Genomic DNA, 57,671 nt, shown 5'->3' on the forward strand with positions numbered 1-57,671 from the left:
ATCTTCTACTGCAACAACATCATATGCCTCTGCCATTTCATAACTCAGCTTATGTAAGAAATCTTTCCTCTGGTTTCGGATTTTTTCGTGACATAATGCAACACGTTTTTTCTGTCGGTAATAATTATTGCTTCCTTTCACGCAATGGGATAACTTTCTTTGTTCCCTTGCCAGCCGCTCCTCACTTTTTCTGAAGTATCCTTCATTTTCCTTCTGTATATCTTCAGAAAACACAGCCATTCCATGCATTGCATAATCAATTCCCAGTATCTTTGCGTCTTCATAATCAAATTCTTCTGCTTGGTTTTCACAGTCAGATTTTTCATATAATAGACTTGCATAATACTTTCCGGATGGTTCCATACTTATTGTTACAGATTTCAGGCAATATTTTTCTGGAATATCACGATGTTTTTTCATACGGATCCATTTCAACTTCGGTAGTTTTATCCGATGATCTTCTACCTGAATATTTCCATTGACCACATTTGTCGTATAGCTTTTTCGGCTCCTGTGTTTTGATTTGAATTTTGGAAAGCCAATCTTTGGATTCCTGAAAAAATTCTTATATGCCTTTTCCAGATGCATCTGCACATTTGCAAGTGCCAGGGAATCCACTTCTTTCAAAAATGGATATGTTCTTTTATACATCGCCGGTGTATTTCGCAGCATTTTTTTCGTTGCTTCATATTCCCGTATCTTATCATTCAACATCTGATTATATAAAAAACGACAGCAGCCAAATGTTTTGGCGAGCAGGACTTCCTGTTCTCTGTTTGGATATATACGAAAACGGTAAGCTATATTCATCTTTTTTCTCTCCCTGCGTCTCGATATAACTACGGATAACATCAATCGGTGCACCACCCGCTGTGAACAGGCAGAAACTTTGACTCCAGAATGCTTCCTTCCAAAGTCTTTCCCTGATCTGTGGATATTCCTTTTTTAACAAACGACTGCTTGCACTTTTATACGCATTGATAAATTTACTGAGTTCTGATTTTGGCTGTGCCCGAAACATAACATGCACATGATCAACATCATGATTCCATTCTTCCAGTGTGATTCCATAATCAGGTGCAATACGTTCCCAGATCTCTTTTGCACGTTCCGAAATCGGATCATCTATTACTTTTCTTCGGTATTTTACAACCATGATCAGATGATAATACATCAAATATACTGAATGTGCATTATGATCCATTTTGTCCATATAATCAGTCCTTTCTATCCTTTCGACTGATTATAGTATACCACACTTCGCACCGCAGAACAAGTGTTCTTTTTCTTTTTTCTGCAATTCATCTCCCACCTGTAGAGGAAGGAGAATTCTTGCTAACTTTTGTTAAAAAATCTTATTTCCAGAGATATATTTATGTAGTAGATCTCCGTTCTCTGACAAACAGATATATCGCTCTAACCGCTGTCTGAGGGTGAGGGCCTGTGGGTGCGGCATGCGGCTCTCATCGAGGACAAGGGCGTCAAGTTCGTATCCCGGTTCGAAACTGCCGACTTTGCCGAAGAAACTGCCGCCGGCTTTTGTTCCCATCCAGAAGATTTCTTCCAGGGTCAGCGGCTTCAGGTTCTGATCCAGCAGTCTCCAGACGAGCTTGGATACCTGTCTGGCCTCCATCATGGTTCTGAAGATGGAGAGTGTGGCACCTCCGGCTACGTCTGATCCAAGTCCCATATGCACGCCTATATCCAGCCACTTTCTCACAGGGGCAATGCCGGATGCAATGTTCATATTGCACTGCGGACAATGGATCGCGTAGGTGTCATTGTCCTTCATCATCTGTATCTCCCGTTCATCAGAGTACACACAATGTGCCATGATGGATTTTCTGCCGGGCGCTGCCAAGCCGGCATTTATGTAGGTACCCATATAGTTCTCTGAATCAGGGCACAGTTCCTTCACCCAGTCAATTTCACTGAGATTCTCGGATAAATGGGACTGGACCGCCAGATGGTTCTCAGAAGCGATCGCCCCAAGTCCCGTCATCAGTGCATCGGTACAGCTCGGTGTAAAACGCGGGGTAATGATCGGACGGACATTATGAAATTGTTCCGACTGCATAAGCCATTCTCTGGTTGCTTCCAATGAGGCTTCTGCACTTTCCTCACAATAATAATCCGGGCTGTTTCTGTCCATATTGACCTTGCCCACATAGCCCTTTAAACCGGAGGTCTCCAGGAGGGCCATCAATTTCAATGTAGCCGATGTATGGATCGTCGCAAATGCACAAAAACGTGTCGTCGGACTATACTTCAGATCCTGCACAAACATGCTGTATGCCTTATCCGCGTAGGCCGGTTCTTTATAGCCGGATTCTTCCGGAAATGCATAGGTTTCCAGCCATTCCAGCAGTTCCATGTCCATTCCGAGACCTCTGTAAGCATACTGCGGTGCATGCACATGCAGATCGGACAATCCCGGAACAATCATATGCCCTGTGTAATCCAGCACTTCAAAATGCTGATACTTCTCCGGAATCTGTGTAAATACGCCCATTGATCTGCCGCCCTCACAGATCAGATACGCATCTTCATAGAGCCTCAATGTATCAGAAGTCTCACTGTAACAGATATCACCCTTCATAATAAAATTGTTCATACTCATCACCCATTTTCATTCAAGTCTGCTCCGATACTTCTGATCGGAATCGTTGGTAAGGTTTATTCAGGCGTATACAGAGTTCAGGCTGATATAACTGCTTACTATCCTTCTGATAAACTATGAGAAACACGCTTCGCGAGTTTCTCAAGTTATCGCGGCAGTCGCCAAGGTCTCGTGCAAGCACGGACTTTGGCTCGTTGCTCGCGTAAATAAAAAGAAAGGCCGCCGTACAAGCCGACTCTCCCGCCTTCGGGAATTATAGTCGACTGTTTACGGCAGCCGGTAGAAACGCTCAACCTGATTATGAACATATATAATCCATTGATATATTTATTTTACAGTTAATAAGTACTTCTGTCAACACCTATTATGCCAGTGACTGAATGGCATCCACCATAGCCTGATAGCCTGTACATCTGCAGATATTGCCGGATAAGCCGCGTCGGATTTCTTCCTCCGTGGGCTTCGGATATTTCTGAAGCAGTGCCACTGTAGACATGATCATGCCCGGAGAACAGAAACCGCATTGAACCGCACCATAATCCACAAAGGCCTTCTGTATCCTGGCCAGCTCCGGATGGGCCTCAACACCTTCAATGGTCATGACCTGACATCCCTCCGCCTGAACAGCCGGAAACAGACAGCTGTTGACACTTCTTCCATCTACCAGGACCGTGCAGGCACCGCAGTCACCTTCGCCGCAGCCCTCTTTTGTGCCCGTCAAATGAAGAATATCTCTCAGCACCTTTAATAATGTGGCATCTTCAGGAATTTCTGTATGACAGGCTTCTCCGTTTAAAATAAAATCTAATGTTCTCATTTTTCACATGCCTCCCATAATTCTCTTACAAGCTGCAGTACCACATTGTCTGCCACAGTTTTTCTATAACTTCCTGTTGCTCGAATATCATCAATCGGTGAAATATCCTCCGACAGGGCAATGGCAATTTCTTCATGAAGAGACTGCCATTTTTCTTCACTGCCCGGTCTTTTCCAGGCACGCAGCAATTCTTCTGTATGAAATGCACGAAGGGCTGTCGGGCCTGCTGAACCGACGGCGATGGCCAGGGTCGTTATTCTGCCCGCTTCCTTTTCCATATAAACGGCTGCATTGATGATTGAAATGGCCAGTGCATTCCTTTTGCCGACCTTCCTGAATCTTGCGGCACCCGTTTTGAATGGAATGACAATTTCAGTCAGAATTTCCCCCTGATGGATAGCCGTTCGTCCCGGTCCCTTCATAAATCCGTTGATGGATACCATACGCTGACCGTTTTCTGCCACAAGAACCAACACTGCATCCAGCGCCATCAGAACCGGCACGGTATCCGCCGCCGGAGAAGCTGACAAAATATTGCCGCCAATGGTTCCTCTGTTGCGGATCTGGGGGCCGCCCACAAGGGATGCGGCCTCAGCCAGTGCATCCATGGCACCCTGTCCTCTGAAAGCATCTTCTATAAGGTCAAATGTTGTCAGACTGCCTATATGCCAGCCGTCCTTCTCTTCTCTGATGCCTGACAGTTCTTTTAATCGATGCAGACTGACAATATCTCTGTCCAGATATTTGCCCTTTTCTCTGTCCACATAGAGATTGGTAGCACCTGCACAGGCCACGCTATTGCCGGATGACAGCATCTGACAGGCCTCTGTTACTGTATTTGGAATCAGCATCTGTGACATCTCTATCCCCCACTATCCTTTTTATTTTTTCGTCATCCTTCCATGACTCATATTTTATGCATTCTTTCAAAGCGCACTTTTTTCGCCGGACATCTGGTCGGCAGCTATTCCGTCCCGGATTCCGTTTCTTCATCTTCCGGATACTCTTGCTCTGTATCAAAATAACTCTTCAGATCATAGGTCACTGTATCAAATTTGTCCAGATAGCTGCCGTCCAAAAAGTCATCAAAATCCTTGATATGCCAGTTGGAATCCTCATAAACAAGTCCCACTTCATAGACCATTCCCGGCAATCTGGCTGCCTGGGAATAATAAGCAGTGCCGGTTGTCCCGTCTTCATTGAGTTCTACTCTGTCATAATTAATAAAAAGCGGCGTCAGATACGGATAGGACCGTTCTTTCTTAAAAGCCCGGATAAACTCACTTTTATCCATAACCTTTCGGAAGTCATCTGTCATAAATTCATAAATAACCGCAGGATTCTCATACTGATAATCAATAGCCTCCGCATAGGCCATAGCTGCTTTCTCAGCGGAGACCTCAGAAGGTCCATCAGCTGCATGTTTCATACTGGTCACAACCGTTATACCCGCAATGATGACAATCAGCAGTACGATGATGATTTTGGTTGTCTTCTTCATTCCTATCGCTCCAATCGGGAATAAGGAATCGTATAAGCACTCGGGAATTCCGCCTTCTTGGAAGCAAAGATCAGCGCTGCAATGGTCATGATATACGGCAGCATCAGCATCAGCTGATTGGCCATATCAATGCCCAGGGCCTGAAGACGCATCTGAAGGGCACTGGCAAAACCGAAAAGCAGCGCACCCCACATGGCTCTCACCGGCATGAAACGAGCAAAAATAACAACAGAAACGGCGATAAAACCACGGCCGCTGACAATGGATTCTGTGAAAAGATTCATATAAGCAATAGACATAAATGCACCTGCTGCACCGGCATAAAGACCGCCGATGAGTACCGCTGCATAACGGACACCTGCCACACTGATACCCTTGGAATCTGCTGCGCGCGGATGCTCGCCCACGGCACGGATCTTTAACCCGAATGTTGTTTTTTCAAGGATAAACCATGTCACAAATACCATCACATAGCTGAGATAAACCAGAATATTATGCTGGAAGAAAATCTGTCCGATCACCGGAATAGATGATAATACCGGAATATTCACGGCTGCAAACGGTGTTACCTGAGGCGGCAGACTCTGTACACCAAAAAGGATACGATATACATAAACCGCTGTACCCGCACCAAGAATATTCAGGGCAATACCCGCGATGACCTGATTGGCACGCATGGTGACTGAAAGCCATGCCATGATCAGACTCCACAGCATACCGAAAAACATACCTGACAAAAGTCCAATCCAGAGATTGCCAGTTTTATATGCTGCTGAAAAACCTGCGACGGCTCCGATCGTCATTGTTCCTTCTACACCCAGATTCAGAATACCTGCCCGCTGTGTATAAATCTGTCCCAGCGCTGGAAGAAGAATCGGTGTTGCCAGACGGATGGTTCCCGCCAGTAAACTCACTAAAAATCCTACTGTAAAAATACTGCTAAGCATCTTTTTTCCCCTTCCTCAGTAATTTCTGCGGCCATCCGAAATGAATCGCTGTTCTTGCAATAACAAAAACGATCACCAGGCCCTGAATAATATCTACAACAGAATATGGTACTTCTGTCATACGCTGCATGGTTGCACCGCCCACAAGAAGGGCTGAGAAAAAGAAGGAAGCGATCACAATACCCAATGGATTCAGACCACCAAGCAATGCGATGATCGTTGCGATATCCCCGTAGCCGCTGGAAAGGCCTTCCAAAAGTCTGTACTGAACACCATACACTTCATTCCATCCAGCCAGACCGCAGAGTGCACCGGAAATCAGCATGGCCACCATGACTGTCTTCTTCACATTCACACCTGCATAGGTTGCGATCTTATCACCCTGTCCGATCAGATCAATCTTCACGCCCAGCTTTGTTCTCCAGAAGAAAAACATCATAAGAATAACAATGATTGCCACCACAATACCGCCGTGGATTCGCATCTGTGCAGAGAACAAAGGCAGATGATAGGCATCCGGCAATACTTTTGACTGCGGGAAGCCGCCGCCGTCAGGATCCATCATCGGACCATAGACGAGAAATGCCAAAAAATAGGTTGCAATATAATTCAGCATCAAAGTTGTGATAACTTCATTGGCATTAAAACAGTTTTTTAGCCAGGCTGCCAGCCCGCACCAAAGGGCACCGCCCAGAACAGACAATATCAGGGACAGCGGAAGTAAAATCACTGTCGGAAGTCCCAGATAAATACCTGGAAGAATGGCCAGAATCGCGCCAATGGTCAGCTGACCATTAGCACCGATATTCCAGAGCTGTGCCTTGTAAGCGATGGACATACCAAGTGCCATCAATGTCAGCGGAATCATTTTGACAAGGACTTCGGATATCCTGGCTTTAGAGCCAAGGGCTCCTCGAAACAGTGTTGTATATGCTTCTGCCGGGTCATTGCCTGAAATCCGTACAAGAATCGCACCCACTGCCAGTGCGAGAACAATCGTCAGTACCGCAATAACAAATTGTTTGATACTGTTGATGATTTTTGAATTCATGCCTTTTCCTCCTGTTTGTGTCCCATCATCAGCATACCGATTGTATTTGTATCGGCGCCTGCCGGAAGGATACCCATTATTTTGCCGTCATAGATGACAGCGATTCTGTCCGAGAGCTGCAGGATTTCCTCAAGATCCGCAGATACAAGAAGAACTGCTGCACCATCATTACGTGCATCCAGAATTTTCTGTCTGACATATTCCGATGCACCGATATCAAGGCCTCGTGTCGGCTGATTGGCAATAACCATCTCCGGATGATCATCCAATTCTCTGGCCAGAATAACTTTCTGCTGATTACCGCCGGATAAGGCTCTTGCATGGTCTTCTCCGGAATTGGCCTTAATCTGATATTCTTTCTGACATTTATCCCAGTAGGCATCAATGGCCTTCTGATTCAGCAGCCCATTTTTTGAAAATGGCGCTTTGTGGAACTTCTTGATGATCAGATTCTTCTTAAGGCTCCAGTTCAGTGCCAGTCCGGTTGTCATTCTGTCCTCAGGAATATGGGAAATACCACTGTTGATATAGAAAACAGGCGGTTGATTGATCACTTCTTTTCCTTTAAAAAGGAACTGTCCGCCATCCGCTTTTCTAAGACCGGTCAGGACTTCACATAATTCCTTCTGTCCGTTGCCGTCTACACCGGCCAGACCGAGGATTTCTCCCTCATGAACAGTCAGATTGAAATCTGTCAGTGCCGGAAGTCCTTTGTCATTGCTGGCTGAAAGACCCTTCAGTTCCACTTTCACTGCTCCGGGAGCTTTCTTATTCTTGTCGAAATTAAACAGAACATCCCTTCCCACCATCATTTTCGTCAGTTCTTCTTTGGTTGTATGCTCATCAACCAGTTTGGATCCTATCAGCTCACCATCTCGTAAAACAGTGACTTCATCAACGATAGAAATAATCTCTTCCAGCTTATGGGTGATCAGAATGATTGATTTACCGTCCGCTTTCATATGCCGCAGCATATCAAAAAGTACATTGGCCTCCTGAGGTGTCAGAACCGCTGTGGGTTCATCCAGGATCAATATATCTGCTCCCTGATAAATGGCTGTTAAAATCTCTACTCTCTGCTGCTCACCAACGGATAACTGCCAGATTTTTGAATATGGATCAATATTCATTTTGTATTTGTCTGCCAGTTCCTTCAGTTCCGTTGCAGTCTCCTTTGTATCAAGAAGAATGCCTCTTCTGGACTTTTTGCCCAGCATAACATTCTCCACAACTGTCATCGGTCTGGCCAACATAAAATGCTGATGCACCATACCGATGCCGAGAGAGATTGCTTTTATCGGTGATGAAATTTCTTCTTTGCTGCCGTTAATATAAATATCACCGGCCTCCTGCTGATATAAACCATACAGGATATTCATAAGTGTTGTCTTTCCGGCACCATTTTCTCCTAACAGACCATGGATTGAACCTTTCCTCAGATTGAAATCCACGTTGTCATTGGCTTTGACACCGTTAAATATTTTTGTTATTCCCTGCATACTGACTGCCAGATTGTCCATTTACAAATCCTCCTGTGTTTGAACGTCCCTGTGTTTTTCAGAGAAGGGACACACAGCCCACGGGCTGTGCATCCATCTCCCATTGTCGGAATGGTTGTCTGCACTGCAGACATGACTCCTGTTCTGATTACTGAATATCTTCCGGCAGATAGTCTTTGATTTCACCAGACTGAAGTTTGGACCATGTATCCGCAATCACCTGCTTGTCATCGTCTGTCAGCCAGCCCTTAGGATCATTAATGTCTGCAATACCTAAACCATCATTTTCAGCATTGATCCAATAGTATCTGTCATCTTCTGCTCTGCCTTTGAATGTACCATTGTTGATATCATCAAAAACATTGGCAATAATGGCATCCCACTGATAAACAACACCTGATAATACATTGTTTTCAGCTAATGTCTTCTGGTCTGCTACGTTGCCGAGGCAGTACATATCTTTTTCAGCAGCTGCCTGAACAACACCAAGACCAATACCATCTCCTGAATGCCAGATAACATCCACGCCAGCGTCATACATACCGATAGCTGCTTCTTTTGCTCCGGCTGTATCTGTCCAGTCACCTGTGTAAACTTCCTGGATCTCGATATCAGGATTGATAGATTTCGCACCAGCCTTGAAGCCTTCATGACCACGTTTGATCTCGGAAGCATCTGCACCGCCGATAACACCGATCTTATTTGTCTGTGTTGCCAGTGCTGCGATCACACCCATTTCATAACCGCCTGCTTCAAGTTCTACATCATAGATAGCTGTGTTATCCAGTGATTTGTAGCCTGTACCAAGCAGGAAATAGGTATCCGGATACTGAGCGCCAACTTTGACGATTGGCTCCATGAACTGGAAGCCATGACCAAAAATAACGTCATAACCCTGATCAGCAAAATCCATCAGTGCAGGTTCGATATCTGCAACTTCATAAACATTCTCAGTTACATTCAGGTCAATCTTGTCCGGATTGGCATCTGCATACTTCTTCATACCTTCATACATTGCCTGGTTGAAAGATACGTCATCTTTTTTGCCAGGAAGAATCAAAGCCACTTTCAATTTCTTGCCTGCTGTCTCTGCTGAAGCTGTATCAGCTGTTGATTCTGCTGTTGTTGCAGCAGCAGATTCACCTGCTGCTGTCTCCTTTGAGGATGAACTGCCGCATCCTGCAAAAGAACCGACAACCATGGCCAGTGTCAGAAGTCCTGCCATCCATTTGAGTCCTTTTTTCATCTCTTTTCCTCCTTTGGCTATTTCTTTAAGCCATTTAAAATAGTTTCTATATCGAAAGGCAAACTGGTCAATCTGCCTTCTGATACCTCATTAATTGCCGCAGCGATCGCCGGAGCGATAGATACGGTGGATACCTCTGCAGCGCCCTTGACGCCCATCGGTCCCGACGGTTCATAACCATCCACATGCAGACTCTGAATCCGCGGCAAATCCATGGCCGTGGGCATCAGATACGTAGACATACTGTCATTGAGTAATCGTCCCTCTTTAAATTGACAATTCTCACCAAAGGCATAGCCCACAGACATAGCCACACCGCCTTGAATCTGTCCCGCCATCGCCAACGGATTGATAATTCTTCCTGCTTCCGTTGCTGCTGCAATATCCAGAAGCACTACCTGCCCTGTGACAGGATCCACCCGAAGCTTCACAGCCTGGGCAATAAATGTATACATCGCATGCGGGAAACCGGCGATGGAAAAACTTTCCTCACTCTCAGGGAAATCTGCCTTTCCTGTTTCCATCTCGCCTTTTTTAAAATTCTCTATGGCATTGAGCATGGCATTGCCGCCGATAAATGTGGAACGGGAACCGGCCGTAGATCCGCAGTCCAATGTTCTGTCGGTATCTGCCATCACAAGGGAAACATTGTCAAAATCTGTCTCCAGAGCATCCGCCGCCATAGCCTGCAGTGCCGTCCGGCTTCCCTGTCCGATATCTACCAGACCAAGGAAAATTGTATAATGGCCATCTGCTTCTTCAATCTTCACCTCTGCCTGATCCGGAATATTCTTGCCGAGACCGCAGCTTAGGTGCCCGCCTGCAATGCCGTATCCGACATATGGATCCGTATTGTATTTTCTCTCCTGCCAGAGTTCAGACTGTTCGATCAGCTTCAGTGCCCCTTTAAAGTCCACGAAATGGCGCATTTTCTGTCCGACGCCGCCGTACATGCCTGTCTCAATACCATTCTTGTAACGGATTTCCAGCGGATCAATGCCTAAAAGTTTCGAAGCCCTGCTGATCAGAGATTCTGCCGCAAAAGCGCCCTGGGGTGCCCCAAAACCTCTCATGGCATGAGCCACCGGTTTATTGGTATAGCAGAGATGACTGCTGATCTTTACATTCGGAATATTGTACGGTCCTGCAAAATGCTCTGAAAAAAGGCTTAACACAGCCGGCCCCAGGCCGCCGTAAGCACCTGTATCCAGATAACCGCTGCCGTCAAAGGCCACCATCGTTCCGTCTTTCTTAAAGCCCATCTTCACATGCATATAGACCGCATGTCGTTTATAGGTTGTTGCCAGGGATTCCCGACGACTGAAAATAAGCTTGCAGGGACGTCTCGTCTTAAATGCCGCAAGAGCCGTAAACAGCTGTGCGGTACTGCCGTCCTTACCGCCGAAACCGCCGCCAACAGTGGCTGCTACAATATGTACCTGATCTTCTGTAAGACCTGTAATATCACAGACCATTCTCAAATCATGAAAAACATTCTGTGTTGAAGAACAGACAAGCAGACGCCCATCCTCCTCAATTTTCGCCATGCAGGCGTCCGGCTCCATATAGCCATGGTCCTGTATCGGCGTATAAAAATCATCTTCAAGGATCAAATCACTCTCAGCAAACCCCTGTGCCACATTGCCTTTTTCGTTATCAAAACGAATCACATCATTCTCTGTATCGTCATGCACCCGGATACAGCCGGGTTTTGCTGCCATCAATGCATCCGTGACAACCTGAAGGGGTTCGTACGTCACCTGCACCATTGCTGCAGCTGCCCTTGCTGCTTCTTCGGATTCAGCTGCCACAACAGCAATGGCTTCACCAAGAAATCGTGCTTTATCCTCCACCAACAGCGGCTGATCCGGCAGAATGTCCTGAACATTGTTCTTCACAATGTCTTTCGCTGTAAAAACCCAGGCCGTCTCAGGCACCTTCGATGTATCGATATCCAAAACCCTGGCATGGGCATACGCTGATCGGACAATCGCCAGATGCAGCATATTTTTCTCATAATAATCTGCCGCATACACCGCTCTGCCGGTGGCCTTGTCCATGCCTTCCACGCGGCCCCGGCCTTTTCCCGTGTAACTTTCCATGTTACGCCTCCGTCTCTACGATCATATCAATAATCTGATGGCCCAGTACATCAATCAGGCCAAAATCTGTCAATCCCAGTTCCGGCACTGTCGGAAGAGAAATAAAGGATAACGACATAAATGGTGCTTTCATCGGGCATCCCATCTTCTCAACTGCTCCATTCATTTCATCCATCCGCTTCATCACTGTTTTCGCTGGAAGAGTGGACATCAGACCGCCAAGAGGCAATGCCAGTGCGTCAACCACCTGTCCCTCCACTGCCGAAACAAAACCGCCGTGAAGTTCCTGAAGCTTTTCGACGCAGACAGCCATATCCCTGTCATTGGTTCCCACCACAACAATATTGTGATGATCATGAGAAACCGAAGCTGCCAGAGCTCCCTGTTTCAGTCCAAAACCATGCACCAGAGCTGTAGAAACACGGCCATTTTTGCCGTATCGTTCGACAACAGCCAGCTTCAGAATATCTCTGTCCACATCCGCTGCAATCTGTCCTTCCTTGACATCCATCCACTCAAAGATCTCTTTATTAATAATCTGGTCCTTGATCAAATCAATGACACGGCATTTGGCACGTTTGCCCTCAGAATGGATGATAAACTTCTCCGCTGAAAAATCTGCACCAATATGAACGGTATCAAATAACTTCTCAGGATAAGCTTTCTCAGGCACCGGACGGGCACCATTCTCGTCTGCCACAATACGTCCGCTCTTTAACACAAGCTTCGGCTTCATGGTTGTCAGATCATCAATCAGAAGAATATCGGCGAAACGTCCCGGTGCCACTGAACCGATTTTGTCTTCCAGGCGAAAATGCTTGGCCGCATTGATGGTTGCCATCTGAATCGCCTGTACAGGGTCCAGTCCCAATTCAATGGAACGCTTCACATTGTAACTGATATGGCCTTCCTTGAAAATATCGTTGACATGCTTGTCATCTGTACAAAACATCATATTGTCTGTCGGCAGATTGTTCTTCACAATACCCGGCACCAGTGTATCTACATTGCGTTCACTGCTGCCTTCACGGATCAACGGCATAATACCAAGTCTCAGGCGTTCTAACAGCTCTTCATAATAAACTGATTCATGGTCATCACTAAGATGTCCGGCTGCGTAAACATTCAGATCATCCACACCCAGTCCAATGGCATGGCCATTACAGATCTTGCGTCTGTTCAGGCTGGCCAGTACCTTTTCTAAATATTCTTCCTTCGTACCAAGGACTTTGGAAGGATCCAGTTCACCAAGGCTCACTGCCTCATCCAGTTCCAGCAGCTGCGTTACTTCCTCAACCCCCAGCACACCGCCTGTTGTCTCAAGTCCAGGCGCTGTAGGTACTCTGGAAGGGATCTCAAGAAGCAGTCTGAAAGGCAGCTTCTCTGAATCCTTGATCATTGCCAGCAGACCGTCAATACCTGCCACGTTGGCAATTTCCATGGCATCCACACAAAGTGTTGTTGTTCCCCATGGAATAATCACCTCACCCAGAGCTTCCGGTGTCAGAAGCGTCGTCTCGATATGAATATGGGAATCTATAAGGCCCGGAACAGCATAAGCACCCGCGCCGTCAATCACCTGATCCGCCTCTGTTTCAACACAGCCAACAGCCACGATTCTTTCATTATAAATACCGATGGAGGCCGGATAAATCTCCCGCGTAAAAACATTCACCAGCTGGATATTGTCAATACGCACATCCAGTTTACGTGTGCCTTTTGAAGCCTCCAGTTCTGTTTTCATAATTGCTGCTGTATACATAACTTTCTCCTATATCTTCTTTCGCAGTATTTTATGGCTGAGAATGCCGTCCACATAATATTCCCTGGAATACAAAAGCGGTTCTCCCATAAAGCTGTATCCAATCTCATCCATATATAAAAGCGGTGCCTGCCTGTCCACATTCAAAATCTCTGCCAGATTCTCACCGGCTGCAACCGCCCGGATCTCCGTCAGATCCATATAAATCTCCTGTTCACAGCACTGTTCAATAAACTTAAACACCGGCTCCTTAAGAAGCTTGATATCATAGCCCTCTTTGGCATTGGCCTCCGCAATATAATCCATACAGTAAATCGCCGGCCGTCCATCTGCTGTTACAAGACGTTCCGAAATCAGCACCAGATCACCTTCTTCTATATGAAGTTTTGCAGCTACTTCCTTCTCCGCAGGTATCTTGTCAATACGCTCAATCTTCATATCCGACACATAACCGGCATCCGAGACCATCTCAAGAAACTCTTTCTCAAGATCCATTCTTGTGGTTGCATTCAGAATATGCGGATTCACAATCGTTCCCACGCCATGCTTCCGACTGATAAATCCTTCCCTTTCCAAAGCGGAAAGGCAATCTCTGATCAGTGTCCGGCTGACCCCCATCTCCTTGGCCAAAGTCAGCTCCGGCGGCAGCTTTCTGCAATTTGCATAGCAGCCCTCTCTGATCTCATGGAGCAACCGCTGTGTAATTTCTTCAGACAGCAGATTTCCTTCACTCATGTTCTATTTCCTTCCTAAAAATCCCCGTTAATTAAGTCATAGAAAATTGGTACGACCTATATAGGTATGACCTATTTTTGTATAGTATACTTTTTTTCAATAAAACTGTCAATATCTCTTTGTATTAAATGACATTTTCTATAATAGAATAGCAATTTTCTATAAATATATTTTAATCATGTCGTCATTTTAATCATGTTGTATTTTAAAAATCTTCAAAAATAATTACTTTTTTCACAAATTACCTTTGCCATAAAATACATCCAATGTTATACTAACAATTGTCTTGAATTAGTTTACTATTCAACAAATAAATTGCTGCGAAATCAGTACCATACGAAACAATGAACAAATGAACAGCTCACAGCAGGTGCTTCCACTACGGCCGGCACTTAGATGGTGTCCTTTACCATCTTATGTGCCGCTGCCAGTAGTGGGCAACGCGAGTGTGCCTGCTGTGAGCTGTTCATTTGTTCATTGTTGTGATAAACTTTTTTTCGCAGCTCAAAAATTTATGAAAGAAATGAGGAATCTTTTATGACAACAACTACTCACCCGATGGCGGACAAACCCGTCGGACAATTGCTGCGCCAGTTTGCTGTTCCAAGTATTATTGCCATGCTGGTCAGCTCTCTTTACAACATTATCGACCAGCTGTTTATCGGCCAGAGCATTGGTCTTCTTGGCAATGCTGCCACGAATATTGCTTTTCCGCTGACACCCACCTGCGTTGCCTTCAGCCTGATGTTTGGTATCGGCGGTGCCGCCCGTTTTAATCTGGCTATGGGAGCCGGACGAAAAAAAGAAGCCGCTGCCTATATGGGCAACGCACTACTGATGCTTGTTTCCTGCGGTATTGTACTCTGTATCATTGTCCGACTTTTTCTGACACCGATGCTTCTGCTTTTTGGTGCTACCGATCAGGTTCTTGATTATGCCAGGACTTATACCGGCATTACTTCACTTGGATTTCCTTTCCTGATTCTTGCCACTGGCGGCGGTCATCTGATCCGTGCCGACGGCAGTCCGCAGTTCTCCATGATCTGCAATCTGGTGGGGGCTATCGTCAATACAGTTCTTGATGCATTGTTTATCTTCGGTTTTCATATGGGTATGGCTGGTGCAGCTTATGCAACCATTATCGGTCAGATTATCTCAGCACTTCTTGTAATCCGTTATATGTGTCACTTTAAAACAGTACCCCTGCATCTGAGTGAATTAAAACCAAAAGCCGATTATATCATGCACATCGTTCTGCTTGGCACCTCACCCTTTATTAATCAGATCGCCATGATGATCGTGCAGGTTGTCATGAATAATTCCCTGAGTTATTACGGTGCACTTTCATCCTATGGCAGTGAGATTCCGCTGGCCTGTTCCGGCATCATCGCCAAGGTCAATATGGTGCTTTTCTCCATGATCATCGGTATCTCCCAGGGCATGCAGCCAATCGCCAGTTACAACTATGGTGCCGGTAATTACGGACGGGTGCGTAAAGTTTTGAATCTAGCCTTAAAAGCAGGTTTTGTGATCTCGATCATCTCTTTTCTGCTGTTCCAGCTCCTGCCAAGACAGATTATCAGCCTGTTCGGCAGCGGCAGTGAAGATTATTTTACCTTTGCTGAAGAATATTTCCGTATTTATCTGTTCTTCACCTTTGTGAACTGTCTTCAGCCTATTGCCTCCAACTTCTTTACAGCTGTAGGTAAAGCTCAGAAGGGTATTATCCTGTCACTGACAAGGCAGATTCTTTTTCTGCTGCCCTTAATTATCCTGCTGCCGTATATCATGGGAATTGACGGTATTATGTACGCCGGTCCATGCGCCGATCTGGCAGCAGCCCTGCTGTCCATTTATCTTGTTGTCAAAGAAGTGAATATTCTTAAACAGAAAGAAGCGATACACACTCAATAACTTTATATAGAAGATAAAAAAACTGCCAGCGGCAGTGAAAGCCTTAAAAGACTTTCCTGCCGCTGGCATCTTTAATTTCCATTGCCTCACGATACTTGGCAACGGTACGTCTTGATATCTTAACACCTCTCTCCGCCAGCTTCTCAGACAAAATTCTGTCACTGTACGGTTTCTCGTGGTTCTCATCCGCAATGATTTCTTTCAGAAGATTCTTGGCTGTATCAGCTGTTGCCGCATTCTCATTACCGGTCTTGCTGATGGCACCAATAAAGAAATAGTTCATCGGAAAAATTCCCCATGAGCACTGAAGATACTTATCCTTCACTGCCCGGCTGACTGTGGATTCATGGATTCCTACCATCTCAGCCACATCCGCCAGTTTCAAAGGTCTCAGATACCCCGGACCATATGTAAAGAAACGTTCCTGTACATCCACAATACACTTGGAAACATTCATCAGCGTCACATTTCTCTGTGAAACACACTGCATCACCCATTCTGCCTGTTTCACCTTTGTTGTGACATAATCCTTCGTCTCCTTGTCATTGCCTGCCTTTAACATGTTGCGGTAATATCCGTTAATAGACATCTTCGGATACATATATTCATTCAGCAAAATCTCATAATAATCCTTCAGCTTCACAACCGTTACATCCGGTGTAATATATTTCAGATTCTCTCTGGAACTGAAACTATTGCCCGGCTTCGGATTCAATTCACGGATCACTTCCATCGCCTGAAGCACATCATCCACTGTCGCCTTCAGCTTCCTTGCAATCTGAGGCAGCTGGTTCTTACCAAGCTGTTCCAGGTAATCCGCCGCAATCTTCCTGGCAATCGTATCTTCAATCTTCTGACGATCCATCTGAATCAAAAGGCACTCACTGAGATTCCTTGCGCCCACACCGGCCGGTTCCAGACTCTGAACAACCTGAAGCATCCGGGCTACTTCATCCTCTTCTGTCTCCAACTGGGCAGCAATCTGCTCTGTTTCTTCCGTCAGATAACCTCTGGAATCCAGCAGATCGATCAGATACTCCGCAATTGCCTGCTCCCTATCAGTTAAAGGAATAGTCACCAACTGACTGATCAGGTACTCCGCCAAATCTTCCCCTCTGTTGTCACTGACATTCCACATCTCCTGATTGTCATCATCATCACTGCTGTACTCTTCGGAATAATAGACGCGATTCTGTTCGTCGCTGCTTGCCAGCCACTCCAGCTTCTTCTGAAGTTCTGCATCCCTTTCTGATTGCCCGGTCTTATCATACTTCTCTTCTATATCAACAACGGGATTCTCTACCGCCAGTTCCTTAAGATAAGTGTCCAGTTCCTGTGCACTCATTTGAAGAATTTCTGTCGACTGAATCATTCGTTGTGATAATCCGAGAGTCTGAGTAACTTCCATTTTCAGATCCACATTAGTTCCTCCCTTATTTAACAATAACACTCTTTCATTTATTCATTATAATCTATTTACCGTCAAAATGCCACATAAAACCGCATGATCTTATCAATTTCATCAAAACACATCGCTTTTTTCCTTTTCCTCGCTGAAGTTCATCTGTCCCTGGTCATTCTGATCTTTGTCAATTTTGTTTTTCTCTTTTAAATTTCATCTCATATTTTAGATATAATTGCCTATTGTTTTTTATTGTTCATTTTTTGTCAATCCCTTGTTTTTAGAAGCTTTACACATATTTTACGCATCGTCTTTATCCATTTTTATTGATATTATTCATTTTAAGTATAATTCTATTCCATTTTATCAAAAAAGATGTATTTACAAATTGTATGATTTTACATATAATAAAGGTGTATCGACATGTATCTTTTATTTCTAAAAGATAATGATAAAAAGGAGGAACTTTAAAATGGCAAAATTAATGACAGCCGAAGAGGCAGTAAAAGCCTATATCAAAGACGGTATGACAATCGCTACTAATGGTTTTGTTGGTGCAGTACAGCCAGAGGGCATGATGAGAGCGATCCAGAAATCATTCCTTGAAGAAGGTACACCAAGAGACCTCACACTTGTACATGCAGCTGGTCAGGGCGGCGGTGCAGACGCTGAAGGTAATGTGGTAGGACAGGTTAACCACCTTGGCGAAGAAGGTCTTCTTAAGAAGATTATTGCTGGTCATTATTCACTGGCTCCAAGAATCCAGAAACTTGCTCTTGAAAATAAAATTGCTGCATATAATATGCCACAGGGCTGTATCTCTGAATTATTCCGTGAGATTGCAGCAGGCAGACCTGGTCTTTTAACTCATGTAGGTCTTAACACATTCGTTGACCCTGATCTTGAAGGCGGTATGCTGAATGACAAAGCACGTGAAGAAGGCAGCTATGTTAAGAAAGTCAACTTCAACGGCGAAGAAAAACTGTTCTACCCTAGCTTCCCTATCGATGTAGCACTTATCCATGCATCTTATGTTGATACACAGGGTAACTGTTCTCTTGAAGAAGAAGGTACTCTTGCAGATATCCTTCCAATCGCTCAGGCTGCTTACACATCAGGCGGTAAAGTTATCGTTACTGTTGAGAAGAGCCACTATGTTGAATATGGTTCTCTTGATACACGTTTTGTTCAGGTTCCTGGTATCTATATCGCAGCAATCGTTCTTGTTGACAGCGACTGCGCTAAACAGACAAATGGTTCTTACCACAATGAAGCTTTCTCAGGTGAGAAGAGAATCCCTATGTCTGCTATGGAACCAATGAAGATGAATGCTCGTAAGATCATTGCTCGTCGTTGTGCAATGGAACTTAAAGCTGGTGCTGTTGTTAACCTTGGTATCGGTATGCCGGAAGGTGTTGCTAATATCGTAGCAGAAGAAGGCATCGAAGGTATGGTTCTTACAACTGAGTCCGGTACAATCGGTGGTGTTCCTGCTTCAGGCGGAGACTTCGGTGTTACAACTAACCCGGATACAATCCTTCATCAGAGCTTCCAGTTCGACTTCTATGATGGCGGCGGTCTTGATATCGCTTTCCTTGGTCTTGCTCAGTGCGATAGCCATGGTAACATCAACGTATCCAAGTTCGGTCCTAAGATCGCAGGCTGCGGTGGTTTCATCAACATTACTCAGAACACTCCTGTTGTAGTATTCTGCGGTACTTTCACAGTTAAAGGCAAGAACAAATTCCTTAAAGATGTTGAACAGATCACATTCTCAGCTGACTTCGCTAACAAGACAGGTCAGAAGGTTCTCTATGTAACAGAATGCTGCGTATTCAAACTTACAAAAGAAGGCGTAGAACTGATCGAAGTTGCTCCGGGTCTTGATATTGAGAAAGATATCCTTGCTCATATGGACTTCAAACCTATCATTAAAGATGTAAAGGTTATGGATGAAAGAATCTTCAAAGATGAGATCATGGGTCTTGCTAAATAATAAGCCATACATAACAGTATGAATCCTTTTAGCCGGTATGCTTGATGCATACCGGCTTTTTTGACATCATATACTATTCTAAAATGATCATGGAGACTTTATGCCATGAAACACTCCCTTTCACTCTTTCTGAAAACAGGCTGCACAGTCTGCACGCTTCTGCTCCTCTCTCTGGCTGTCTTTCACTTTTTCAAGCCATCCCTTTCCTCACTTCCCGTCTTCGCAAGGTTTGAACGCAAATTGCCCATTTACTGTGTGGACACCGACAAACCGCAGGTTGCTCTATCCTTTGATGCGGCCTGGGGCAATGAGGATACTGAAACCCTGCTTTCCATTCTCGACAAATACAATATCAAAACCACATTTTTTATGACGGGCGGATGGATCGAATCTTATCCCGAAGATGTAAAGAAAATTGCTGCAGCAGGTCATGATCTTGGAAACCATTCCGAAAATCATAAGCAGATGTCACAGCTCCCTTCCGATGACTGTATCGCTGAGATTCAAAAACCACACGATAAAGTCAAAGAACTAACCGGAACAGAAATGACACTTTTCAGGCCGCCTTACGGTGACTACAACAACACATTGATCGAATCTGCCAACGCTCTCGGCTACCATGTGGTCCAATGGTCTGTGGATAGTCTGGACTGGAAAGACTACGGCGCTGACAGCATCGTGGACACCGTATTAAACCACAAAGCACTTGGAGACGGCGCTATCATCCTGATGCACAATGGTGCCAAATACACAAAAGATGCATTGGAGCGTGTTATCACAGGTCTTCAGGACAAAGGGTATGAAATCGTCCCGATCTCCCAGCTGATCTACTCAGAAAACTATCATATGGACAATACCGGGCGCCAATTCAAAGACGAATAAACTGGATTTTTGCCTCAAAATGTATTATACTATTTACTGAATATACCATGCATTTGCGAAATTTTTCGGATAATAATCAGGGAAATGTTTTGCAATGACGAATAAGATGAGGTGAAGGAAATGAGCGTTACACGCCGCAAATTCGGCAAAACCAAAGATGGTGAGCCTGTCACATTATATACGATTACCAACAAAATGGGAAACTCCGTTTCCATTATGGATTACGGTGCCACTGTTCAGTCTATCAATATTGTAGACGCCGAGGGTGAAGTTATCGACTGCTGTCTCGGTTACAGTACAGTTGCAGAATACGAAGAACACACAGACTTCATGGGGGCCTGTATCGGCCGCGTGGGCAACCGCATCGGCGGAAGCAGTTTTTCTCTGAACGGCCAGACTTATACACTGGCAGCCAATGAGGGTGAAAACCATCTCCATGGCGGTTTGAAGGGTTTTGACAAGCAGATGTTCAAAGCCAGGATCGACAGTGATGATACCGTTACTTTCGGCCGTATCTCCCCTGACGGCGAAGAAGGTTATCCCGGTGAATTTATGTTCATCGTCAGCTATACATTTGATGACTGTGACAATTTTGTTATGAACTACACAGGCTGGAACAACTCTGAGACACTGGATACCATTGCCAGCATCACAAACCATACTTATTTTAACCTTTCCGGAGAAGATGCCGGCTCTGTTCTGGATCATACACTGGAGCTCTACGCTTCTTCTTTCACGGAGGTTGATGAACATCTGATCCCAACCGGGAAACTTTTAGACGTTGAGAATACACCTTTTGACTTCCGTAAAGGCAAAACCCTTGGTCAGGATATCAACGCCGATCATCCGCAGCTGAAACTGGCCGGTGGCTATGACCACAACTTCTGCATTGACGGCGATGGCATGCGTCCATGCTGCACACTCATGTCCCCAAAGACACGACTTAAGATGTATGTCAGCACAGATATGCCCGGTGTTCAGATCTACACCGGCAACTTCATCTCCGAATCAGAAGGCAAAGCCGGTACAGATTACCATCACCATGACGGCATCGCCATTGAGACACAGTTCTACCCTGATGCGCTCAACCATCCGGAATTCCCGTCACCGGTACTGAAGCCTAGAAAAGAATATCGCTATACAACCGTGTACCAATTCTCAGCCGACGAATAAAACGCTTCGTACGGCTGAATAATTGATGGAGCGCTTCCATATTTATCAACAACGAACTTTAAAGGAGCTTATCCCATACAGGCCCGCTCTCGCTGCCAGCACCTAGCAACAGTACATAAGGCAGTACAAAACACTGCCTAAGTACCGGCTGGTGCTGAAGCACCTGTGTGGGATAAGCTCCTTCTAAAGTTCGTTACTTTTGTCTATGCAGCGCTCCATTTATGATTTAAGCAAACAAATAGATGAACCGTTTCCGGTATTTTACCAAAACTATCAGCTTGTTCGTAGGCGGTTTATCTATTACTGCTAAAAATCTGCTTAATATAAATGCTTCGCGCTTAATATACAAAGATAGCACGGTCTAATAACTTGAAAATGGAATTAAAATGAGTCTACTCACACAAGTGCTTCATCGTTGGCCGGTCCTTAGGCGGCGTCTTTTGCCGCCTTATGTACCGTTGCCAAACGATGGCAGTACAAACGTGCTTGTGTGAGTAGACTCATTCTAATTCCATTATAAGTACTCTAAACCGTACTTCGTTTATCTATTAGCGCGAAGCCACTTTCTATAACCAGGCTTTGATCTTAGCATAGATGCCTGCTGCATCCAGGCCGTACTTCTCCAGCAGTTTGACTGCCGGGCCGGATTCGCCGAATACATCGTTCATGCCGATCTTCAGTACTTTCACTGGTTCTCTCTCGCATAATACATCGCAAACTGCGCTGCCGAGACCACCGATGACGGAGTGCTCTTCTACTGTTACGATCTTGCCTGTCTTCTTGGCTGCTTCTGCAATTAAATCAGCATCGATTGGCTTGATTGTATGGATATTGATAACCTGTGCATGGATGCCCTCTTCTTCCAGCTTAGCTGCTGCCATCAGAGATTCATTGACACAAAGGCCTGTTGCCACGATTGTCAGATCCGTGCCTTCCTTTAAGACAACACCCTTGCCGATCTCAAACTTGTAATCCGGACGATCATTAATCACAGGCACTGCCAAACGGCCAAAACGCAGATAAACCGGCCCCTGATGCTCATAAGCAGCCTTTACAGCAGCTCTTGCTTCAACATCATCAGAAGGATTGATCACAACCATGCCCGGGATTGTACGCATCAACGCGATATCTTCGTTGCACTGATGAGTAGCACCGTCTTCACCAACAGAGATACCGGCATGAGTAGCACCAATCTTCACATTCAGATGCGGATAGCCGATACTGTTTCTGATCTGTTCAAAAGCACGGCCCGCTGCAAACATTGCAAAAGAGCTTGCAAACGGTACTTTGCCAGTTGCAGCAAGACCAGCTGCGATACCCATCATATTGCACTCAGCAATACCGCAGTCGATATGTCTTTCAGGAAATTCCTTCTTAAAAATACCTGTCTTGGTTGCTTCAGCAAGGTCAGCATCCAGAACGACAACCTCTTCATGTTCCTTGCCAAGCTCTACCAGAGCATGACCATAGCTTTCTCTTGTAGCGATTTTCTTTACTTCTGACACAGTGCTTCACCTGCTTTCTCTAATTCATCCATAGCGATGGCATACTCTTCGTCATTCGGAGCCTTGCCATGCCATCCGGCTTTATTCTCCATGAAAGATACGCCTTTGCCCTTCACACTCTTCAGAATGATGGCTGTAGGCATACCCTTTGTCTCTCTTGCTTCCTTGAAAGCAGCTCTTAATGCCTCAAAATCGTGGGCATCCACATCTGCGATCACATGGAAATTGAAAGCTTCAAACTTCTTGTCAATCGGATATGGTGAGCAGACATCTGCAATATTGCCATCAATCTGAAGGCCATTGTTGTCAACGATCACAACCAGATTGTCCAGCTTGCGGTGGCCGGCAAACATGGAAGCCTCCCAAACCTGTCCTTCCTGGATCTCACCATCACCCAGTAATGTATAAACACGATAGTCATCATGGCTGAGCTTAGCTGATAAAGCCATGCCGACTGCCGCTGAAATTCCCTGTCCTAATGAACCTGAAGACATATCAACACCCGGAATATGCTTCATATCAGGATGACCCTGAAGATAAGAACCGATGTGACGCAGTGTCTTCAGATCTTCTACAGGGAAATAACCTCTCTGAGCCAATACAGAATAAAGTCCAGGTGCAGTATGACCCTTAGACAGAACGAAACGGTCTCTGTCTGCTTTCTTAGGATCTGCAGGATCAATATTCATCTCCTCGAAATACAAATACGTAAATACGTCTGCTGCCGATAAGGAACCGCCCGGATGTCCTGCCTTTGCAGAATGTACCGATGTTACAATCCCCTTGCGGACTTCATTGGCAATTTTCTTTAATTCAATAACGTCCATTTTTACCTCCTATGTGCGCTTTTCTATGGCACTAATTATCAATCAGGCAACTTCCACTATACCACATCCGCCGCCGAATTAAAAGCTGTTTTCCGATTTTAAAAGAAATTTCTTCTTTCTGTCAATCATTTCATCAATTCGCTCAATATAGTCTTTGACACTCTTGACATTTTCCACACGCTCAATGCGATGACCATCTCCGCTGTTAAAAACAAATTTTGAAGATGCGCCGGCTCCAAGCGCCAGAATCGTCTGCTTCTCCTCCATGATCAGAATATTATAAAGGCCCTCACAGCCCTTTCTGGCATAACCTACATTCTCAAGATTACCTGCAATATTTTTCTGGCGATACAGATAATAGGGCTCTGCCCCGATAGCCAGGGCTCCTTCATGGCTGATTCCGATCATACGGTTTACTTCATCAGCCCCTGCAACAGGGAACTGCTCTCTGTTCTGGTTGAGGAAAGCTGCCCTCTTTAATGCCAGGGAATGCACTGTCACACTGTCCGGTGCCAGGTTCACAATTTCATCCATGGTCCGCTGCATATGCCTGCCCGTCTCTCCAGGAAGACCTGCGATCAAATCCATATTGATATTGGTAAATCCAGCCTTTCTGGCCATATGAAAAGCCTTCTTAACCTCTTCTGTCGTATGTCGCCTGCCAATGAGATCCAGCGTCTCCTGATTCATCGTCTGAGGATTGATCGAAATACGGTCAATACGATGCTTTCTCAGCACCTGCAGCTTATCCTCAGTTATGCTGTCAGGCCTTCCGGCCTCCACCGTTTTCTCACTGACATGATCCAGATCAAAATATTTTTCCAGACAGGTCAGCAGTCGATCCATCTGCAGTGCCGACAGAGACGTCGGTGTACCTCCGCCCATATAAAATGTCAGAAGCTTTCTGTCTCCCATCATTGTGGATGCAGCTTCGATTTCTTTGCACAATGCATCCAGATAATTGTCCACCTGCTTCTCCCAGACCAATAACGGATAAGATGAAAAAGAACAGTAGGCGCAAATGGAAGGGCAAAAAGGAATGCCTACATACAGGCTGAATGTATGATCATAATCACAGTTCTTTAAAACCTCTGCCTCATTTTCTGCCACCACCGCACACAGCTCTGCTTTCTCATCAGAAACAAGATAAGTCTCCTTCAGATACCGAATGGCATCTCCTTTGGAGGCACCTTTTTCATACATCTCCATGGGCAGCTTCGTTGGCCGAATACCCGTCAATGTTCCCCATGGCAATGTCATTCCGGTATATTCAGACAGAATATGATATACTAGATTCTTGATATCATTTCTTCCGAGACGGTAATCTTCAAAATGACAGTCCCCTTCTTTTTCAAGACATTGCCCTTTGTTATCTTTTAAACTTAATGATGTGTAGTTGTCCGTATAACGGACATCCAAACAGACATCCCACTCCTTCGCATTCAGGACAATCTTATCTCCATAAAAGAAAGCCATCAGCAGTGAACGGATATCATTCTCATAATCCCTTCGATTCATATATAATGCAATCATTCAAATCCTCCAATAAAACAGGCCTTTAAGTTATTTGTCTTCTTCTAAAACTGAGATAAAGCTGCTGCAAAACCGACATTCATCAGTCCTGCAGCAGCCTCCTCAATTCTCATTCATTCAATTCTAAATTAGAAAAACGGATTGTACTGTTTCTCGTATCCGATGCTTGTCACACTGTCATGTCCCGGATAAACCTGCACATCATCCGGCAGGACAAATAACTGCTCCTTCACGGAACGAACAAGCTGTGACATACTGCCTGTAGGAAAATCTGTACGCCCGATGGAGCAATGGAACAGTGTATCACCACTCATCAGCACCTTCTCCTCAGGCAAATAATAGCAGACACCGCCCTTTGTATGTCCAGGTGTATGCAGCACAATGATATCCAGACCTGCCAGTTTCAGATGCTCGCCATCCTTCACATAGATGTCTGCCTGTGTTGTATAAATCTGACCGATCATGCCGCTCATATTCAGAGAAGACTGTTTCAGAACATCCTCTTCCTCCTCATGGGCATAAACAGGTACATTGTATCTCTTTTTCAGCTCATTCAGTGCCATAATATGATCAAAATGACCGTGCGTTAAAAGAATTGCCTTCAAAGTACAGACATTCTCTTCGATCACATTGCTGATTCTCAGCGCATTGTCCGCAGGATCAATAAGAAGTGCTTCCTTTGTCTCCTTGTTTATAATGAGGTAGCAATTGGTTGCAACCATACCAAGTGTCATTGATTTAATCTCTATCTGACCCATTCTCTGCTCCTTATTCTTTAGCCAGTTGTTCTGGCGATATCATACACGCAGTCCAGACTGCGAAGTTTGTCTATAATCTTATTCAGGGCATACTTGCCGTTAATATCAAAACTGATATTGATAGTCGCTGTATTGTTCTTGCCTGAGCGGCTGGACATAGCTGTTACATTGATGTCACGCTCAGAAAATACCTGTGCGATCTGGATCAATACACCAACGCCATCATGCACATAAACATTCAGCTCTGCTTTGTAAAGACCGCCTTTGCCTTCTGCTGTGCTGTCCTGCCATTCTGCATCAATGAGACGCTGTCTCTCGATCTCAGACAAATGCAGCATATTCACACAGTCTGTACGATGAATCGATACACCTCTGCCGCGTGTAATAAAACCGACAATTTCATCTCCCGGCACAGGATTGCAGCATTTGGAAAAACGGACTGCCACATCATCAATACCCTTGACGATAATGCCACTCTTGCTGCCCTTCTTATGAGGTTCTACAGCTGCAGACGGCTTCTGCTTCATCTCTGTCATCTGTGTCAGCAGCTGCTTATCTGTCATCTCTCTGGATTTCTTCTTCTGGTATTCTTCAAGCAGCTTGTTGATAACCTGACCTTCCTTCAGACCACCGTGTCCCACTGCTGCATTGACTGCATCCCAGTCACGGAAACCGTACTTGCGGATGACCTTCTCCATAAATTCCGGTTTCAGAAGATTGCCGAGGACAATTTCCTTGGCCTTGCAGTAACGGTTCAGAAGATCCTTACCCCGGATGATATTCTCTTCTTTGAACTCTGTCTTAAACCACTGATTGATCTTGTTCTTGGCCTGAGTACTCTTGACAATACTCAGCCAGTCACGGCTTGGTCCCTTGGAATTGGCTGATGTAAGAATCTCAACACGGTCACCGTTCTTGATCTCATAATCAATATTCACAAGCTTGCCGTTGACTCTGGCACCTACCATCTTATTGCCCACCGCTGAATGAATGCTGTATGCAAAGTCGATGGGTGTAGAACCTGTCGGAAGATTCTTGACATCACCTGCCGGTGTAAAGCAATAGACGCTGTCAGCAAAAAGGTTCAGGTCATTCTTCAGAAGGCTCATGAATTCCTTATTGTCCGACATATCTGTCTGCCATTCCAGAATCTGGCGCAGCCATGTCAGCTTCGCTTCCTCGCTGTCTTCCACATTCTTGGCATTCGGGTCTTCCTTGTACTTCCAATGGGCAGCAATACCATACTCAGCTGTCCTGTGCATATCAAATGTACGGATCTGGATCTCAAAAGGCTGACCGTTCGGTCCGATCAGTGTTGTATGCAGAGACTGATACATGTTCTGCTTCGGCATCGCAATATAATCCTTGAAGCGGCCGGGAATCGGCTTATACATCTCATGGATGATACCAAGGGCTGCATAACAGTCCTTCACGGTATCCACAATAATACGAACCGCAAACAAATCATAAATTTCATCCAGTGTCTTGTCCTGATTCACCATCTTCTTGTAGATACTGAAGAAATGTTTGACACGTCCGTTAACCTGTGCCTTGATACCGCTCTCCACCATATGCTGGCTGACTTCTTCCACAATGGCATCTACAAATGCCTGACGCTCACTTCGCTTCAGGTTGATCTGTCTGGCCAGATCATAATATACTTCCGGCTCCAGATATCTCAGTGACAGATCATCCAGTTCGATCTTAATCTTGGAAATACCAAGTCTCTGAGCGATCGGTGCATAGATATCCATGGTCTCTCTGGCCTTCTCCTTCTGCTTCGCAGGCGTCATATACTTCAATGTACGCATGTTGTGCAGACGATCCGCCAGCTTGATCAGGATAACTCGAATATCCTTCGCCATGGCCAGAAACATCTTTCTCAGATTCTCTGCCTGAATCTCTACTTTATCCTTGGAATAAGATAACTGACCCAGCTTTGTAACACCGGATACGATCAGTGCGATCTCTGCACTGAATTCCCGGGTAATATCTTCCTCTGTCATGATGGTATCTTCAACTACATCATGAAGAAGTCCGCCGACGATGGTCTCCTTATCAAGCTCAAGATCCGCCAGAATCAAAGCCACACAGAGCGGATGGATAATATAAGGTTCTCCGGACTTACGCAACTGCCCCTTGTGGGCATTGTTGGCAATATTGTAAGCCTTCTCGATCATACTGATATCATCTGAAGGATGATATTCCTTCACTTTATTGATCAGACGCTGATACAGCACCTCCGGTGATTCGAAATCCTGTGTATGAATGAGCTCCTGTTCCTCAAACTGCTCTTCCGTGCCCATTACTTCTTTTTTATCGTCCTTCATATTGCCGTCATCCTCTTCTGTCTTATTTGCCTTCGTAGATAATCGCTGAGTCAATATCATAGCCGTTCAGTTTTTCACGGCCTTTCAGGCCTGCCAGTTCCATGAGGAAGACACACCTCACGACTTCTCCGCCAAGTTCTTCCACCATCTTGATAATGGCTTCTGTTGTACCGCCTGTAGCAATCAGATCATCAATGATCACAACCTTCTGTCCGGGCTGAATGGCATCCTTATGTATCTCGATAGTCGCAGTGCCGTACTCAAGGTCATAAGTCTGGCTGATTGTTGCTCTAGGCAGCTTGCCTTTCTTTCTGACAGGTACAAAAGCCTTATGCATATTGTAGGCAATTGGTACACCAAAAATAAATCCGCGTGATTCAGGACCGAGAACAATATCGAAATCAACGCCTTCTAACTTCTTCTGCATCTGGTCGATGGCCATATGCAGTCCATCTGCGTCCTGCAAAACACTGGTAACATCTCTGAAAATGATCCCTTTCTCAGGAAAATCAGGGATACTCTTGACATACTCTTCTAATTTCTTCATAAAACTCACTGCTCCTTCTATGATAATTATATTGAATATTTATTCCTTAAATCTGACGCAGCTGCAACGGTACGCAGCAGTCACGTATAAATTTAATTATAACAATAAATGATTCTATTGAAAAGCCCCGAAATCGACAAAATACGTCCTGTACCACAATGAATCCACTAATTTTGCTGTTTTCCCAAGAAACATTTCATAATGAAGGTAAGGCCCGGATGTCTCCACCCGCATCAATCCCAGTTCCTCAAAAACATACAAAGCCTGCATCAACATAAATATATGTTCTTCCGCCGAATGTATGCTGTCGAAAGGAATATCGTCCATCAGGAATCCCCCTTCTGAGTCACTCCCCTGCTTTTTTGCCTGCATACGAAGATACCGGAATACTTGATTACACCATGATCTGTCGGTCTTTTCCCTGCTGTCACAGTACTTTTTGTAGTCATCTGTCACATGCCGAAGTGAAAAATAAGTCATCAGCTTTTCAATCTTCTCCTCCCTGAAAACTTTGACATCTTTCAGGATCATCTGAGGATACTGTCTGTCCATATAATAATTTATATCCAGATTACCTGCAATTGAAACCTCCATTCCGGCCGAATAATACTCCGCCATAATGCTCCGGCGAAATCCAACTGTGCCAAGACTTCGCCGGTGATCCATAATCTTCATCCGAAGTGTTGCACCATCCGCACCGATTTTCCTGACCTCACTCAATTGTCCCGAAATCTCTGCCAGCGGTTCCGGCATATCCTGACCGAAAGGTTCCATTCGCTGGATCAGTTCAATGAGTTCCACCGTGACCTCTGACGGTTTCAGCCTTAACTCAGGACGCTGGACAGGTACCAGCATCTGACTGTCCATATGTATTTTAGCATATTCATTCAGCCTTCTGGCCAATTCCGGCACATTCTCCGCTTTCAGCGACATTCCCGCCGCTGCTGCATGACCGCCAAATTTGATCATCAGGTCACTGCATGTGCAGAGCGCATCAAATAGATTAAAGCCCTCAATACTTCTTGCCGATCCCTTCGCCACGCCATCTTCAACAGACAGAAGAATATTCGGTCTGTAATACATATCCTTGATCCTTGAAGAAACAATGCCGATTACACCATGATGCCAGCCCTCACCGGCCACCACCATCACCCGGCTATTTCTGATTGCATCAGATGCCTCGATCCGGTCTGTCACTTGTTTTAAAATCATCTGCTCCGTTTCCTTGCGATGACTGTTCTCCACCTCCAGTTCAGCTGCAATTGTTGCTGCCTCCTCTTCATCTCTCGTCGTAAACAGACGAACGCCTCTTTTGGCATCCCCCATACGCCCACCGGCATTCAGCCTTGGTGCAAGCCCGAAACCGATAAATCCACTGGTTATCTTGCGCTTAAAGTCATATCCGGCACTTTCCAGCAATTTGCCAAGTCCCATATTGGCAGGGTATTTCATCCGCTTAAATCCTTCACTGACAATGATCCGGTTTTCATCATACAATGGTACGATATCTGCCACTGTGCCGACCGCCGCAAGCTCCAGGTATTCTGTAATATCCGTCTGATCATTTCTGTAAGCTTTCAGTCCCTGTACTAATTTATAAGACACACCGCATCCCGCCAGGTAAAGAAAGGGATAAGTTTCCCCAGGCTGCTTTGCATCCACAACCGCCACAGCCTCCGGAAGCTCTTCCTGGCACTCATGATGATCTGTAATAACCACATCCATTCCCAGGGATTTTGCCAATCGGCACTCCACTATCGCCGAAATACCCGTATCCACCGTCACCATCAGCTTTGTTCCCGTCTCAGCCAGCATACGCACTGCATGCTCATTCAGCCCATATCCCTCTGACATACGGTCCGGCAGATAATAATTCGCATCTGCTCCTGCTTTCGTCAGATACAGATACAAAATACTGGTAGCTGTAATACCGTCCACATCATAATCCCCGTAAATCGTTATCTTCTCACGAGTATCCATAGCCTGGCTGATCCGGCAAACTGCTGCCTCCATCCCCTTCATCAGAAATGGATCGTACATATTCTTCTCTGAAGGATAAAGGAACCTCTGTGCCTCTTCTTTATTATGTACACCTCTGGCCATCAGTAACCCCGCAAACACCTCTGGATACTCGGTCTCTGCTGCCAGCTGCTTCACTCTATCACTTTCCTGCTCTACAAACTCCCATCTATAACTCTCCGGAACCAAAAAAGCACCTCCTTCGTCCGACAATTGCTCTTTTGTTTTTAGAGAGCGCAGCAATTAGTTAATACACAGCAGGCTCACTCGCGTTGCCCAGCATTGGCAGCGGTACTAAGACGCTAAAAAACAGCGTCTAAGGACCGGCCATGCTGGAAGCACCTGCTGTGTATTAACTAATTGCTGCGCTCATCCAAGGGAATATGCAATTGCCCGGTCTTCAAATCAAAACTCCATAACTCCTCAAATCCTAAAATAAATATATCCTATCCCGCCGTCCGTGTCTAAGCTTTCTTTATGAAAGGACTTTCTGCACTGCGGCTGTCTTTTCTGCTTTTCGATATACTTGAACTGCTGATTGGGCAATTCAGGTTTACTTTGAATATAATGTATCAAACTGGCGAATTCAAAAGCAGGTGCTTCTGATGCGGCCGGTACTTAGGCGCTGTCTTTTAGCACCTTATGTACCGATGCCAGCATCAGGCAGTGCAAACGTGCCTGCTTTGAATCGCCAATTTGATACATTATTCGAAAAGCAACGCATTGCCCAATCAGCAGTCAAAAATATCTAATCAGAAAAGACTGCCGTAGTGCAGCAGTCTTTTCACAAAGAAATATATTTATTTTTTCTTACCTTTCATAACAGCCCAGATCGTACCTGAAATGAATACTGATGAGAATGTACCTGCAATGATACCGGCCATCATCGGCAATGCAAATTCTTTAATAGAAGTTACGCCCATGATGTAGATCAGTAATACCATGATCAATGTTGTCAGAGAAGTATTGATACTTCTGGACAATGTCTGGCTGATACTTGTGTTGACAATTTCTTCTGTTGTTGCCTTCACCATTGTATGTGAGTTTTCACGGATACGGTCATATACAACGATGGTTGCATTGATAGAGTAACCGACGATTGTCAGCATACAAGCAATAAATGTTGTACCTACAGGGATTCTTGCAATTGAGTAAACAGCAAGAACGACAAGTACATCATGGAGCAATGCGATGATCGCACCTGCACCAAACTTGATATCTCTGAATCGAACCCAGATATAGATCATGATAAAGATACCTGCGATAATGACGGAAAGGATCGCGTTTGTACGCATCTCACCGCTGATTGTACCACTGATATTCTCTTCAGTGATATCAGATTGCTCAAGAGCGTACTTCTCCATTAAGGCGTCCTTAACAGCTGCACGGTGCTCAGAATCAAGAACAGGCGTCTTGATAACGATTTCAGGTGAACCGGATACATTCTGGAACTGAATATCAGTTGTACCCGCTTCGCTTTCAAAGAGTTTTCTTAAATCATCTTCATCAGAACCAGGGACTTCAAGATAATCCTTGAAATTGACAGTCATGGCTGTACCGCCTGTAAAGTCCAGACTGTAATTCAGCGCTTTATTACCTGCAGAAGCATGAACACCCATGCTGACGAAACCTGCACAAATACAGATTACGGCGATCACATAAGTGATCTTCTTCATGCCACAGAAATTCTTAACCTTTGCTTCCTTCTGTTTACCGTAGAATTTGGCATCTTTAAAACCGATGCCATATAATGCCATCAGCACGAATCGTGTAATAACAAGGGCTGTAAACATGGAAAGGACAATACCAAGGGCCAGTGTAATGGCGAAACCTTTGATTGTACCTGTACCCTTGAGATACAGAACTGCTGCTGCAATTAATGTCGTAATATTACCATCGATAACGGCTGAAAGTGCCTTGCCGAAACCAATCTTGATGGCTTCACGTACATTCTTGCCTGCTGCGATTTCTTCTCTAATTCGCGTAAAGATAATGACATTGGCATCCACCGCCATACCGACGGAAAGGATGATACCGGCGATACCCGGAAGTGTCAGTGTCACATCCAGACCATTCAGGAAACAGAGCATTGCTGCCACATAAAGAAGCAGTGCAAGGGCTGCTGCCACACCAGGAATCCAATACACGACCATCATAAACAACATAACGATTGCAAGACCGATGGCACCTGCCATCAAACTTGTCTTAACCGCTTCATCACCTAACTTGGCGCTGACAACTTTGGAACTGATCTCATTCAGCTGGAGCTTCAGAACACCGGCACGAATGGTTGTGGCCAGAGAATTCACATCATCATAAGTAAAATTACCTTCGATGACACACTGACCATTTGTAATCGCCTGATTCACAGTCGGATAGCTGATGATCTTGCCATCATAAATGATGTAGATCGGTTTGCCGATATTTCTTGCTGTTGCTTCTGCAAATGCTTTGGCACCTTCGTCTGTGAACATCAGAGAAACCACGTATTGTGTGTTGCCATAGCTGTCTTTCTGGGATGTGGCCTGAGCACTCTTGATGCCTTCGCCGCCCACAACTTCACAGTAACCATCTAATACTTCCTTGCCTGTTGCAGCATCGGACTTTGCTTCACAGAAACTGATAGAACCGGGATTGCCCAGTTCAGAGAGAATCTTCTCTGCATCATAAACACCAGGAATATCAACGTTGATACGGTTTGTACCTTCCTGATAAACTTCTGCTTCTGTACTCCATGCCTCTACTCTCTGCTGAAGCTTGTAAACGGTATCGTTCATATCTTCAGCGGATGGATTATCTTCGTCTGCTTCGTAAGTGATGTTGACACCACCTGCAAGGTCAAGACCAAGCTTAATGTTTTTGGCTGTACCGATATGATCCTTGCCATATCCGTATGCAGATACATAACTGCAGGCTGCGATCATCAGAACAACCACGATCAGCACAAGCCAGCTTTTCTTCTTACTCTTCATGCCTTTATTCTCCTTCTTCATCTGCCGCAGCAGCTTTAATCATAATTGCACATTCCACTCTCTTACGCATCAGCTCGCATCCCACATCATACGCATCTGTGATCGAATGATGGAAATTCCATGAGTTGGCAGCACAGCCGCCGCTGCAGTAGAATTTTGCGAAACAATTCGTGCATTTATCCTTGGCATAAATATTGCAAAGCTTGAATTCATCACGGATATCTGTCTTGACAACACCATCCCAGACATTACCCATCAGGAATTCATCCTGACCGACAAACTGGTGACATGGATATAAATCCCCCCAAGGTGTCACAGCAAGATATTCTGTACCTGAACCGCATCCTGATAAACGTTTGGCAACGCATGGACCGCCTTCCAGATCGATCATAAAGTGGAAGAAATTGAAATGCTTGCCTGCACGGTCTCTCTTCACTATTTCCTTCGCCAGCAGATCATACTGCTCGCAAAGTTCCGGAAGATCTTCCTCCTGAATCGCATATGGCTCAGATGCAGGTGCAACAACAGGCTCAACAGAAATCTGCTTGAATCCTTTATCCGCAAGACTCAGCACATCTGCCGCAAAATCTTTATTGAAATGTGTAAATGTACCTCTGACATAGTAATTTGTCTGATGTCTGCTTTCAGCAAACTTCTCAAACTTCGGCATGATCAGATCATAGCTGCCGCTGCCGTTGCGGAACGGACGCATCTTGTCATGAACTTCCTTACGTCCATCAACACTCAGAACAACATTCGCCATCTCTTTATTGCAGAATTCCATAATCTCATCATTAAGCAGAACGCCGTTCGTTGTCAGTGTAAATCTGAAATTCTTGTCATGGAGCTTCTCCTGCTCACGGCCATACTGAACGAGACGCTTAACAACATCCCAGTTCATCAAAGGCTCACCGCCAAAGAAATCCACTTCCAGATTGCGCCTGTTGCCTGAATTGGCAATCAGGAAATCCAGTGCCTGTTTGCCCACTTCATAGCTCATGATGGCACGTCGGCCGTGATACTCGCCTTCTTCTGCAAAACAATAGCGGCAGGCAAGATTACAGTCATGGGCGATATGCAGACATAACGCCTTGACAACTGTCTTTCTCTTCTTGAAATCAATAATATAATCTTTATAAATATCTTCTGTAAAAAGGCTTTCTTCTTTAATTAAAGTCTCAATCTCTTCAAAAGCTTCTTCTATATCTTCCTTCGGATACTTTGAAGCAAGCATTTCCATGATCTCAGACTTCTCATGGCCTTCATATAACTCAATGATATCGTAAACCACATCGTCAACCACATGGATGGCACCGCTGTTGATATCCATGACTATATTGTAACCATTACTCTTATACTGGTGAATCACTTACATTCTCCTAACTCTCTTATTCTACTTTATAACTATGCAGCTGCTGGAAATCAACTGTCATAAATTCCTGACCTCGAATAGTCAAAACACTCCTTCAACATGAACAAGCAGCGATTTAGAAATCCTAAACCGCTGCTCATAATATTGGCTGAATCAATCAGCAATCAGATCTGACTATTTGTTGTTCTCGCAGCTCTGATTACCTACTGTACAGGAAGTCTTGCATGCAGACTGACAAGAAGTCTGGCACTCGCCGCATCCGCCTTTGACCATACTCTGTTTCATAGATCTGGTGTTCAATGATTTGATACGTTTCATTATGTACTCCTCCTTCAATTATGAACTTGAAATATTATAACATACTCATTTTCATTTTTAAAGCTCTTTTTGAAAAGATACATGCATTATATCAAATAATTTCTATTTTTTTACTAAATCCGGCCCATTCTCTGTGTAAAACAACGCTTTTTCTTCCTTCATCTCAACTGAAAAACTGCCGGACCATTTTCAAAATCCGCTTATCCAAGCATTCCTCCCAGCATCCCGCTGCCAAGACACAGCAATACAAAAGGCAGACAGAACTGCCATTCCGAAGCAGCTATACATCCGGAAGCCACTGAGATCAGGCATAGTGTAACATAGTATAAAGTTCCCAGAGCCAGCCCCCACAGAAAGCGTCTGTATCCGATTCGATGACCGGCATAAATACCACCGATCAAAACCGCCAGTACAACCACTACGTACACCGAAACACGGATTCTGTTCTGTCCCTCACCCGCTGCATAGAAAATCAACGACGCAAGCACTATGCCCACAGCTGAAACCATCACACTGATCAGCCAGGCAGCTGCCATCACGCGAACAATCTCCACCTCACCGGACACCGCACCCAACTTCTTTTCCATCACAACCCCTCCGCAATCAACTGCTGTCCATAGAATATATGCCCTGCATCCGTCAAAAAGACATCTGGCTTTTTACCCCCAAATGTCATACAATAAGAATAAGCCTGATAAATATCTCTTTATATCAGCTGCCAGTGTAAGGCAGTGCGAGCGGCCTGCGTTGCAATGGCTCGTTTTTTCACAACGTCAATTTGAAAGGAGAACTTATGGATAGAATCGATTTACACACTCACTCTACTGCTTCTGACGGCAGTATGACCCCTTCAGAGCTTGTTCGCCATGCCGCGTCCTGCGGTCTGCGTGCAGTTGCTTTGACGGACCACGATACCACTGTGGGTCTTAGCGAGGCCCAACAGGAAGCCAATGAAGCCGGCATTGAACTTGTTCACGGCGTTGAACTGGCCACCTGGCAGGACAAGACAGAACTTCACATTGTCGGACTTGATATCAATGAACGTGATCCGCAGTTTCAGGATGCCATGGCACTCATGCAGCAGATTCGTGAAGACCGCAACAATCAGATGATTGCCCGCATGCAGGCTGCAGGTGTGGATATCACCCCTGAAAAACTTCATGCCAAAGAAGGCACCGGTGTCTTAACCCGTGCCAACTTTGCCGGTTATCTATTGTCTGTTGGTTTTGTCAAAAGCATCAAAGAAGCCTTTGACCGCTATCTTGGTGATGGCAAACCTTTCTACATTCCGCGTACTAAGACATCACCCAAAGATGCCATTGAGCTTATCAAACAGGCTGGCGGCATTCCCGTTCTCGCCCATCCGATGCTCTATAAGCTCGGCAAAGACACCCTCGAGAAATATGTCAGGATGATGACCGACTGGGGACTGGAAGCCATAGAAGTCTACTACTCCACCAATACCCCTTCCGATGACCTTTATCTCAGCCATCTGGCTAACCGTTATCACCTCAGGTATTCCGGCGGTTCAGATTTTCACGGTACTTATAAACCGCATATCCAAATCGGTACCGGCAAAGGCCGTCTCGTCGTTCCTTATGATATTCTTGAGAAACTTAGAGCCTGACCCAATACGCCGGCAGCTGTTTAGTGGTCTAACACGGCAATGTCACCAATGCCGTTGCATACCAGTCTCGGTCTATACGGAAATTCCTCAATCATCCCCGGTGTTGTCACCCCTGACAGCACCAGAACCGTATCCAGACCGGATTCGATACCCGCAACGATATCTGTATCCATACGGTCTCCGATGATGGCTGCATCCTCTGAATGCACCCCGAGGATCCTGAGTCCTGTACGCATCATCAGAGCATTCGGCTTGCCCACATAATAAGCCTGTTTGCCTGTGGCCAGTTCAATCGGTGCCATCAATGCCCGGCAGGCCGGAACGATGCCGCCTTCCACAGGACCGGTCAGGTCATAATTCGTACCGATCAGGCGGGCACCTTCATTGACAAATCTTGTTGCTTTGACAATATGGTCATAGCAATAATTATCCGCTTCACCGATGATCACATAATCCGGATGGATTTCATTCACTGTAATACCGGCATCATACAGGGCATTCTGAAGGCCATGTTCGCCAACCGCATAAGCTGTTGCCTCCGGTGTCTGTGTTGAAATAAATGCTGCCGTTGCCAGTGCACTTGTATAAAAATGGCTCTGATCCACATCAAGTCCCATCCATTCCAGTTTCTTTTGCAGCTCCTTCGGTGTGTAGCGGCTTGAATTCGTCAGAAAAAGGAATTCCTTCTTCTCCTGATACAGCCATTCCACAAACTCCTTTGCTCCCGGAAGCAGACGGTTGCCATGATAGATCACACCATCCATATCAATAATAAAACCTTTTTTTGCTCTTAACTGTTCCATATGAACCTCCTTCCCGCCGGTTCATACTATACCGGCCGTTCAACTTTTTAACACTTTATCTACCAGTTATATTATAAACTGATTTTAACAACATACTATCAATCCAAGCTAAAGATAATGTAAAAAAAATGTAAAAGGTGCGGAAATCAATCTCTGATCTCCGCACCTTCGCGCAATCTCTGATAATTCTTCAATTATTCTTCTTCGTTCGTTTTCTCAACGCTGACAATAGCTTCTTTCTGCATTGGAATACGGCAATGTCTGTCACTGCCGAACTCAACGATAACAACATCTTCTGCGATATCGATAACCACACCGTAGAATCCGCTTGTTGTCAGAATGCTGTCGCCAACTTCAAGGTTTGCAATCATGGCATCCATGGATTTCTGACGTTTCTTCTGAGGACGTACAGAAAGGAAATACATTAAAATTGCAAATACAACAACGTATGCAATCAGAATAAAGATAGCGTTGCCGCCTGTTCCTGATAATACAACTGGTAAAAAGTTCATTAGATTTTCCTCCTTAATCTTCTTTACTTAAAAAGCCTTCCAGTTTGGACTTCTTAAATTCACTGTATCTGTGTTCCCTGATAGCGAGACGGATCTCCTCCATCAAATGGTTATAGAAATACAGATTATGCAAAACACACAAACGCATGCCCAGCATCTCTTTGGCCTTCAGCAGATGTCGGATATAAGCTCTTGTATAATTGCGGCAGGCCGGACACTGACAGCCTTCTTCAATCGGTCTGGCATCCAGCTCAAACTTCGCATTAAAAAGATTCAGCTTGCCATGATTCGTATAAACATGACCATGCCGTCCGTTTCTTGATGGATATACACAGTCAAAGAAATCAATACCTCTGTCTACACCTTCCAGAATATTGGCCGGTGTACCTACCCCCATCAAATAGGTTGGCTTATTCTGAGGCAGTTCAGGGACAACCTCGTCAAGGATCCGATACATCTCCTCATGGGTCTCGCCCACTGCAAGACCGCCCACTGCATAACCATCCAGATCCAGCTCCCGGATCGCACGGGCATGGTTCACACGGATATCTGCATAAGTGCCGCCCTGGTTAATACCAAAAAGCAGCTGATGCGGATTCACGGTTCCTTCTGCTGCATTCAGTTCCTGCATCTTCTTCTTGCATCGCTCCAGCCATCTGGTTGTACGGTTAACTGAGTTGATCATATACTCTCTTGTGGCTGGATAAGGTGCACACTCGTCAAAGGCCATGGCAATGGTAGAGCCAAGGTTGGACTGAATCTGCATACTCTCCTCCGGGCCCATAAAAATCTTATGGCCATCAATATGTGACTGGAAATAAACGCCTTCCTCCTTGATCTTGCGCAGGCCCTTCAGGGAAAATACCTGAAAGCCGCCGGAATCAGTAAGGATCGGTCTGTCCCAGTTCATAAACTTGTGCAGGCCGCCGAGCTGTTTCACAATTTGGTCTCCGGGACGAACGTGAAGATGATAGGTATTGGACAATTCAACCTGTGTACCGATCTCCTTCAGATCTGTGGTAGCCACCGCACCCTTGATAGCTGCAATGGTACCCACATTCATAAAAACAGGTGTCTCAATGACACCATGTACGGTTTCCATATGTGCGCTCTTTGCTCTGCCGTCTGTTGCAACGATTTGATACATATACTCACCTTTATCTTAATTATTGTATAAAAAAGCGTTATATCTAGTATAACTGTAATTGATTTATTTATCAACTAAAAAATACAGAAAACAGAAAAAAACTGCTGCACTCCCGCAGCAGTTTCTTCTCTTACAATTCATTCTCTTCTTCATTTACTGAACAGCGTATTTTGCCAATACGGTGTTAAATCCGACATTTTCTCCGCTGTAGCAGACTCTGAGCTGATTTCTCAGATCCAGACTGAGAATACCAAGCAGGGATTTCGCATCCAATGCAATCCTGTTAAAATAAACATCAATATCAAAATCACACTCTGAAGCAGCCTTAACAAATTCCTTGGCGGCTTCTACACTGTTTAATACAATATTCTTTTCATTCATTTGACCAACCTCCTTGGATTGGATTATTTTTATCACACATCAAAATGAATGTCAAATTTTCAAATCACACTATGATTGAAAGTTTTTGTATACTCCGCTTGATAAATGTCGTGTTATTGCGTCGTTTTATGGCATGATTTTCACTATTTTGTGAACATTTTGTGGAAACGTTTCCAATTCTTTTATATGTCGCATAAAATTACACCTGACTTCTCGTTGAATTTCCATAAAATTCGAAATGACTTTCTTGCTTTACCTTGCGAATTTCTTCTATATCTATTATAATGGATGCCATACGACTTCAATATTCATGAGGTTTTCATCATTAATCCATATGAACTCAGGAGGTTTAAAACATATATGGCTGGATCAACATTTGGTAATCAGTTTAAAATCACAACATGGGGCGAATCCCACGGCAAGGCAGTGGGTGTTGTCATCGATGGCTGCCCTGCCGGTCTTCCGCTTACTGAATCCGATATCCAATATTATCTGAATCTGCGCAAGCCCGGTCAGTCCCGCTATACAACACCACGAAAAGAGGATGATGCCGTAGAGATCATGTCCGGTACCTTTGAAGGCAAGACAACCGGAAGCCCTATTTTTCTCATTGTTTTCAATAAGAATGCCCGCTCATCCGATTATTCCGACATTGCCCGCTACTACCGTCCGGGACATGCAGACTATACATTTGATGCCAAATACGGCTTCAGAGACTACCGGGGCGGCGGCCGTTCATCCGCCCGTGAAACCATTGGCCGTGTAGCTGCCGGGGCCGTTGCCATGAAATTACTTGCCGAATGCGGCATTGAAATCTGTGCTTTTTCCAAAGCCATCGGCCCGGTTTCCATTGATCCGGCAAAATTTAATGCAGAGGAAATTTTCAACAATCCGGTTTACATGCCAGACGCAGATGCAGCTTCCGAAGCTGAAGCTTTCATTGCAGAACAGATGAAGAAACAGGATTCCTGCGGCGGTATCATCGAATGCCGTATTCATGGTATGCCTGCCGGCATCGGTGATCCGGTTTTTGAAAAGCTGAATGCTAATTTGGCCAAAGCAATCTGTTCCATCGGTGCTGTCAAAGGCTTTGAGATCGGTGATGGTTTTTCTGCTGCCAAATCTCAGGGTTCTGTGAATAATGATGCCTTTACAACCGATCATGCCGGTCATATTACAAAGGCTACCAATCATGCCGGCGGTATCCTGGGCGGTATGAGCGACGGTTCCGAAATCATCTTCCGGGCTGCTGTCAAACCGACGCCGTCCATCTCCCAAACACAGCACACTGTCACCCGGGAAGGCGAACCCATCGATATACAGATCAAAGGCCGCCATGATCCCATCATCGTTCCAAGAGCTGTTGTGGTAGTTCAGTCCATGGCCGCCCTTGTTGTCATCGATGCCCTTATGCAGAACATGACCGCCCGGGTTGACTATCTGAGGGACTTCTATAAAAAATGATTTTTTTAGTTAGATTTCCCTGACTGCATCTTGATGAATAACACAATACCTGCATTGCGAAACTTCAAAGTCTAAAAAAGATGAACCAATTAGCAGCTTCAAAAACAGGTGCTAATTGGTTCATCTCGTTTTAACTTGGAAAGTTTCGCCCGTTATTCTGCATCAATGATGTCATCATCTTCCGGTATGATCACTGCTGCAATGATATACAGGATAATTCCTGTACCGCCGGCCAGTGACAATGCCGCCCAGATCAAACGGATAATGGTAGGATCAATACCAAGTAATTCTCCGATACCGCCGCATACACCTGTCAGCATCTTATTCGTTCTGGACTTAACCAATTTCATCTTTCTCAAATCATTCATTCTATTCACCTCGCAAATTTCACCGTAAGCCAACGCTTAAGTTTGACAACGCAGATACGGAATAACATCCGTCAGTGAATCTGCCTTTGCGTAAAGTATCTTCGACAGCTTCTCATCCGGCTGTGTAAGATCCGGTACCATGATGGGCAGACATCCCGCTCTGTAAGCAGCCATCAATCCATTGGGCGAATCCTCCAGTGCGATGCAGGCTTCCGGTTTCTCACCGATGCACTTGCAGGCATACCGGTACACATCCGGCATCGGTTTGCCATGAGGCACCATGGCGGTGCTGATAATCTGGTCAAAGTAATCCAGAAGTCCTGCTTCATCCAGATACGTCATCGCCTTGGTCTCGCCACTGGCTGTTGCAACCGCCGTCTTAAAATAGTGGCTCTTCAGATAACGCAGCAATTCCTCTGCCCCGGGCTTTATCTCCACAGGATGTGTCTCCATATACGCATTCATCAGCGCCTTGCGCCTGTTTCTCACACCATGATAGTCAAAATCCTGTCCGAAGATTTCTTTCATCATCGGCTCAGCAAATTCCGGTGCCATGCTTCTAAGCATCAGACTGTGTTCCATTTTCCAGTCATAACCGGCCTCACAGCCGGCTTCCATCCAAAAATGACAATATATCTTCTCCGTATCAAGTAGAATTCCATCCATGTCAAAAATGACGGCTCTTATCATTCATTACCATCCTTAAACCGATCAAATAATCCTGTATAATCAAAGGTTGCAAAGTAATCCATAGGTGTCTCGGCTCTTCTGATCAGTTCTGTTGAACCATCTTCCTTCAGCAGAACTTCCGCAGAACGAAGCTTGCCGTTATAGTTATAGCCCATTGAGAAGCCGTGAGCGCCTGTATCATGGATAATAATATAATCACCCATATCAATCTTCGGCAGCATTCTGTTGACTGCAAACTTATCGCTGTTCTCACAGAGACCGCCGGTAACATCATACATATGGTCACAAGGCTCGTTCTCCTTGCCTGCCACTGTAATATGATGATAAGCACCATAGATGGCCGGACGCATCAGGTTTGCTGCGCAGGCATCCAGACCGATATATTCTTTGAAAATGTGTTTCTCATGGATGGCTGTTGCGATCAGATGTCCATAAGGCGCCAGCATAAAACGTCCCATCTCTGTAAAGATAGCCACATCACCCATACCTGCAGGAACAAGAATCTCATCGTAAACCTTGTGAACACCCTCACCGATGACTTCGATATCATTCGGTGTTTCGTCCGGTGAATAAGCAACGCCTACACCGCCTGACAGGTTAATGAACTTGATATCCGCCCCTGTCTCTTCATGCAGCTCAACAGCGGTCTTGAAAAGGATCTTGGCCAGTGCCGGATAATAATCATTGGTCTTGGTATTGCTTGCCAGGAATGCATGAATGCCGAAATGCTTCACACCCTTGGATTTCAGATACTTGAAGCCCTCTGTCAGCTGTTCACGGGTAAAACCGTATTTTGCTTCTCCCGGTACATCCATGATGGCTGTACTGATCTTGAAATCACCGCCTGTATTGAAACGACAGCATACTGTCTCAGGAAATTCGCCCACATTTTCTTCAAAATATTTCAAATGAGTGATATCGTCAAAATTAATAATGACACCCATATCCTTGGCATAGGCATATTCATCGGCCGGTGTCACATTGGATGAAAACATGACGTCGTGTCCTGTAAAACCGCAGGCCTTCGCCATCATCAGCTCAACCTTTGTTGCACAGTCAAGACCACAGCCCTCTTCCTTCATAATCTGCAGGATTGACGGGTTTGGTGTCGCCTTAACAGCAAAATACTCCTTGAAGCCTTTATTCCATGAAAATGCTTTATATACCTTTCTTGCATTCTCTCTGATACCCTTCTCATCATAAAGGTGAAAAGGTGTAGGATATTTCTTCACAATTTCGTCTAACTGCTCTTTTGTCACAAAAGGTACTTTCTTCATTATCTATTACTTCCTTTCTCCTGCTGCCCCAGCTCAATGAGCCGGATCTGGCGGCTTAATGACTGTTTAAATAAATCAATCAGATTCTTCTTGCCTGAATACAGGCAGGAACAGCTGTCATTCTCTGACAGGTCACCTGTCAGGACATGGGTTGAATCGGATATCAGGCCAATCTGACCGTTCTCTATGTGATCACTGTGATAGATGATCGCCCCAGCCAGTTCAAAAACGGGTTCCGTGATCAATACCACCTTAATCTCATGGCTGACAAGTACTTCCAGCTTCTCTCTGAACATCTCAAGCATAGATGCTGTGCCTGTCATATAAATTCTGTACTGTGCCTGATCCAGCATCCGGACAACTTTCTGGCAGATACTCTGAAAACCGCTGATGGTAATATAAGCATCATCTTCCCTCTGACGCCTCGGCTGTTCCTTCACAAGCCGGTCAGACAACCCCTTCAGATATTCCAGCTTGCTGCCGCAAAACTCCTCAGGATCCACCGGCACATAATGTGTCGGCGTGCCCTCTGCCACATGAGCTGCGCCCTTATCAACCAAAGCTGCCAGCGCCGTATACGTATTGGATCTTGACACTCCGGATACTTTGGCTGCTTCATAGCCGGTCATCATGCCCTCTGATAATAATGCATAATATATGGCAGATTCCTGTCTTGTAAGACCAAACTGCATCAGATCTTCAATGTAAGCCATCTCGCTATCACCTGGTATTCCTTTCTAGGAACACTATAATACACCTATCTCCAAAAGTCAATAGCTCCCACAATTTCTGAAGATCAAATTTTATCATTTATCTATATTATCATTTATCTATACAACACCATTTTCCATGCAGAAAAGAAAAAGACTGCTGTATCCACCAAAGTGAAAGGCAGCAGTCTTTAGACTTATACGTTCAATTGATTACATAATTTCATGGATCCAGCCTTCAGGTGCTTCGATCTTACCATACTGGATGCCTGTTAATGTATCATATAACTTCTGGGTAATAGGTCCCATCTTCTCCATACCGCTTGGGAAGCAGATTTCCTTGCCGTGGTCAACAACCTTGCCGACAGGGGAGATAACAGCTGCAGTACCGCAAAGGCCGCATTCTGCAAAATCTTTCAGCTCGTCCAGTCTGACTTTTCTTGTTGTAACCTTGAGACCAAGGTAATGCTCTGCTACATAAACAAGTGAACGTCTTGTGATTGAAGGAAGAATGGAATCAGAAAGAGGTGTTACGATTTCATTGTCCTTTGTAACGAACAGGAAGTTAGCACCGCCTGTTTCCTCTACATAAGTTCTTGTGCCCGGATCAAGGAACAGATTCTCATCAAATCCATTCGCATGAGCTGTCACATTCGCATGCAGGCTCATTGCATAGTTCAAGCCAGCTTTGATGTGACCTGTACCATGAGGTGCAGCACGGTCGAAATCGCTGACACAGATTGTGATTGGCTTAGCGCCTTCATGGAAATAAGGGCCTACAGGTGTACAGAACAGTCTGAACTGATATTCCTGAGCCGGTTTAACACCGATAACAGGGCTGGATGCAAACATATATGGTCTTAAATAAAGTGTTGCACCACTGCCGTAAGGCGGAACCCATGCTTCATTGGCCTTTACAACCTTCTCAACTGCCTCAACGAATCTTTCTCTTGGGAAAGGCGGCATTTCCATACGCTCTGCGGAGTGATACATACGGTCTGCATTCAGATCGGAACGGAATGTTACGATTCTTCCGTCTGCTGTCTCATATGCTTTCAAACCTTCGAATACTTCCTGACAATACTGCAGGATACCTGCACATTCATTCAATACAACCGTCGGTGAGTCTGACAAATATCCTTCCTGCCATTTACCATCTTTATAATCAGCTACATATCTGTAATCCGTGGTATGATATGCAAAACCGATATGCTTCCAGTCAAGATTTTTCTTTTCCATTGATAATGCCTCCATTCGTGTAAAATCCAGGTCGAATATCTATGTGGCCCGGAGCTGAATTCGAATCTGCATCAACAGCGCAGATACATTTCATATTCGAATTCCTGCGCATCCCTGCGCAGCTTATAACAGATGAAATATCTTCCATCTGTTATCCCTCAACGAACCAATTATAATCTCATTATTTCAATAAATCAACAATTTCTTTTAATTTTGTCTTGCGAACATACATTTTAAAGCAATATTCCAGATCAAAATAGGTTTTTTCCTCACTGTCAGCAGCAACAACCCACTCAGCATCCTCATCCAGATTCGGGAACCACGTATCCGCCTGATAACTATAATCCATGCAGGTCACATGGGCCACATCACAGTATGGCAGCAGCTGACGATAAATGCTCTCGCCGCCGATCACATAGATATCGTTGGTATCGTATTTCTTCAATTCTTCCAGTGCCTCTTCAATGCTGTGAACAATAATGGCATCCTTCGCCTTATAAGTATGATCCCCGGTGATCACAATATTGGTCCTGTTCTTTAATGGCAGCCCATTCGGAAAACTCTCCAGTGTTTTACGTCCCATCACCACAACTTTGCCTGTGGTCGTCTCCCTGAAATACTTCATATCTTCCGGAATGCTGTTCAAAAGCTTATTCTGGTAACCAATGCCCCAGTTCTTGTCTACTGCAACAATCAGATTCATTCTGTTTCCTCCTAAATTTGGAATCGCCTCGCAGCCCAGACCACCAGGGATTCCCGCTCATTATTCTAAACCGCAATCGGGATGTTCTTGATCTGCGGTCCCGTTACATAATTCTCAATCATAATATCCTTTGTTGTAAAATCATAGAAATTCTTAATCTCCGGATTCAATTTGAATGTCGGTGCCGGATGCGTTTCCCTGCTGATGAGCTCCTCGATCAGCGGAATATGCCGGTCATAGATATGTGCATCCGCAATCACATGTACCAGTTCACCCACCTGCATATCACATACCTGTGCCAGCATATGCATCAATACTGAATACTGTACCACATTCCAGTTATTGGCCGCCAGTACATCCTGCGAACGCTGATTCAGGATAGCATTCAGCACCAACTTGTCATCTCCCGGTTTCTTCGTTACATTAAATGTCATACTGTAGGCACAAGGATAGAGATTCATTTCATGAAGATCCTGATGCACGTAAATATTGGTCATGATACGGCGGCTGTATGGATTGTTCTTCAGATCATAGATCACTCTGTCCACCTGATCCATCATGCCTTCTTTGTACTGATGCTTCACACCCATCTGATAACCGTATGCCTTGCCGATGGAACCATTCTCATCTGCCCACTCATCCCAGACCGTACTGTTCAGATCATGAATATTATTGGACTTGCGCTGCCAGATCCACAACATCTCATCCGTTGCACTCTTGATAGCTGTCTTTCTAAGCGTCAGTGCCGGAAACTCCTTAGAGAGATCATACCGGTTCACAACACCAAACTTCTTCATTGTATAAGCATAACTGCCGTCCTCCCACTTCGGACGAACCTTCTCGCCCTCCGTACTGCAGCCGTTATCAAGGATATCCCTGCACATATTAATAAACACCTGATCTGCGTAGCTCATAAAACACCTGCCACTCAAAATTTTATTATACCTGTTCACATCGAGACATTGCAGTGTATATTTTTCTTTGAGTGGATGCTCCTTTCTTCAAATCCTTCTATATTCCTGCCTCAATTTTTCTTTTTTATTATAAAGCAGATAATTGCCGAATTCAACAATATTCTCACCCAAGTCTGCAAATTCACAACTTGTGCAATTTGCCATTTTCCCATAGCTTTTAACGTTATTTTATGTTAAAATATATTAAATTGTCAAAAAAGGAGAAGTATATTATGATTCATACTTTAGATACGATTATGAGTGAATATTATCAGAGAGTTGATATATATAAGAAGATGCAGCATGATGTGGAGGATATCATCAATACCCTGATCGAAGCCCATCAGATCAAGATTTCTACGATGTCTCTCAGAATCAAATCTGAACAGGCACTGCGCAATAAGATTATCTCAAAGGATAAATATCATCATCTTGAAGATATCACGGATGTTCTCGGATGCCGTATTCTGACTCTGTTTGAGTCCGATGTAGAACGCATTCTTGAGCTGCTGGAGGATACCTTTGAAGTCTGTGAAATTGTCGACAAAAGAAAAAAAAGCAAACATAACCGCATTGAGTTCGGTTACAGCTCCGTCCATATGGTCGTGAAATTCACCGATGAACGCTGCAAGCTTGTTGAATACCAGAAATATCAGGATATCCGTTTCGAAATCCAGCTCCGTACCGTACTTCAGCACGCATGGGCCGAAGTCGAACATGGTCTCGGTTACAAATCCTATTACGAACCGCCGATGGATATCAAGCGCAAACTGAACCGCCTGGCCGGTACACTTGAAATACTGGACGAAGAATTCGAAGCCATCCGTTATGAGATCACTCTTTATAATCAGAGCATGAACAAGGTTGAGAAGATTCTCAAAACAGATATCAATAAGGAATCTCTCACCGCCTTTGCGGACAAAAGCGAACTCCTTCAGGAGATGGTCAAACAGGTGGCTGACAAATACCACTTTACCATTGTTCATGACCCGGCCATTTTCAGCCAGCAGCGCCTTGTCGCCAAGCTGAATTTCTATGGGTATCAATATATCCATGAATTAAATGATGACATGCAGCAATACCAAAAATCTATTCTTGCCATCGGAGAAGAACTCTCCCGGAAGATCAACTATGACATCACATCCATCAATTACTACAGCCCGATTCTCTGGTTTTCCTTCATACCGGTCATCAAAAACCTGCTGGCCGAACGAGATGCCTCATCAGAGAATATCATTGACGATGTTATCCTGGAAGCTTTCAAGATGAACAACGGTTCCATCTTCAACTTCTTCATGGAACATCACCTGCAGTAAAACAGAGTGCAGTTTTGGCTGCGGAAGTTTTTTAATCGCGGCTTTCTATAAGGAATGCCATGCCTTCTTCAATATTGATAAAGCCTTCTTCTGCTTCCAGTTCGTTGCTTACGCAAAGGCTTTCTCCGAAATATGTGGTATGTCTTTCCAGAGGATATTTAAAGCCGCGAAGTGTCACGCCTTTTAATGCCCGGGTGATTGGGATCAGCGATACAAAGTCACCAAACTGGTCTTTTTTCTTCAGTGTATAACTGCCTTCCAGAAGACGGATTTTGTTGTTTTTATCCACAATAACGCCTTCCACACCAGCTGCTTTTGTCTGAGCCAGCAGCTGCATATTGGCCAGCATATGATCCGCTCTTGTACCGGTAGCACCAAGGAGCCAGATTTCAGAACGGGTATTCATCGAATCCTGCATTGTCTTCTCATTCTGATGCTCATCGCAATCATCCTCCGCATCTGCCTCTTTTCCGTTTTCTGCAAGACGGATGGCCAGCTTTAATGCAATATCCGTGTCTGTATAGTCTTTCTCCGGGTTAAATCGGTGAACTTCAATATCTTCTCTGTCCAGATAATTTTCCAAAATATTCGGTGATATTGTATCAAAATCTCCCACCAGATGATCAAAATGGCACTGGATTTCAGGATTTCTCTCCACTTTATCCCAAAATGCAAGGGCACCATCCACCACGATCATGTGATCAAATTTTTCTTTTTGCAATAATGAGAGGGCAAAACTCTCATCAATTCTGCCCCCTGTAATAATCAGAATCCTCATTCTCTATCCTACCTATTTCGTATACTGTGTCATAATAGCCTTGAATGCATGGACATTTTCAGTGATATCGCCACCGAAGATTTTGGAACCGGACACAATCACATTGGCACCGGCTTCAAGAACCATACTCAGATTTTTTGTATCCACACCACCGTCAATCTCAATATCCGTCTGAAGACCCTTTTCCTCCAGAAGGTGACGGAGTGTAAGAATCTTACCCGTCATGGCCGGAATATAGCTCTGTCCGCCAAAGCCCGGATTCACCGTCATCAGAAGAATCATATCCAGATCTTCCAGCACATAATCAAGCACCGAGAGCGGTGTTGCCGGATTTAAAGCTACACCGGCCTTCACACCCAGACTGTGGATCAGCTGGATTGTTCTGTGAAGATGCTTACAGGCTTCCGCATGAACAACAATGATATCTGCACCGGCTTTTGCAAACTCCGGAATCAAAAGATCCGGATTCTCGATCATCAGATGCACATCAAATACTTTGTCAGTGCATTTGCGGATACTCTTGATCACCGGAATACCAAAAGAAATATTCGGCACAAAAGCACCATCCATAACATCAATGTGAATATAATCCGCACCAGCCTGATCAGCTGTCTGAATATCTTCTCCCAGTTTGCTGAAATCCGCTGATAAAATTGACGGTGATAACTTTAATTCGTACATAATTAGTACCTCCTCTGACTCGCCAGTTCTTCATAAAATGATTGATAATTCTCATAGCGTTCATTGCTGATCTCCCCGGAGGCAACGGCTTCCTTGACCGCACAATCCGGTTCATTCAAATGATTGCATCCATTAAAACGACATTTTTCAAAATAAGGCTCAAATTCCGGATAATAGTACTTCAAATCTTCTTTGTCCCAGCCTTCCAGATAAAGAGTACTGAATCCCGGCGTATCCATCAGATATGTATCATTCCCAATGGAAAAAAGCTCTGAATGACGGGTTGTATGCCGTCCGCGCTTAATCTTCTCGCTGACTGCCCCTGTGGCCATCTCCGCATCCGGATACATGGCATTGGTCATAGATGACTTGCCGACACCGGATGGTCCTGCCATCACCGTTGTTCTGCCATTTAGAAGCTCCCGTATCTGCTCCAGACCTTCCTGCTGCTTCACACTGACCGTCAGCACCTTACATCCGCTGCCGCGATAAATACCGCAAAGTTTCTCCAATTCTTCTCCGCTGACCAATTCCCGCTTATTAAAACAAATGATGGTCGGCAGTTCCTGCTTCTCCATCATGAGCAAAAAGCGGTCCAGCAGCCCCAGATTCGGGGCCGGCTGTGCCGCTGCAAAAATGATCATCGCCTGATCCACATTGGCTGACGCCGGGCGGATCAAAGCATTTCGTCGGGGAAGAATTTCTGTTATATTACCTTTCATGCCCGCTTCATCCAAGCTGTCAAGCAGGACATCATCTCCCACAAGGGGCTTGATCTTCCGGTTTCGGAAGATCCCCTTCGCCTTGCATTCGTAGATGCCTCTGCCTCCCACATGGACATAGTAGAAACCGGCAATACCTTTAATAATCTTGCCCTTCATATCATCCTCTTTAATTAATCAAAATCCACCTCATAAGAAGCATACTGAATACCGTTAATATATGCGTAAACGCTGCCGCTTCCCGCAGAAGAACTTGTCGTGGTGACAGAACCCGGAAGACTCTCTTCTGTTGCATACTGATCGTAAACAGTCTCACTGGATCCATCCGGTTTATAAACAACAACTGTTACCTGACCTTCTGAGTAGGTATCCGAATTACCATTACCGTCTACAATTTCCGCACCAAACGGATTCTCGATTGAAATAGAAGCCGTGTAAGAGGACACTTTGCTTCCAAGACTCACTGTCAGTGTAATGGATGTCCCTTCTTCCACAGATTGACCGGAGCCAATACTCTGATTCATGACTTCACCTTCAGAAACACTGTCACTGTAATCACTTGATTTGCCATCATAAGTCAGACCTGCATCCTTGATCATGGAAATGGCTGTATCAAGATCATAGCCAATGACATATGGTACAGTGACATATTTCGTCTCCTTGCCTTTACTTGCAACAATTGTGACTGTATCCCCTTCAGCTACCTGACTGCCTGCCTCCGGTGATGTTCTGATAACCTCATTCTTGTCAACAGAATCACTGTCTTCAAATTCAAGGCTGACCTTCAATCCATCATTCTCCAGCTGGGACTGTGCCTGATCATAATCCATACCTGCCACATCATCCAGTTTGAAAGTTTCCTTTCCTGTACTGATATAGATGGTAACCTGTGTATGCACATCTGTCTTCACACCGGCAGCCGGTGACTGGTCGTAAACCTGCCCCTCCGGTACATCGTCTGAAGAACCTTTCTGGACACTCACACCAAGTCTCAGCTTATTCAATGCTGCCTTTGCCTGAGTTTCTGTCATATTGAACAGATCCGGTACAATAACAACTTCCGCATTGCTGCTTGCAGGTGCAGTTTCAGAAACAGATTCTGTAGATACTGATTGTGTATCTGACTCCTTCTTGTTATGACTGCCGCCAAAGAAACCGGCTGCATGACCGATGATAAAGAAAATAATCACTGCAAGAATGATGAATCCACCGATACCAAGTACCATCATTACTTTGTTCAATGCCGGATTAACTTCATCATCATCCTCTTCATCATTATCAAAATCATCATCCTCTTCAGGATCACTCTTCTTTGCTGGACGTTTTCTGGAATCCGACTTCTGAACCGGCTTCTGAACCGGCTGCTCTTCATCTTCTTCTGTCATGCCGTTCAATGTTTCTTCCGTCACATCACTCAGGCTGTGGTGCAATGATGCTGTTTTCAGAGAATCGATATCATTGTCCTTCATAACAATGGTCCTTCCCTCAGGCACTGCTCCCGGAATAACAACATACTCACCATCAGGATGAGTCAGAACCTTTCTCAGGTCTGCAATCAGCTCTTTTGCAGAAGCATATCGTCTCTCAGGCTTCTTCTGCGTACACTTCAGAATGATCTTCTCGAAGCTGACCGGAATAGATGGTTCCAGTTTTCTCGGAGGTACCATCTCACTCTGGATATGCATCAGTGCAACCGCCACATTGGTCTCACCCTCAAAAGGTACACGGCCGGTGACCATCTCATACATGGTAATACCAAGGGAATAGATATCACTTCGCTCATCACTATAGCCGCCTCTGGCCTGTTCCGGCGAAATATAGTGCACCGTTCCCGCAGCTGTGGTTGTCACGGTGGTTGAATCTGCCACCTTCGCAATACCGAAGTCTGTCACCTTAACCTTACCGTCACGGGACATAATGATATTCTGCGGTTTGATATCTCTGTGGATAATCCTGTTCTCATGAGCCGCACTGAGACCAGATGCAATCTGTACTGAAATATTCAGTGCTTCTCTGATATCCAGCTTACCCTTCATATCAATATAGTTCTTCAGGGTAATACCCTGTACCAGTTCCATAACGATAAAATAAACACCATCATCTTCACCGACGTCGTAAACACTGACAATATTCGGATGAGACAGCCCTGCCGCGGACTGAGCCTCCACCCTAAACTTCTTAACGAATGTTGCATCAGTACTGTATTCCTGCTTTAAAACCTTGATGGCAACCAATCGGTTCAATACATGATCCTTCGCCTTGTAGACATCCGCCATGCCACCCGATCCGATCTTCGCTATAATCTCGTATCTGTTGATTACATAACTGCCTGGCACTAACATTCGTTCACCTCCTCAATCTGCGGTTCGATCACAATCGCTGTAATATTGTCGTATCCGCCATTTTTCTTTGCTTCATCTATAAGAATCTTCACTGAATCCTCCACATTATTGGCATTAATCACATCAAATAATCTGTCATCTTCAATCATATTGGACAAACCATCCGAGCACATCAGCACCTTATCTCCCGGCTTCAGATCTACTTCAAAAAAGTCCGCCTTCACATCCTGGGACACACCGACAGCTCTGGTAATCACATTCTTCTCCGGATGATTTCTAGCCTGCTCCTTCGTCAATTCACCAGCTCGCATCATAGCAGCCACATAAGAATGATCTTCTGTCACCTGATTGATCTCATGACCGATCAGATAAAGTCTGCTGTCACCTACATTGGCTACATAAAGCTGTCTGTCTTCAGAAAAAGCCACAACCATGGTCGTTCCCATGCCTGCCAGTTCCTCATTCTCAAAAGATTTCTCAAGAACCTTCTGATTCGCCATGGCAATTCCCTCATCCATCACACGGATCAGATTGGTTGTCTCAGTATGACTGATGTAAGCAAGGAATGTCTCTATCGCATATCTGGAAGCATAATCGCCGGCCTGATGCCCGCCCATTCCATCTGCAACAATAAATAAATTCGGAAACGGCCCGATCGGAGTCATTGAACAGAAGTATCCATCCTGATTCATCGTCCTCACGCAGCCAATATCTGTTCCGGCATACGCCCGCATATTATCCCTCCCTCTTCACTGACTGTTCCATATATTTCTTTCTTAACTGTCCACAGGCAGCCTGTATATCTCTGCCCATTTCCCTTCTTATAGTAACATTTCTTCCATATTTTTCAAGCATATTTTTAAATTTCAGTACAGCATCTGCTTCTGTCTGGCGATAATCCCTCTCTTCAATAGGATTGACCGGGATCAGATTGATATGACAATTCATCCCCTCCAGTAAGGCCGCCAGTGCTTTCGCATCCTCTCTGCTGTCATTGACACCCTTTACAAGGCTGTACTCAAAAGTGATTCTCCGGTTATTCTGGCTATAATAATACCGGCATGCCTTTAGTATTTCTTCTATACTATATGTATTGGCAATCGGCATCAGTTCACGGCGCTTTTCATCATTGACTGCATGAAGTGAAATTGCCAGTGTAATCTGCATCTTCAGATCCGCCAGCTCATAAATCTTCGGCACAAGGCCGCATGTAGATACTGTCACATTGCGCTGGCTGATATCCAGCCCCGGCGCATGGGTCAGGATCTCAATCATGCGTACAAGAGCATCATAATTGTCCAGCGGTTCTCCTGTACCCATGACAACCACATTGGAAACTCTCTCTCCGGAATCCTTCTGGATCTGATAAATCTCATCCAGCATCTCTGATGCCAGCATCTGACGCTCCAGTCCTCCCAGTGTGGAAGCGCAGAAACGGCATCCCATCCTGCATCCGACCTGTGAAGAAATGCAAACTGAATTGCCGTGTTTGTAATGCATCAATACACTTTCAATAATACGGTCATCGGATAATTTAAAAAGATATTTTGCCGTACCATCTATCGCCGAAACATATTTCTCAACAATTTCCAGATGCGTCAGTACACACCGTTCTGAAAGCTTCTTTCGCAAATCCTTCGACAAATTGGTCATCTCATCAAAAGAATCCACAAGGCGCACATGCATCCATTCATAAATCTGCTTGGCACGGAACTTTTTCTCACCCAGCACTTCTGTTATAAAAACTTCCAATTCCGAAAGAGTCATTGACTTGATATCTGTTTTTTCGTTTAACACTTCATTCCTCCGTCCTGGCTGCGCCTGAACCGCGCAATAAAAAAGCCATCTGACTGATACTGCCCCGGCAGTATCTGGATCCATCCATCTTTCGTCTGTTCACTGTGAACAACAGCCGGTACGTACGCATCCATACTCTCCAGATGAAATGGAAAATGTTCAGAAAACCAATGCATATTTTCTTCATTCTCAGCCTTTGAAACCGTACAGGTACTGTAGATCAGAACCCCTCCCGGCTTAACATACCGCTGTACAACTGTAAGAATCTCTCTCTGAAGCGCAGCAAGGGCTGCAATCTTCTCCGGTGTCACAGACCGTTTAATGTCGGCTTTTCTTCCCATCACGCCAAGTCCGGAGCAAGGGAGATCCGCCATGACAATATCTGCTTTAGCCTCATCCTCCGGATAAAATTCAAGGGCATCTTTGACTTCTGCTGAAACATTTGTCAATCCTGTTCTCAAAAGATTCTCCCGAATTCTGATCACCTTAGCTTCTGTCAGATCTCTCGCTGACACATGTCCGCTTTCATGCAGAAGATCCGCCATATGCATGCTCTTGCCTCCCGGCGCCGCACAGACATCAATGATAGTCTCCCCACCGGCAATACCAGCTGCCGCAGCTGCCAGCATGGCACTCTCATCCTGTACAACAATCTGTCCATCCGCAAATGCATCCACATTGCCAAGATAATCATACCCGGAAATATGCAGTGCCTCCGGCAGGATACATCCCGGTTCCGTCTGCAGACCTTCCGCAGCCAGAGCCTCTTTTACATTCTCTGTATTCTGTGGATTCCGCACACGGACAGAGGTCTTCTGGTCATCCAGCATGGCCTGTCCCATTTTGGCGGTTGTCTCAAAACCGTATTCCTGAAGCCACATGGACGCCAGCCATTCCGGCATGGAATAGCGCATGGACAGACAGGCTGCCGGTTCCCTGTCCGCATCCGGATAACGGATGTTGTCCTTATTGCGGGATATATTTCTCAAAACACCGTTGACAAAACCGGACAGATTCTTAAGCCCCCTCTTTCTGGCAAGCTTCACTGCTTCATCACAGGCTGCCGCGTCAGGAATATGATCCATTTTCAATATCTGATAAACCGACATTCTGAGGATGATTTTAATAGGCGGTTTGATTTTATTCAACCGGACACTGGAAAACTGACGGATCACGCCATCCAGAAAAATCTCATATTCCAGTGTTCCCCTGAAAAGCCGACTGATAAAAGCTCTGTCCCGTTTATCCAAATACTGGTATTTCATCAGTGTCTGGGATAACAGAATATGAGAAGGTGTATTCTCCTTCTCAATACTCATCAGCATATCATAAACAATGGCGCGTGTATTCAAATTATCTGCCATATCTAACTCCTTTATCGATCATTGTCCCTGAAGCCGCGGGTCAGGATCAGCAGACGCAGCAGCTGCAGGATCATTGATGCCGCACTGGCCACATAAGTCAGAGCTGCCGCACCAAGCACCTCTTTGGCATAACGGTTCTCATCGCCATGCAGAACACCTGAAGATTCCATGATCTTCAGTGCTCTGGAAGATGCATTCAATTCCACAGGAAGTGTTACCAGATGAAAGGCCACAACTGCCACAAAAAGCCAGATACCGATATTGATCAGAAGACTGCTGCCGCCCAGTAAAATCCCGATGATGATCAGCGGCCAGCTGATGCCGGCACCGAAATTAGCAACCGGCACAAGGGCTGCACGGATCTTCAGCGGTGCATAATTCTCCTGATGCTGGATGGCATGGCCGCATTCATGGGCTGCAACACTGACGGCTGCAACACTGTTGGAACCATACACTGAATCCGACAAACGCAGCGTTTTTGAAGACGGATCATAATGGTCTGTCAAATCTCCGGAAATTCTGGCGATCCCCACATCATAAATACCTGCCTGATGCAGGATCCGTTCCGCTGTCTGAGCGCCTGTCAGTCCGCTCAATGAACGCACTCTGGAATATCTGCTGAAAGTCGATTTGACCTTTGTGGATGCTGCCAGTGACAGCAGTACACCAATAATGATTAAAATATATGTTGGATCAAAATACATGGGATAATACATTCAGTCACTTCCATTCTGTTTTGTTATTCGTTGTCAAAACGTGTTCCTTTTTCAATGGTATAGCCATTCAGGAAAGCAGCGATATCCATTCTCTTCTTGCCCTGAAGCTGCACACTCTTAACAGAAAGTGCTCCGACACCGGTCTGAATAATCAGACAGTTCCTTGTCACCTCTGCTACTTCTCCGTATTCACAGCCATAGTTTCTGTCAAGGACTTCTGCTTCCCAGATTTTTAATGTTTTGCCGTCAATAT

At 45.0% G+C, this 57,671-nt stretch carries 51 protein-coding genes, 1 pseudogene and 1 riboswitch (1 of these 53 running past the window's edge); of the genes and pseudogenes, 7 read left to right on the forward strand and 45 right to left on the reverse strand.

The window, feature by feature from the left end; all coding sequences use genetic code 11:
* The 13 genes and pseudogenes from HED67_RS10755 to HED67_RS10815 form a co-directional block, all read right to left on the reverse strand.
* On the reverse strand, nucleotides 1–810 hold an 810-nt coding region (locus HED67_RS10755), incomplete at its 3' end, for an RNA-guided endonuclease TnpB family protein (protein WP_221718305.1).
* Between the two features lie 4 nt (nucleotides 811–814).
* Nucleotides 815–1,213, reverse strand: a pseudogene (gene tnpA, locus HED67_RS10760) (IS200/IS605 family transposase); the annotation flags it as partial.
* 132 nt (nucleotides 1,214–1,345) lie between these two features.
* Nucleotides 1,346–2,614: an amidohydrolase family protein gene (locus tag HED67_RS10765; protein ID WP_221718307.1), complete on the reverse strand. Its 1,269-nt coding sequence runs from the start codon at nucleotides 2,612–2,614 to the stop codon at nucleotides 1,346–1,348.
* A gap of 242 nt (nucleotides 2,615–2,856) precedes the next feature.
* Nucleotides 2,857–2,954: riboswitch (purine riboswitch) on the reverse strand.
* Between the two features lie 30 nt (nucleotides 2,955–2,984).
* Nucleotides 2,985–3,437 (reverse strand): (2Fe-2S)-binding protein, encoded by a 453-nt coding sequence (locus HED67_RS10770; protein ID WP_221718308.1) that lies wholly within the window; start codon nucleotides 3,435–3,437, stop codon nucleotides 2,985–2,987.
* The gene (locus HED67_RS10775) at nucleotides 3,434–4,297 is read right to left on the reverse strand and encodes an FAD binding domain-containing protein (protein WP_221718309.1); all 864 of its coding nucleotides are present in this window, start codon (nucleotides 4,295–4,297) and stop codon (nucleotides 3,434–3,436) included. Before HED67_RS10775 ends, HED67_RS10770 begins: the two co-directional genes overlap by 4 nt.
* A 104-nt stretch (nucleotides 4,298–4,401) precedes the next feature.
* A complete protein-coding gene (locus tag HED67_RS10780; RefSeq protein ID WP_221718310.1) occupies nucleotides 4,402–4,938 on the reverse strand; it encodes a hypothetical protein in 537 nt (178 codons plus the stop codon).
* Nucleotides 4,939–4,940: 2 nt separating this feature from the next.
* Entirely contained in the window at nucleotides 4,941–5,885 is a 945-nt protein-coding gene (locus HED67_RS10785) for an ABC transporter permease (RefSeq protein ID WP_221718311.1), read from the reverse strand.
* The gene (locus tag HED67_RS10790) at nucleotides 5,878–6,936 is read right to left on the reverse strand and encodes an ABC transporter permease (protein ID WP_221718312.1); all 1,059 of its coding nucleotides are present in this window, start codon (nucleotides 6,934–6,936) and stop codon (nucleotides 5,878–5,880) included. Before HED67_RS10790 ends, HED67_RS10785 begins: the two co-directional genes overlap by 8 nt.
* A complete protein-coding gene (locus HED67_RS10795) occupies nucleotides 6,933–8,456 on the reverse strand; it encodes an ABC transporter ATP-binding protein (protein WP_221718313.1) in 1,524 nt (507 codons plus the stop codon). Before HED67_RS10795 ends, HED67_RS10790 begins: the two co-directional genes overlap by 4 nt.
* A 127-nt stretch (nucleotides 8,457–8,583) precedes the next feature.
* Nucleotides 8,584–9,681, reverse strand: coding sequence for a BMP family protein (locus HED67_RS10800; RefSeq protein WP_221718314.1), 1,098 nt, complete (start codon nucleotides 9,679–9,681; stop codon nucleotides 8,584–8,586).
* A 17-nt stretch (nucleotides 9,682–9,698) separates the two neighbouring features.
* Nucleotides 9,699–11,783, reverse strand: a complete 2,085-nt coding sequence (locus HED67_RS10805) for a xanthine dehydrogenase family protein molybdopterin-binding subunit (RefSeq protein WP_221718315.1) — start codon at nucleotides 11,781–11,783, stop codon at nucleotides 9,699–9,701.
* Nucleotide 11,784: 1 nt separating this feature from the next.
* The gene (gene ade / locus HED67_RS10810) at nucleotides 11,785–13,545 is read right to left on the reverse strand and encodes an adenine deaminase (RefSeq protein ID WP_221718316.1); all 1,761 of its coding nucleotides are present in this window, start codon (nucleotides 13,543–13,545) and stop codon (nucleotides 11,785–11,787) included.
* A gap of 9 nt (nucleotides 13,546–13,554) precedes the next feature.
* Nucleotides 13,555–14,280: a GntR family transcriptional regulator gene (locus HED67_RS10815; RefSeq protein WP_117538954.1), complete on the reverse strand. Its 726-nt coding sequence runs from the start codon at nucleotides 14,278–14,280 to the stop codon at nucleotides 13,555–13,557.
* A 537-nt stretch (nucleotides 14,281–14,817) separates the two neighbouring features.
* Here HED67_RS10815 and HED67_RS10820 point away from each other — a divergent pair.
* Nucleotides 14,818–16,194, forward strand: a complete 1,377-nt coding sequence (locus HED67_RS10820; RefSeq protein ID WP_221718317.1) for an MATE family efflux transporter — start codon at nucleotides 14,818–14,820, stop codon at nucleotides 16,192–16,194.
* A 43-nt stretch (nucleotides 16,195–16,237) separates the two neighbouring features.
* Here the strand turns inward: HED67_RS10820 and rpoN are convergent, their stop codons facing one another.
* Nucleotides 16,238–17,614 (reverse strand): RNA polymerase factor sigma-54, encoded by a 1,377-nt coding sequence (gene rpoN, locus HED67_RS10825; protein WP_221718318.1) that lies wholly within the window; start codon nucleotides 17,612–17,614, stop codon nucleotides 16,238–16,240.
* Between the two features lie 454 nt (nucleotides 17,615–18,068).
* Here rpoN and HED67_RS10830 point away from each other — a divergent pair, with 454 nt between their 5' ends.
* The 3 genes from HED67_RS10830 to HED67_RS10840 all read left to right on the forward strand — a co-directional run bounded on the left by HED67_RS10830 (nucleotide 18,069) and on the right by HED67_RS10840 (nucleotide 21,647).
* Nucleotides 18,069–19,592: an acyl CoA:acetate/3-ketoacid CoA transferase gene (locus tag HED67_RS10830; protein WP_178439514.1), complete on the forward strand. Its 1,524-nt coding sequence runs from the start codon at nucleotides 18,069–18,071 to the stop codon at nucleotides 19,590–19,592.
* 105 nt (nucleotides 19,593–19,697) lie between these two features.
* Nucleotides 19,698–20,474 (forward strand): polysaccharide deacetylase family protein, encoded by a 777-nt coding sequence (locus HED67_RS10835; protein WP_221718319.1) that lies wholly within the window; start codon nucleotides 19,698–19,700, stop codon nucleotides 20,472–20,474.
* Between the two features lie 120 nt (nucleotides 20,475–20,594).
* Nucleotides 20,595–21,647 (forward strand): aldose epimerase family protein, encoded by a 1,053-nt coding sequence (locus tag HED67_RS10840; RefSeq protein WP_178439520.1) that lies wholly within the window; start codon nucleotides 20,595–20,597, stop codon nucleotides 21,645–21,647.
* Between the two features lie 566 nt (nucleotides 21,648–22,213).
* Here HED67_RS10840 and HED67_RS10845 read toward each other — a convergent pair.
* The 11 genes from HED67_RS10845 to HED67_RS10895 form a co-directional block, all read right to left on the reverse strand.
* Nucleotides 22,214–23,152, reverse strand: a complete 939-nt coding sequence (locus tag HED67_RS10845) for a transketolase family protein (protein WP_178439523.1) — start codon at nucleotides 23,150–23,152, stop codon at nucleotides 22,214–22,216.
* Nucleotides 23,140–23,979, reverse strand: coding sequence for a transketolase (locus tag HED67_RS10850; RefSeq protein ID WP_015514685.1), 840 nt, complete (start codon nucleotides 23,977–23,979; stop codon nucleotides 23,140–23,142). The genes HED67_RS10845 and HED67_RS10850 overlap by 13 nt, the downstream gene beginning before the upstream one ends.
* Before the next feature lie 78 nt (nucleotides 23,980–24,057).
* Nucleotides 24,058–25,512 carry a coproporphyrinogen dehydrogenase HemZ gene (gene hemZ, locus HED67_RS10855; protein WP_221718320.1) on the reverse strand — a complete coding sequence of 485 codons (1,455 nt, stop codon included), beginning with the start codon at nucleotides 25,510–25,512 and terminating at the stop codon, nucleotides 24,058–24,060.
* A gap of 128 nt (nucleotides 25,513–25,640) precedes the next feature.
* Entirely contained in the window at nucleotides 25,641–26,270 is a 630-nt protein-coding gene (locus tag HED67_RS10860; protein WP_178439529.1) for an MBL fold metallo-hydrolase, read from the reverse strand.
* A gap of 17 nt (nucleotides 26,271–26,287) precedes the next feature.
* Nucleotides 26,288–28,600, reverse strand: a complete 2,313-nt coding sequence (locus HED67_RS10865; RefSeq protein ID WP_330656586.1) for a RelA/SpoT family protein — start codon at nucleotides 28,598–28,600, stop codon at nucleotides 26,288–26,290.
* 22 nt (nucleotides 28,601–28,622) lie between these two features.
* Complete coding sequence (locus HED67_RS10870) at nucleotides 28,623–29,147, reverse strand: adenine phosphoribosyltransferase (RefSeq protein WP_178439532.1); 525 nt, start codon at nucleotides 29,145–29,147, stop codon at nucleotides 28,623–28,625.
* 114 nt (nucleotides 29,148–29,261) lie between these two features.
* The gene (gene recJ, locus HED67_RS10875) at nucleotides 29,262–31,355 is read right to left on the reverse strand and encodes a single-stranded-DNA-specific exonuclease RecJ (protein WP_221718321.1); all 2,094 of its coding nucleotides are present in this window, start codon (nucleotides 31,353–31,355) and stop codon (nucleotides 29,262–29,264) included.
* A 611-nt stretch (nucleotides 31,356–31,966) separates the two neighbouring features.
* A complete protein-coding gene (secD, locus tag HED67_RS10880) occupies nucleotides 31,967–34,138 on the reverse strand; it encodes a protein translocase subunit SecD (RefSeq protein ID WP_178439538.1) in 2,172 nt (723 codons plus the stop codon).
* 4 nt (nucleotides 34,139–34,142) lie between these two features.
* A complete protein-coding gene (gene scfB / locus HED67_RS10885; protein ID WP_178439541.1) occupies nucleotides 34,143–35,507 on the reverse strand; it encodes a thioether cross-link-forming SCIFF peptide maturase in 1,365 nt (454 codons plus the stop codon).
* A gap of 177 nt (nucleotides 35,508–35,684) precedes the next feature.
* On the reverse strand, nucleotides 35,685–35,828 hold the full coding sequence (gene scfA, locus HED67_RS10890; RefSeq protein ID WP_015514691.1) for a six-cysteine ranthipeptide SCIFF: 144 nt from the start codon (nucleotides 35,826–35,828) through the stop codon (nucleotides 35,685–35,687).
* A 200-nt stretch (nucleotides 35,829–36,028) separates the two neighbouring features.
* Nucleotides 36,029–36,415 carry a TIGR04086 family membrane protein gene (locus tag HED67_RS10895; protein ID WP_178439543.1) on the reverse strand — a complete coding sequence of 129 codons (387 nt, stop codon included), beginning with the start codon at nucleotides 36,413–36,415 and terminating at the stop codon, nucleotides 36,029–36,031.
* A gap of 206 nt (nucleotides 36,416–36,621) precedes the next feature.
* On the opposite strand from HED67_RS10895, the gene HED67_RS10900 reads away from it, so the two are divergent.
* Nucleotides 36,622–37,455 carry a PHP domain-containing protein gene (locus HED67_RS10900; RefSeq protein ID WP_178439546.1) on the forward strand — a complete coding sequence of 278 codons (834 nt, stop codon included), beginning with the start codon at nucleotides 36,622–36,624 and terminating at the stop codon, nucleotides 37,453–37,455.
* A 20-nt stretch (nucleotides 37,456–37,475) separates the two neighbouring features.
* Here HED67_RS10900 and HED67_RS10905 read toward each other — a convergent pair whose 3' ends face one another.
* The 4 genes from HED67_RS10905 to HED67_RS10920 all read right to left on the reverse strand — a co-directional run bounded on the left by HED67_RS10905 (nucleotide 37,476) and on the right by HED67_RS10920 (nucleotide 40,298).
* Nucleotides 37,476–38,258: an HAD-IIA family hydrolase gene (locus HED67_RS10905; protein ID WP_178439549.1), complete on the reverse strand. Its 783-nt coding sequence runs from the start codon at nucleotides 38,256–38,258 to the stop codon at nucleotides 37,476–37,478.
* A 194-nt stretch (nucleotides 38,259–38,452) separates the two neighbouring features.
* Nucleotides 38,453–38,770: a preprotein translocase subunit YajC gene (gene yajC / locus HED67_RS10910; RefSeq protein ID WP_215631617.1), complete on the reverse strand. Its 318-nt coding sequence runs from the start codon at nucleotides 38,768–38,770 to the stop codon at nucleotides 38,453–38,455.
* A 13-nt stretch (nucleotides 38,771–38,783) separates the two neighbouring features.
* Nucleotides 38,784–39,917: a tRNA guanosine(34) transglycosylase Tgt gene (tgt, locus tag HED67_RS10915; RefSeq protein ID WP_215631618.1), complete on the reverse strand. Its 1,134-nt coding sequence runs from the start codon at nucleotides 39,915–39,917 to the stop codon at nucleotides 38,784–38,786.
* A gap of 153 nt (nucleotides 39,918–40,070) precedes the next feature.
* Complete coding sequence (locus HED67_RS10920; RefSeq protein ID WP_178439557.1) at nucleotides 40,071–40,298, reverse strand: HPr family phosphocarrier protein; 228 nt, start codon at nucleotides 40,296–40,298, stop codon at nucleotides 40,071–40,073.
* 360 nt (nucleotides 40,299–40,658) lie between these two features.
* Between HED67_RS10920 and aroC the strand changes: the two genes are divergently transcribed.
* The gene (aroC, locus tag HED67_RS10925; protein WP_221718322.1) at nucleotides 40,659–41,762 is read left to right on the forward strand and encodes a chorismate synthase; all 1,104 of its coding nucleotides are present in this window, start codon (nucleotides 40,659–40,661) and stop codon (nucleotides 41,760–41,762) included.
* A gap of 152 nt (nucleotides 41,763–41,914) precedes the next feature.
* On the opposite strand, the gene HED67_RS10930 is transcribed toward aroC, so the two are convergent.
* From HED67_RS10930 to thyA, 7 genes are all read right to left on the reverse strand, one after another.
* The gene (locus HED67_RS10930) at nucleotides 41,915–42,130 is read right to left on the reverse strand and encodes a PspC domain-containing protein (RefSeq protein WP_178439564.1); all 216 of its coding nucleotides are present in this window, start codon (nucleotides 42,128–42,130) and stop codon (nucleotides 41,915–41,917) included.
* 36 nt (nucleotides 42,131–42,166) lie between these two features.
* Nucleotides 42,167–42,820 (reverse strand): HAD family hydrolase, encoded by a 654-nt coding sequence (locus HED67_RS10935; protein ID WP_221718323.1) that lies wholly within the window; start codon nucleotides 42,818–42,820, stop codon nucleotides 42,167–42,169.
* The gene (locus tag HED67_RS10940) at nucleotides 42,817–44,097 is read right to left on the reverse strand and encodes a diaminopimelate decarboxylase (protein ID WP_221718324.1); all 1,281 of its coding nucleotides are present in this window, start codon (nucleotides 44,095–44,097) and stop codon (nucleotides 42,817–42,819) included. Before HED67_RS10940 ends, HED67_RS10935 begins: the two co-directional genes overlap by 4 nt.
* Nucleotides 44,097–44,810, reverse strand: coding sequence for a TrmB family transcriptional regulator (locus tag HED67_RS10945; protein WP_215631622.1), 714 nt, complete (start codon nucleotides 44,808–44,810; stop codon nucleotides 44,097–44,099). Before HED67_RS10945 ends, HED67_RS10940 begins: the two co-directional genes overlap by 1 nt.
* A gap of 210 nt (nucleotides 44,811–45,020) precedes the next feature.
* The gene (locus tag HED67_RS10950) at nucleotides 45,021–46,046 is read right to left on the reverse strand and encodes a branched-chain amino acid aminotransferase (RefSeq protein WP_178439575.1); all 1,026 of its coding nucleotides are present in this window, start codon (nucleotides 46,044–46,046) and stop codon (nucleotides 45,021–45,023) included.
* A 181-nt stretch (nucleotides 46,047–46,227) separates the two neighbouring features.
* Nucleotides 46,228–46,749: a dihydrofolate reductase gene (locus HED67_RS10955; protein ID WP_178439578.1), complete on the reverse strand. Its 522-nt coding sequence runs from the start codon at nucleotides 46,747–46,749 to the stop codon at nucleotides 46,228–46,230.
* A gap of 65 nt (nucleotides 46,750–46,814) precedes the next feature.
* Complete coding sequence (gene thyA / locus HED67_RS10960; RefSeq protein ID WP_178439581.1) at nucleotides 46,815–47,663, reverse strand: thymidylate synthase; 849 nt, start codon at nucleotides 47,661–47,663, stop codon at nucleotides 46,815–46,817.
* A gap of 272 nt (nucleotides 47,664–47,935) precedes the next feature.
* On the opposite strand from thyA, the gene HED67_RS10965 reads away from it, so the two are divergent.
* A complete protein-coding gene (locus tag HED67_RS10965; protein WP_221718325.1) occupies nucleotides 47,936–49,018 on the forward strand; it encodes a GTP pyrophosphokinase in 1,083 nt (360 codons plus the stop codon).
* Between the two features lie 31 nt (nucleotides 49,019–49,049).
* Here HED67_RS10965 and HED67_RS10970 read toward each other — a convergent pair whose 3' ends face one another.
* The 9 genes in view from HED67_RS10970 to fmt are tightly spaced (at most 23 nt apart) and all read right to left on the reverse strand, a layout consistent with a single transcriptional unit that may run on beyond the window.
* Nucleotides 49,050–49,796 (reverse strand): thiamine diphosphokinase, encoded by a 747-nt coding sequence (locus HED67_RS10970; RefSeq protein ID WP_178439587.1) that lies wholly within the window; start codon nucleotides 49,794–49,796, stop codon nucleotides 49,050–49,052.
* A 12-nt stretch (nucleotides 49,797–49,808) separates the two neighbouring features.
* Nucleotides 49,809–50,477, reverse strand: coding sequence for a ribulose-phosphate 3-epimerase (gene rpe, locus HED67_RS10975; protein ID WP_178439590.1), 669 nt, complete (start codon nucleotides 50,475–50,477; stop codon nucleotides 49,809–49,811).
* 2 nt (nucleotides 50,478–50,479) lie between these two features.
* Nucleotides 50,480–51,358 (reverse strand): ribosome small subunit-dependent GTPase A, encoded by an 879-nt coding sequence (gene rsgA, locus HED67_RS10980; RefSeq protein WP_215631624.1) that lies wholly within the window; start codon nucleotides 51,356–51,358, stop codon nucleotides 50,480–50,482.
* A gap of 14 nt (nucleotides 51,359–51,372) precedes the next feature.
* Nucleotides 51,373–53,541 (reverse strand): Stk1 family PASTA domain-containing Ser/Thr kinase, encoded by a 2,169-nt coding sequence (gene pknB, locus HED67_RS10985; RefSeq protein ID WP_221718326.1) that lies wholly within the window; start codon nucleotides 53,539–53,541, stop codon nucleotides 51,373–51,375.
* Nucleotides 53,535–54,275, reverse strand: coding sequence for a Stp1/IreP family PP2C-type Ser/Thr phosphatase (locus HED67_RS10990; protein WP_178439603.1), 741 nt, complete (start codon nucleotides 54,273–54,275; stop codon nucleotides 53,535–53,537). Before HED67_RS10990 ends, pknB begins: the two co-directional genes overlap by 7 nt.
* A gap of 1 nt (nucleotide 54,276) precedes the next feature.
* Nucleotides 54,277–55,338: a dual-specificity RNA methyltransferase RlmN gene (gene rlmN, locus HED67_RS10995; protein WP_221718327.1), complete on the reverse strand. Its 1,062-nt coding sequence runs from the start codon at nucleotides 55,336–55,338 to the stop codon at nucleotides 54,277–54,279.
* Nucleotides 55,332–56,702: a 16S rRNA (cytosine(967)-C(5))-methyltransferase RsmB gene (gene rsmB, locus HED67_RS11000; RefSeq protein ID WP_178439610.1), complete on the reverse strand. Its 1,371-nt coding sequence runs from the start codon at nucleotides 56,700–56,702 to the stop codon at nucleotides 55,332–55,334. The genes rlmN and rsmB overlap by 7 nt, the downstream gene beginning before the upstream one ends.
* An 11-nt stretch (nucleotides 56,703–56,713) precedes the next feature.
* Nucleotides 56,714–57,418 carry a zinc metallopeptidase gene (locus HED67_RS11005; protein ID WP_221718328.1) on the reverse strand — a complete coding sequence of 235 codons (705 nt, stop codon included), beginning with the start codon at nucleotides 57,416–57,418 and terminating at the stop codon, nucleotides 56,714–56,716.
* A 23-nt stretch (nucleotides 57,419–57,441) separates the two neighbouring features.
* A protein-coding gene (gene fmt, locus HED67_RS11010) for a methionyl-tRNA formyltransferase (RefSeq protein ID WP_221718346.1) crosses the window boundary here: on the reverse strand, nucleotides 57,442–57,671 show its end. Its footprint extends 712 nt past the window's final position; only the last 230 of its 942 coding nucleotides appear in the window; the start codon falls outside the window, past its right edge; it ends in the stop codon at nucleotides 57,442–57,444.

It is taken from the genome of Pseudocoprococcus catus, assembly GCF_019734885.1.
Taxonomy (GTDB): Bacteria; Bacillota; Clostridia; order Lachnospirales; family Lachnospiraceae; genus Coprococcus_A; species Coprococcus_A catus.

Excerpts from the sequence above, each read along its gene's own strand:
- hemZ (WP_221718320.1), bottom strand. The coding sequence starts at position 25,512 with ATGATTGCATTATATATGAATCGAAGGGATTATGAGAATGATATCCGT.
- HED67_RS10895 (WP_178439543.1), bottom strand. The coding sequence starts at position 36,415 with ATGGAAAAGAAGTTGGGTGCGGTGTCCGGTGAGGTGGAGATTGTTCGC.
- HED67_RS10805 (WP_221718315.1), bottom strand. The coding sequence starts at position 11,783 with ATGGAAAGTTACACGGGAAAAGGCCGGGGCCGCGTGGAAGGCATGGAC.
- HED67_RS10935 (WP_221718323.1), bottom strand. The coding sequence starts at position 42,820 with ATGATAAGAGCCGTCATTTTTGACATGGATGGAATTCTACTTGATACG.
- HED67_RS10955 (WP_178439578.1), bottom strand. The coding sequence starts at position 46,749 with ATGAATCTGATTGTTGCAGTAGACAAGAACTGGGGCATTGGTTACCAG.
- HED67_RS10870 (WP_178439532.1), bottom strand. The coding sequence starts at position 29,147 with ATGAAGAAATTAGAAGAGTATGTCAAGAGTATCCCTGATTTTCCTGAG.
- HED67_RS10865 (WP_330656586.1), bottom strand. The coding sequence starts at position 28,600 with ATGAAGGACGATAAAAAAGAAGTAATGGGCACGGAAGAGCAGTTTGAG.
- HED67_RS10900 (WP_178439546.1), top strand. The coding sequence starts at position 36,622 with ATGGATAGAATCGATTTACACACTCACTCTACTGCTTCTGACGGCAGT.
- HED67_RS10965 (WP_221718325.1), top strand. The coding sequence starts at position 47,936 with ATGATTCATACTTTAGATACGATTATGAGTGAATATTATCAGAGAGTT.
- HED67_RS10775 (WP_221718309.1), bottom strand. The coding sequence starts at position 4,297 with ATGTCACAGATGCTGATTCCAAATACAGTAACAGAGGCCTGTCAGATG.
- HED67_RS10820 (WP_221718317.1), top strand. The coding sequence starts at position 14,818 with ATGACAACAACTACTCACCCGATGGCGGACAAACCCGTCGGACAATTG.
- HED67_RS10830 (WP_178439514.1), top strand. The coding sequence starts at position 18,069 with ATGGCAAAATTAATGACAGCCGAAGAGGCAGTAAAAGCCTATATCAAA.
- HED67_RS10950 (WP_178439575.1), bottom strand. The coding sequence starts at position 46,046 with ATGGAAAAGAAAAATCTTGACTGGAAGCATATCGGTTTTGCATATCAT.
- HED67_RS10835 (WP_221718319.1), top strand. The coding sequence starts at position 19,698 with ATGAAACACTCCCTTTCACTCTTTCTGAAAACAGGCTGCACAGTCTGC.
- HED67_RS10795 (WP_221718313.1), bottom strand. The coding sequence starts at position 8,456 with ATGGACAATCTGGCAGTCAGTATGCAGGGAATAACAAAAATATTTAAC.
- HED67_RS10945 (WP_215631622.1), bottom strand. The coding sequence starts at position 44,810 with ATGGCTTACATTGAAGATCTGATGCAGTTTGGTCTTACAAGACAGGAA.
- HED67_RS10920 (WP_178439557.1), bottom strand. The coding sequence starts at position 40,298 with ATGAATGAAAAGAATATTGTATTAAACAGTGTAGAAGCCGCCAAGGAA.
- HED67_RS10770 (WP_221718308.1), bottom strand. The coding sequence starts at position 3,437 with ATGAGAACATTAGATTTTATTTTAAACGGAGAAGCCTGTCATACAGAA.
- HED67_RS10970 (WP_178439587.1), bottom strand. The coding sequence starts at position 49,796 with ATGAGGATTCTGATTATTACAGGGGGCAGAATTGATGAGAGTTTTGCC.
- rsgA (WP_215631624.1), bottom strand. The coding sequence starts at position 51,358 with ATGAAGGGCAAGATTATTAAAGGTATTGCCGGTTTCTACTATGTCCAT.
- rpe (WP_178439590.1), bottom strand. The coding sequence starts at position 50,477 with ATGTACGAATTAAAGTTATCACCGTCAATTTTATCAGCGGATTTCAGC.
- ade (WP_221718316.1), bottom strand. The coding sequence starts at position 13,545 with ATGTATACAGCAGCAATTATGAAAACAGAACTGGAGGCTTCAAAAGGC.
- HED67_RS10850 (WP_015514685.1), bottom strand. The coding sequence starts at position 23,979 with ATGGACGTTATTGAATTAAAGAAAATTGCCAATGAAGTCCGCAAGGGG.
- HED67_RS10930 (WP_178439564.1), bottom strand. The coding sequence starts at position 42,130 with ATGAATGATTTGAGAAAGATGAAATTGGTTAAGTCCAGAACGAATAAG.
- HED67_RS10860 (WP_178439529.1), bottom strand. The coding sequence starts at position 26,270 with ATGGGTCAGATAGAGATTAAATCAATGACACTTGGTATGGTTGCAACC.
- HED67_RS10940 (WP_221718324.1), bottom strand. The coding sequence starts at position 44,097 with ATGAAGAAAGTACCTTTTGTGACAAAAGAGCAGTTAGACGAAATTGTG.
- thyA (WP_178439581.1), bottom strand. The coding sequence starts at position 47,663 with ATGAGCTACGCAGATCAGGTGTTTATTAATATGTGCAGGGATATCCTT.
- HED67_RS10780 (WP_221718310.1), bottom strand. The coding sequence starts at position 4,938 with ATGAAGAAGACAACCAAAATCATCATCGTACTGCTGATTGTCATCATT.
- secD (WP_178439538.1), bottom strand. The coding sequence starts at position 34,138 with ATGAAGAGTAAGAAGAAAAGCTGGCTTGTGCTGATCGTGGTTGTTCTG.
- HED67_RS10800 (WP_221718314.1), bottom strand. The coding sequence starts at position 9,681 with ATGAAAAAAGGACTCAAATGGATGGCAGGACTTCTGACACTGGCCATG.
- HED67_RS10905 (WP_178439549.1), bottom strand. The coding sequence starts at position 38,258 with ATGGAACAGTTAAGAGCAAAAAAAGGTTTTATTATTGATATGGATGGT.
- pknB (WP_221718326.1), bottom strand. The coding sequence starts at position 53,541 with ATGTTAGTGCCAGGCAGTTATGTAATCAACAGATACGAGATTATAGCG.
- tgt (WP_215631618.1), bottom strand. The coding sequence starts at position 39,917 with ATGTATCAAATCGTTGCAACAGACGGCAGAGCAAAGAGCGCACATATG.
- scfA (WP_015514691.1), bottom strand. The coding sequence starts at position 35,828 with ATGAAACGTATCAAATCATTGAACACCAGATCTATGAAACAGAGTATG.
- HED67_RS10990 (WP_178439603.1), bottom strand. The coding sequence starts at position 54,275 with ATGCGGGCGTATGCCGGAACAGATATTGGCTGCGTGAGGACGATGAAT.
- aroC (WP_221718322.1), top strand. The coding sequence starts at position 40,659 with ATGGCTGGATCAACATTTGGTAATCAGTTTAAAATCACAACATGGGGC.
- yajC (WP_215631617.1), bottom strand. The coding sequence starts at position 38,770 with ATGAACTTTTTACCAGTTGTATTATCAGGAACAGGCGGCAACGCTATC.
- HED67_RS10785 (WP_221718311.1), bottom strand. The coding sequence starts at position 5,885 with ATGCTTAGCAGTATTTTTACAGTAGGATTTTTAGTGAGTTTACTGGCG.
- HED67_RS10840 (WP_178439520.1), top strand. The coding sequence starts at position 20,595 with ATGAGCGTTACACGCCGCAAATTCGGCAAAACCAAAGATGGTGAGCCT.
- rsmB (WP_178439610.1), bottom strand. The coding sequence starts at position 56,702 with ATGGCAGATAATTTGAATACACGCGCCATTGTTTATGATATGCTGATG.
- HED67_RS10790 (WP_221718312.1), bottom strand. The coding sequence starts at position 6,936 with ATGAATTCAAAAATCATCAACAGTATCAAACAATTTGTTATTGCGGTA.
- HED67_RS10765 (WP_221718307.1), bottom strand. The coding sequence starts at position 2,614 with ATGAACAATTTTATTATGAAGGGTGATATCTGTTACAGTGAGACTTCT.
- HED67_RS10815 (WP_117538954.1), bottom strand. The coding sequence starts at position 14,280 with ATGAGTGAAGGAAATCTGCTGTCTGAAGAAATTACACAGCGGTTGCTC.
- HED67_RS11005 (WP_221718328.1), bottom strand. The coding sequence starts at position 57,418 with ATGTATTATCCCATGTATTTTGATCCAACATATATTTTAATCATTATT.